Raw genomic sequence first — 56,635 nt, 5'->3', positions numbered from 1 at the left:
TCAGCAATCAAGGCGAGACCATCGCCGCCGAGCATCTGCCGCGGCTGTTCGAACGGTTTTACCGGGTGGATGAGTCACGGGAACGTTCTGCACAGTCCAACGGGTTGGGATTATCGATTGTGGCAACCATCATGCAACTGCATAACGGGCGGTACAGCGTAAGCAGTGAGGCAGGTGTGACGTGTTTTGAGTTGTTCTTTCCTAGACGGGAAGATTGAGCGCAAACGCCCGGTGTTATTTTGCAAAGGTTTGTCTCTTAACACTGGTCGCAAGCCAGACTAGTCTCGCTTCCCAAGGGGCTCAAGGGAGAGCCGGCAGCGGTAAAATTATGGAGATCCTGAAATGGAAATGCGATTAGGTTTACTGGAAAAGGGGCTGGCTGAAATGAATGAGAAGCTGATCACCGTTTCGAGCAAGGCAGATGCCATGGACAAGCACTTCGCTTCCAAGGCAGACCTGGCAACTACTGAACTGAACCTTATCAAATGGTACGTGGCAACCGCATTCGCCATGACAGGCCTGGCTTGCGCTATCACCTTCGGGCTTACCCGACTGTTTGCGATTTGAGGAGCGTCGGGCCGATCAGCTGACCTGCCCGCCCGCTTCCTCTGCATCTACCGGTGTTTGCCACGCCGCCAGCACAGCTGTCTGCAGCCCCGCAACCAACGTATCCAACGCCATTGAGGGCCGCTGTGAATCTGCCACCTGCTCTGGCAGAAAAGGTACGTGGATAAACCCACTGCGTACCCCAGAACCTGCGAGCGCATGCTGCAACAGATAAAACACCTGGTTACACACAAATGTCCCAGCCGTCTGCGATACCGAGGCCGCGACTCCCGCGTCGCGCACAGCCTTGACCATCGCCTTGATCGGCAAGGTCGTGAAGTAGGCCGCCGGGCCGCAGGCTACGACAGCCGTATCGATAGGCTGCTCCCCGAGGTTATCGGGGATGCGTGCATCATTGATATTGATCGCCACCCGTTCGACTGAGATATCGCTGCGCCCAGGCCCCAGGCCAGTCGCAATCACCATCGCAGGGTGCAACTCGTCGATCAGCCCGGTCAGGCACGCGCCCGCCGTGGCAAATGCGCAAGGCAGCAATCGCGCAACAATCTGCACATCGCTTCCCAGTCGCACGCCGTCCAGTTGGCGCACGGCTTCCCAGGAGGGGTTCACCCGGTCTTGATCAAAGGGCTCGAAACCCGTCAGCAGTACAATTTGCATCACGGCCTCACATCAACAGATAAAGCAGCACAATATTGACCACCAGCATCATCAACGCGGTCGGAAGCTGGGCCTTGATTACCGCATTCTTGTCCGGCAGCTCGAGCAACGCCGCCGGAACGATATTGAAGTTGGCTGCCATCGGGGTCATCAGGGTACCGCAGTAGCCGGAGAACATACCGATCGCCGCCATCACCGCGGGGTTACCGCCATAGATACCCACCAACACCGGCACGCCGACACCGCCGGTCATTACAGGAAAAGCTGCAAAGCCATTCCCCATGATCACCGTAAACAACGCCATGCCCAGCACATAGACGATCACCGCCACCAACTTGAAATCAAGGTTGATATAGGTAGTGGTGACGTGCGCGACAGCCGTACCAACCCCGGCTTCGTTGAACAGTAAGCCCAGCATTGCCAGCATCTGCGGCAGCACCATGGCCCAGCCAAGCGCTTCAGTCAGGCGACGGGATTCACGCAAGGCCTGCACCGGCGTATCACGGGTCAACCAGCACGCCAGGCCAAGGGCGATCAGGCAGCCGATACCGAGAGAAACGAAGGTCGTGTTTTTCGGGTCCAGCAATGGCACTCCGCCGATCTCGGTGTGCTTGAGCAACACCGATCCGATCACCGTGGTCAGCGGGATCGCCAACGCCGGGATGAACAGCTTGTGCCCCAGGCGACCAGCGCTGGCACGGGATGCTTTGTCGTGCAGCTCGGCATGCTTGCCTCGGCCGACGCCGCCCATGCCGGCTATCAAGGCCATGACCACTATGCCTACCCCGATAGCCACCGACGGCAGACGCTCACCGATCAGGAATGGAATGGCGAACAACAGCCAGAACAATGCACTGGTCCAGCGTTTGGGATGGGTGCGATCCATCAGGATCATGCCCGCCGTGATCAGCAGCAGAACCCCGGCCAGCCAGTACAGGTATTGAATGGAAATAATCATTGTGCGGCCTCCACGGGTGCAGCGGCCGGCGTCATCTCTCGGGCGAGCCTTCGGTCAAACCGATGCAGGCGGATCGCGTGAATGATGAAGGCGCAGATCGCCGTAGGAATCCCCCATACCGCAATATGCAGCGGCTCCACATCAATCCCCGAGCCCAGCAGGAAGGTGTGCATCAAGGCGATTGCACCGAAGGCGACAAAGATATCCTCACCAAAAAACAGGCCGACATTGTCAGTTGCCGCGCACATCGCCAGCACTTTATGACGCAGTTTTTCGGGAAGTTTGCCGTAGCGTTTTTCCGCTGCACCTTCAGCCATCGGCGCCAGCAGCGGACGCACCATCTGCGGATGCCCGCCCAGGCTGGTCAAGCCCATGGCGGCCGTGGACTCGCGTACAAACAGATAGATGATCAACAAGCGCCCGACCGTGGCGCGCTCGAACCGTGCAATCCAATTCTGCGCATGCAGGCGCAGCCCATGCCGCTCCAGCAGTCCAATGACCGCCAGGGGCAGCAACAGAATCAATTGCAGGGCACGAGTCTGAAGGAAGCCATCGCCCATGGTGGCGAGGATTTTTTCCAGGGGGAAATGGGCGGCAAGCCCGGTGGCGATAGCGGCGGCGGTGACCACCAACAGAGGGTTGATACGCAATACAAAGCCAACCACGATCACCAGTACGCCGATCAACGGCCATAAGTTCACAACAGTTTGCATGGCGGTGAGGTCCTTAAGTGCGCGCTGCGGCGCCATTACAGCAGGATGTGAACAAAGGGTTCACAGCAGGAAGTGGCGTGCAGTCGGCTCGGTTTTTTATTGTTGACCCAGAAGGTCGAGCGTCAGTGGCCGCAACTTTGCTGCCTGGGGGCGGGAGGTGTCCAACAAGAAAAATTGTTGCTGCGAACCAATAAATTTTGTGGGTGGTTGAACATCGTGCATGTAGCGAGAGTGGATAGCCCCGCAGGGACTCACGCATCTCAGCGCCGCTTGTTTCTGAGGCCTGAGCGAGTAAACCGATGACGCCCCCCTCTTACCCGCCGGCCATGACCCGGAAGCATCTGGAGGGTTTTGCAAAAAACCTTGCAAATCGCACCAACAAAAAAGGGCCCACCTTTCGGTGAGCCCTTCTAGACCGCCCAGCAGAGCGGATTTTGTTTGGTAGGCGCGATTGGACTCGAACCAACGACCCCCACCATGTCAAGGTGGTGCTCTAACCAACTGAGCTACGTGCCTGCTGTGAGGCGGCATTCTACGGAATTCCGGAGGGGTGTCAACATCTTTTTTGCAGCTAACCCTATGAATATGCGAATTTTTTATTTGCGTGGGGTACACCTGCGGATTTCGGGTGGCTGGCAGGCAATTTTCAACTCAGGTAGGATCGGCGCACTCGTAAAAAATATAAAACAGAGGTTCCAGGATGGCGAACACCCCCTACCCCCAGTCGTATTACGCCGCTTCCGCGAATGCAGCTCCACCTCGTCCAGTCCTGCAAGGCGACGTCGAAACCGATGTGTGCGTGATCGGCGCCGGCTACACCGGCCTCTCCAGCGCCCTGTTCCTGCTGGAGAGCGGTTTTCGCGTGACGGTGCTGGAAGCCGCCAAGGTGGGGTTTGGCGCCTCGGGCCGCAATGGCGGGCAGATCGTCAACAGCTACAGCCGTGATATTGATGTAATCGAGCGCAGTGTCGGCCCCAGGCAGGCGCAACTGCTGGGGCAGATGGCGTTTGAAGGCGGCAAGATCATTCGCGAGCGGGTGGCCAAGTATCAGATTCAGTGCGACCTGAAGGATGGTGGTGTTTTCGCCGCGCTCAACAGTAAGCACATGGGCCATCTGGAGTCACAGAAGCGTCTATGGGAGCGCTACGGCCACACCCAACTGGAGCTGCTGGACGAACGCCGTATTCGCGAAGTAGTGGCCTGTGACAACTACGTCGGCGGGCTGCTGGACATGAGCGCGGGGCACATCCACCCACTCAACCTGGCACTCGGCGAAGCGGCCGCCGTGGAGTCCCTGGGCGGCACGATCTACGAGCAATCCGCTGCCGTGCGTATCGAACGCGGCGCCAACCCGGTGGTGCATACCGCCGAGGGCAAGGTCAGGGCCAAGTTCATCATCGTCGCGGGGAATGCCTACCTGGGCAACCTGGTGCCGGAGTTGGCCGCCAAGTCCATGCCGTGCGGCACACAAGTGATCACCACCGCCCCCTTGGGCGATGAGCTGGCGAGAACCTTGCTGCCGCAGGATTACTGCGTCGAAGACTGCAACTACCTGCTCGACTACTACCGCCTCACGCGCGACAAGCGTCTGATCTTCGGCGGCGGCGTGGTGTATGGCGCGCGCGACCCGGCGAATATCGAAGCGATCATCCGCCCGAAGATGCTCAAGGCCTTCCCGCAACTCAAGGACGTGAAGATAGACTACGCCTGGACCGGCAATTTCCTGCTGACCCTGTCGCGTTTGCCGCAGGTGGGTCGCCTGGGCGACAACATCTACTACTCACAGGGCTGCAGCGGCCATGGCGTGACGTATACGCACCTGGCGGGCAAGGTACTGGCAGAGGCACTGCGAGGCCAGGCAGAGCGTTTTGACGCGTTTGCCGACCTGCCGCACTACCCGTTCCCGGGTGGGCAACTGTTGCGCACACCATTTGCGGCAATGGGTGCCTGGTACTACGGGCTACGCGACAAATTGGGATTCTGACTCGAACCTGTAGGAGCCCGTTTGCAGGCTCCTACAGGTCGCACTTATCAAATCACAGACACAAAAAACCCCGGTCTTTCGACCAGGGTCTTTGCTATCGGATCAAAGTAGCCAGAGGCTCGCTTTGTGCTTCAAGGCGTTCAGTGGGCCTTGAGACAGATATGGCGCAGCGGACGGGACTCGAACCCGCGACCCCCGGCGTGACAGGCCGGTATTCTAACCGACTGAACTACCGCTGCGTATCGCTTGACCGGCTGAACATAAGGCTTCAACCGTCTTTAAACATCTGATCGATCAGCCTTGGCTGTTCAATCTCAAGTCCGACACATCGAACCTGGAAAATATGGCGCAGCGGACGGGACTCGAACCCGCGACCCCCGGCGTGACAGGCCGGTATTCTAACCGACTGAACTACCGCTGCGCGTCGGTGCAACCTTTAACGTTGCGTCTTGCCCTGAAGCAAAACTCTCAAGAAGTGGTGGGTGATGACGGGATCGAACCGCCGACCCTCTGCTTGTAAGGCAGATGCTCTCCCGGCTGAGCTAATCACCCTTTGCTTCGTTGAGGCCGCGAAATTTACGCAGGTAGCGGACCTAAGTCAATAGCCCGCTTGAAGTTTTTCTGAAAAAGACAAAATTGCTTCAAGACAGCTATCCACCCTACTCGCTGTAAATCATCTTCTTGCTCATGCCGCCATCCACGACAAACTCTTGCCCGGTAACAAACCCCGCCTGGCGCGACAGCAGCCACGCCACCATTGCCGCCACGTCTTCCACCGTACCTACCCTGCCCGCAGGGTGCTGGGCGTGATCGGCGTCACTCAAGGGCTCGGCACGCCGGGCCGCCGGATCCCGCGCATCGATCCAGCCGGGGCTGACCGCGTTGACCCGCACTTCCGGCCCCAGGCTCATCGCCAGGGCGTGTGTCAGGGCCAGCAAGCCGCCCTTGCTCGCGGCATAGGCCTCGGTGTCAGGCTCCGATTGGCGAGCCCGCGTCGACGCCAGGTTGACGATAGCGCCGCCATGGGCACGCAGATACGGCGCACAGTGCTTGGCCAGCAACATCGGCCCACTGAGGTTCACCGACAGCACCCGATTCCAGTACGCCAGGTCCAGGCTTTCCAGCGTGATGTTGCGCGGGTCGGCCACCGCCGCGTTGCAGACCAACGCGTCCAGGCGCCCGAACTGCCCCAACACCTCGGCGACCCCCTGGGCGACTTGCTTCTCGTCGGCCACGTCCATGCTGATAAACCAGGCATTCTCGCCCAACACCTTGGACACCTTGGAACCGCGCTCGCGGTCCAGGTCGGTCAACACCACTTGCCAACCCTCACTGATCAGCCACGCGGCAATCCCGAGGCCAATGCCTCGCGCCGCGCCCGTCACCAGCGCGACACGCCCGTTACTGGCGGCTGCGACTTCCATGGACCACTCGATCACAAGGCCGCCAACCCGCGAGCCAGATCAGCCTGCAAGTCCGTCACGTCTTCCAGGCCTACCGCAATGCGGATCAGACTGTCACGAATACCGGCCGCCTCACGCTCCTGCGGCGCCAGGCGGCCGTGAGACGTGGTGCTCGGGTGGGTAATGGTGGTTTTGCTGTCACCCAGGTTGGCGGTGATGGAGATCAGGCGTGTCGCATCGATAAAGCGCCAGGCGCCCTCTTTGCCGCCCTTCACTTCGAAACTCACCACAGCACCGAAACCGCGCTGCTGACGCTGAGCCAATTCGTGTTGCGGGTGGCTCTTGAGGCCGGCGTAGTGCACCTTCTCGATGCCGTCCTGTTGCTCCAGCCATTCGGCCAGGGCCTGGGCGTTGGCGCAATGGGCCTTCATGCGCAGGCTCAGGGTTTCCAGGCCTTTGAGGAAGATCCAGGCGTTGAACGGGCTCAAGGTCGGGCCAGCGGTGCGCAGGAAGCCGACGACTTCCTTCATCTGTTCGCTGCGACCCGCCACCACACCACCCATGCAACGGCCCTGGCCATCGATGAACTTGGTGGCCGAGTGCACAACGATATCCGCGCCCAGCTTCAACGGCTGTTGCAACGCCGGAGTGCAGAAGCAGTTGTCCACCACCAGCATTGCGCCCTTGGCGTGCGCCACTTCGGACAACGCAGCGATATCCACCAGTTCGGCCAGAGGGTTGGACGGCGACTCGACGAACAGCAGCTTGGTGTTGGCCTTGATCGCCCCATCCCAGCCGGACAGATCCGCCAGGGGCACGTAATCGACTTCGATGCCGAAACGCTTGAAATACTTTTCGAACAGGCTGATGGTCGACCCGAACACGCTGCGCGACACCAGCACATGGTCACCAGCGCTGCACAGGCTCATCACCACCGCCAGGATGGCGGCCATGCCGGTCGCCGTTGCAACCGCCTGCTCAGCGCCTTCCAGCGCCGCGATACGCTCTTCGAACGCACGCACGGTCGGGTTGGTGTAACGCGAATACACGTTGCCCGGCACTTCGCCGGCAAAGCGCGCAGCGGCATCGGCCGCAGTACGGAACACGTAGCTGGAGGTGAAGAACATCGGATCACCGTGCTCACCTTCCGGGGTGCGGTGCTGGCCGGCGCGCACAGCCAGGGTATCGAAAGCTACGCCATCGAGGTCGCTGTCCAACCGACCGGCATCCCATTCCTGACTCATGCTGCCACTCCTTACTCAATTCTTTATTTAAGATACAAAACCGGCCCCTCAGGGCCGGTTGTCACTCAGTTGTTGTAAAGGTCGATGATCGCGCTGACCGCCTGGGTCTTGATCTTCGACGAGTCGTTGCGCGCCTGCTCGATCTTGTTCAGGTAGGCCTCGTCAACGTCGCCTGTCACGTACTTGCCGTCGAACACCGCGCAGTCGAACTGCTCGATCTTGATCTTGCCACCACCGACCGCTTCGATCAGGTCTGGCAGGTCCTGGTAGATCAACCAGTCGGCGCCGATCAGGTCGGCCACGTCCTGTGTCGAACGGTTGTGTGCGATCAGCTCGTGGGCGCTCGGCATGTCGATGCCGTACACGTTCGGGTAACGCACGGCAGGCGCTGCGGAACAGAAGTACACGTTCTTCGCACCGGCTTCGCGGGCCATCTGGATGATCTGCTTGCAGGTGGTGCCGCGCACGATGGAGTCATCCACCAGCATCACGTTCTTGCCGCGGAATTCCAGCTCGATGGCATTGAGCTTCTGGCGTACCGACTTCTTGCGCGCTGCCTGGCCCGGCATGATGAAGGTGCGGCCGATGTAGCGGTTCTTCACGAAGCCTTCGCGAAACTTGACGCCCAGGTGATTGGCCAGTTCCAGCGCGGCGGTGCGGCTGGTGTCCGGGATCGGGATCACTACGTCGATGTCGTGCTCCGGGCGCTCGCGCAGGATCTTCTCGGCCAGCTTCTCGCCCATGCGCAGACGCGCCTTGTAGACCGAAACGCCGTCGATGATCGAATCCGGACGCGCCAGGTAGACGTGTTCGAAGATGCACGGGGTGAGCTTCGGCGCCACGGCGCACTGACGGGTGTGCAGCTTGCCGTCTTCAGTGATGTACACCGCTTCGCCCGGCGCAAGATCGCGAATCAGGGTGAAGCCCAGCACGTCCAGGGACACACTTTCGGAAGCGATCATGTACTCGACGCCTTCGTCGGTGTGACGCTGGCCGAACACGATCGGGCGGATGCCGTGCGGGTCACGGAAACCGACGATGCCATAGCCGGTGACCATGGCCACTACCGCGTAACCACCGACGCAACGGTTATGCACGTCAGTAACGGCGGCGAATACGTCTTCTTCGGTCGGCTGCAGCTTGCCACGCTGGGCCAGCTCGTGGGCGAACACGTTGAGCAGCACTTCCGAGTCGGAACTGGTGTTGACGTGGCGCAGGTCAGATTCGTAGATCTCCTTGGCCAGTTGTTCAACGTTGGTCAGGTTGCCGTTGTGCGCCAGGGTGATGCCGTAAGGCGAGTTGACGTAGAAAGGTTGAGCTTCGGCCGACGTCGAGCTACCGGCAGTCGGATAACGCACATGGCCAATGCCCATATGCCCGACCAGGCGCTGCATGTGACGCTGATGGAACACGTCACGTACCAGACCATTGTCCTTGCGCAGGAATAACCGGCCGTCGTGGCTGGTCACAATACCGGCAGCGTCCTGGCCGCGGTGCTGGAGGACGGTTAGCGCGTCATACAGCGCCTGATTGACGTTCGACTTACCGACGATACCGACGATGCCACACATGCGACGCAACCCCTACTTAATGAATCTTGACTGAACACAACTTACTGAGGCGTTTTGGCCGGCAAGAGGTGTTCCTTGAACGGAAGATCAGCGGGTACGCTGATTCCGCTGGCCAGCCACTGACTGCTCCACCCCAGAATGAGGTTCTTGGACCAGTCTGCAACCAATAGAAATTTTGGCACGAGTACCGACTCCTGCCACCACGAATCCTGCTGTACCGGCCCCAGGCTCAAGAGCCCGACCGCCACGACCACCAGCAACGCGCCACGCGCGGCGCCGAAGGCCATGCCGAGAAATCGATCGGTCCCGGAGAGGCCGGTGACACGTATCAACTCGCCAATAAGATAATTGACCATTGCCCCCACCAGCAGCGTGGCGATGAACATGATGGCGCAGCCCGCGATGACGCGAGCCGAAGGTGTCTCGATGTATCCGGCCAGGTAGACCGACAATGAACCACCGAACATCCAGGCTACGACTCCTGCGATGATCCAGGTCAGCAACGACAGTGCTTCTTTGACGAAGCCGCGGCTTAGACTGATCAAAGCGGAGATGGCGACGATTGCAACAATCGCCCAATCAACCCAGGTAAATGGCACGTTGGAGCCTACGGACAGATGAGGCGGCGCATTTTAGCAGAGCGTCGGGCTATCGGTAAGCTGTGATTGTGGCTGCCTTGCAAATCAGTAGTTTGGGACGAGCAAATCCGCTTTCAACCCCGCTCAGGCTGGAACCGGGTCACGAAACCCTTGAGGTTCTGCTGGCGATCCAGCAAATCCCGCAGGCGGTCTGCCTCGGCACGCTCGATCAGCGGCCCGATAAACACCCGGTTCTTGCCATCGGCACTACGGATATAGGCGTTGTAGCCTTGGCTACGCAGCTTCTTTTGCAACGCGTCGGCGCCCTCGCGGCTGCCCAGGCTGGCCACCTGGATCGACCAACTGATCGGCAAGCCATTCGGATCGATGCGGCTCTGGCCGACATCCGGCTTGCCCGGCGCGGCGGGCTGCGGCGCTACCGGCTTGGGCGCAGGTGCCGGCGCAGCAGGCTTGGCCGCTACGGTCGGCGCGGGCGCCGGCTTGACCACCGGCACGCTCGGCTGCACCGGCATCGACGGCGCTTGCTGTGCGGCTACCTGAGCATCAGTCGGCACCGGTTCCTCCTCCGGCAAGGCCTGAGGCTCTGGAACCACCACTGGCTCAACCTGCACCTGAGGCACCGTGGGCGCCTGGGGCGCGGCCGGTGCCTCGACAACGACCTGACGCTCTTCATCCTGGCGAGAAAACAGCATTGGCAGGAAGATCACCGCCAATGCCACCAGCACCAGGGCACCGACCATTCGCTGCTTGTATGCGCTATCCAGTAATGCCATGTGCAGCTTCCTCCGTGGAGCGCCGGGCTAACCACTCAAGCGCCTCGGCAACACAATAAAATGACCCGAACAACAGAATCTCATCGTCGGGCGTGGCAATGGCGCACTGTGCTTCAAGGGCATCGGTCACGCTTGCATACGACGTCACCGGCGCAGCAAGGTTCTGCAAGGCCGCTTCCAGCTCGGTGGCCGGGCGGCTGCGCGGTGTATCCAGCGGCGCGACGGCCCAGGCCTGGACACTGCCCAGCAAGGGCGCGACCACCCCTTCCAGGTCCTTGTCGGCCAGCAGACCAAACACGGCCAAGCGACGACCGACCGGCGGCGTACGTGACAGACGCTGCGCCAGGTACTCGGCCGCATGGGGGTTATGCCCCACGTCCAGCAGCAGGTTCAGGCGCTTGCCCTGCCATTCGAATTCACGTCGGTCCAGACGCCCTACCACGCGAGTCGCCAGCAAGGTGGCCGCGATCTGTTCGGCATTCCACGGCAGATCCAGCAGCAGATAGGCTTGCAGCGCGAGCGCGGCGTTTTCCATCGGTAGATTCAGCAGCGGCAGGCCGCTCAGCTCGACAACCTGGCCACGGGCATCACGCCCACGCCACTGCCAGTCAAAGGCGCCGATCTCGAGATTGAATTCGCGGCCACGCAGGAAAAATGGGCAATCCAGCTCACGCACCTTGTCCAGCAAGGTGTGCGGAGGGTCGATATCACCACATAACGCCGGCTTGCCCTGGCGGAAGATCCCGGCCTTTTCATAGGCCACGGACTCACGGGTATTGCCAAGATAGTCGGCGTGGTCCACGCCAATACTGGTGATCAACGCCAAATCGGCATCCACCACGTTGACCGTATCCAGGCGCCCACCCAAGCCGACTTCCAGTACGACCACATCCAGTTGCGCACGCTCGAACAGCCAGAACGCCGCCAGGGTGCCCATCTCGAAGTAAGTCAGGGAGATCTCGCCCCGGCCCGCATCGAGTGCGGCGAAGGCTTCGCAGAGTTGCTCATCCGTGGCTTCGACACCATTGAGCTGCACCCGCTCGTTATAACGCAGCAGGTGCGGGGAATTGTAGACGCCGACTTTCAGCCCCTGGGCCTGCAGCAGCGCCGCGACAAAGGCACAGGTAGAGCCTTTGCCGTTGGTGCCGGTCACCGTGATCACTCGCGGCGCCGGGCGGCCCAACCCGAGGCGGGCCGCTACCTGTTGCGAGCGCTCCAGGCCCATGTCGATGGCGGACGGATGCAACTGCTCAAGGTAGGCGAGCCACTCGCCCAGGGTACGTTGGGTCATAGGTTTGCAGGCACCGGCGGCACGACGATCGGCTCGACTTTAGGCGCGACGTACACCGGAGTCGGCAGGCCCATCATTTGCGCCAGCAGGTTGCCCAGGCGTGGACGCAGCTCACCGCGCGGGATGATCAGGTCGATCGCACCGTGCTCCAGCAGAAACTCGCTGCGCTGGAAACCTTCCGGCAGTTTTTCACGCACGGTCTGCTCGATCACGCGCGGGCCGGCAAAGCCGATCAGCGCCTTGGGCTCGCCGACGATCACGTCACCCAGCATCGCCAGGCTGGCGGAAACGCCGCCGTAGACCGGGTCGGTCAGCACGGAGATGAACGGGATGCCTTCTTCACGCAGGCGTGCCAGGACCGCAGAAGTCTTGGCCATTTGCATCAGGGAGATCAGGGCTTCCTGCATGCGCGCACCACCGGAGGCCGCGAAGCAGATCATCGGGCAACGGTTTTCCAGGGCATAGTTGGCGGCGCGGACAAAGCGCTCACCGACGATGGCGCCCATGGAGCCACCCATGAAGGAGAACTCGAATGCCGACACCACGACCGGCATGCCCAGCAGCTTGCCGCTGACGGAAATCAGGGCGTCTTTCTCACCGGTCTGCTTTTGCGCAGCGGTCAGGCGGTCCTTGTACTTCTTGCCATCACGGAACTTCAGACGGTCAACCGGCTCCAGGTCGGCGCCCAACTCGTTACGGCCTTCGGCGTCGAGGAAGATGTCGATGCGGGCGCGGGCGCCGATACGCATGTGGTGGTTGCACTTGGGGCAAACGTCCAGGGTCTTTTCCAGCTCCGGGCGGTACAGCACCGCGTCGCAGGACGGGCACTTGTGCCACAGACCTTCAGGAACCGAGCTTTTCTTCACCTCGGAACGCATGATCGAAGGGATCAGTTTGTCTACTAACCAGTTGCTCATGCTTTCTTTCTCCAGTACCGGTGGCTTGAACACAGCCCCGCGTATGCCCTTGAGCTAAATTCATATATGGCGATGACACAGGCTGGACGGGGTCAGACGTTCGACCGGCCTTTTCCTGCCTGTATCCTCAGCCTTCCAGACAACCTGCCAGCGCAGGGTTGCCACTTCGTTTCCGGGCCACCACAGGCGGCGCCGGGCTGTTTTACACAGTGGTAGTTATGGACGGCGGCAGACTGCCAGCCGTCACATTGCACCCCTGCTGTTGCGCACAGCCTGCATGAATGCGCGAATCTTGCTGTGATCCTTGATGCCCTTGCCCTGCTCCACCCCACCGCTGACATCCACGGCATACGGCCGCACCTGTTCGATTGCCGCCCCGACATTTGCAGGGTTGAGCCCGCCGGCCAGGATGATCGGCTTGCTCAAGCCTGCGGGAATCAGCGACCAGTCGAACGCTTCGCCAGTACCGCCGGGTACGCCTTCGACATAGGTGTCCAGCAAAATCCCGCGGGCACTGCCGTAGGCGGAACACGCCGCCGCCATATCATCCCCGGCCTTGACGCGCAACGCCTTGATATACGGCCGCTGGTAACTTTCACATTCCTCAGGCGTTTCGTCGCCATGGAACTGCAACATGTCCAAGGGTACGGCATCCAGGGTTTCGTTGAGCTCGCAGCGACTGGCATTGACGAACAGACCCACGGTGGTCACGAACGGCGGCAATGCGGCGATGATCGCTCGCGCCTGCAACACGTTCACCGCCCGTGGGCTCTTGGCATAAAACACGAAACCGATGGCATCCGCCCCTGCCTCGACCGCCGCCAGCGCGTCTTCTATGCGGGTAATCCCGCAAATCTTGCTGCGAACGGCTGACATGTCGTGGAAACCTCCAGGGTTGGACCGAGAAAGCCCCGGATGGTAACAAAAGCTTTTCCGGGCGTCAGCCGCCAAGTTCGCTGAAACCTGTGAGGAAGTGTGGTCCGATGAAACGCTCCGGCAACTCGAACTCGTCTCGGTACTCCACATCCACCAGGTACAGGCCGAACGGGTGTGCCGTGACCCCTCCCGTGCGACGAACGCGGCTTTCCAGCACTTCCCTGGCCCACTCTACCGGACGCTCGCCAGTGCCGATGGTCATCAGCACCCCGGCGATGTTGCGCACCATGTGATGCAGGAAGGCCCCGGCACGGATATCCAGCACGATCATCTTGCCGTGACGAGTCACCCGCAGGTGGTGGACCTCCTTGATCGGCGACTTGGCCTGGCACTGGCCGGCACGGAAGGCGCTGAAATCATGCACACCCACCAGGTGCTGCGCGGCCTCGGCCATGCGCTCGGCGTCCAGCGGGCGGTGGTTCCAGGTAATTTCTTCGTTAAGGTGCGCCGGGCGGATCTGGTCGTTGTAGATCACATAGCGATAGCGCCGGGCGATGGCCTTGAAACGCGCATGAAAATGCGCCGGCATGACCTTGGCCCAACTGACGCTGACGTCATGGGGCAAATTGATATTTGCGCCCATCACCCAGGCCTTCATTGACCGCTCGGCCTGAGTGTCAAAGTGCACCACCTGGCCACAAGCATGCACACCGGCGTCGGTACGCCCGGCGCACATCAGCGATACCGGTGAATCGGCGACTTTCGACAGGGCGTTCTCCAGGGTCTCCTGCACCGTCAGCACGCCGGACGCCTGACGCTGCCAGCCGCGATAGCGCGAGCCCTTGTATTCCACGCCCAAGGCGATGCGGTAAAAGCCTGCGGCCGCCATTTCGGCGGTCGGGTTATCTATATTTGCCAAGAACTGAGAGCCTGATGAGTTGCGCGAAGGCGGCCATTATGCCGGTTTGCAGGGGAGCCCACAAAAGCAAAACGGCGACCCGAAGGTCGCCGCTGTTTGAACAATGGGCTGTCAAGCCAACCGACCGAGCATTTCCTTGGCCTCGCCGCGTTGAACCTCATCGCCTTCGGTCAACACTTCGGAAAGGATATCCCGCGCGCCGTCCGCATCGCCCATGTCGATATAGGCCTGGGCCAGGTCGAGCTTGGTAGCCACCTCATCCGTGCCGGAGAGGAAGTCGAATTCCGGCTCATCATCGCCCAACGCCGCGTCTTCTGCGGTAAAGGACGGCTCGATGGACGGATGTTCCAGGCTCTGGGACAGGCGATCCAGCTCGGCGTTGACATCATCCAGTTCCGACGTGAAAGCATCGGGCTTGGCGGCCGCTTCCGGCTCATCGGCCAGGGACAGGTCGAAATCCTCCGGCAAATCGAAGTCATCCAATGCCGCAGGCGTGAGGGTCGGCGGCTCGACGGCCGGCACGTCCTTCATCTGCTCTTCCAGGCCCGAGAGGAAGTCGTCATCGGATTGTGCCGAAGCCGGGGCATCCAGTTGCAGGTCCAGATCGAAGTCCGACAAGTCGTCCGACGCGGCCTTGGCTTCGGTCTGCTGCTGCAACAGCGACTCGAAGGTCTGCTGATCGTCCTTGATCTGAGCCGGGGAAGCTTCTTCAAGATCGTCCAGGCTGAGATCGAAATCAGTGTCAAAGGCCTCCGGCTGCGCAGGCGCCGGTTTGTCTTCGAGCAAATCCTTGACGTATTGAGCATCCAGGGCAGCAGCCGCCACCGCGGCACTGACACCCGCCGCCAACACGGCCATGGCCGGGAAGCGACTCTTGAGCTGCTCGACCTGGGCGTGGTTTTCACCATTGGCCACCAGTTGACGCTCCTGGGTCACGAAACCGTCCTTGTCGTTTTGCAGGCCGTAGACTTCCATCAGTTTCAAGCGCAGGTCGCTGCGCTTGGGCTCATGCTTGATCGCTTGCTCCAGCACGTCGGCGGCCTGGTTCAGGTGACCACGATCGATATGAGACTGGGCCTGGGCCAGCGCATCGTTTGAATTCACCGGAGCCACGGCAACCGCCAGCGGCGCAAGTACGGAAGCAACAGTCGGCACAACAGCCGCCGGTTCAACCACCGGAGCCGGGGCCGGTGCGGCGGCCAGCTTTACGCTGGGCGGCGGCGTCTCCAGGCCTTCGAAGCTGCTCGGCGGCAGGTCGTCATGAAGGTTAGAGGTGAACTCCGGCTCTTCAGCCAGGGCCCGCGCCATGCGCAGGTGTTTTTCCTCTTCGCGGCGCGCATTGCGATGGCGCGCCCATAACAGCAGGAGCAGCAGCACCAGCAAGCCCGCCGCACCACCGATCACACCGAGAACAATCGGGTTGGTCAGCAGTTCATTGAATTTGCCGTCGGCACTGGCCGGTGCCGCGTCCGCCTTGACCGGCTCAGGCGCTGGCGCGACGGGTGCAGGGGTGACAGCCTCGGGCTTGGCAGGCGCGGCGGATGGCTCGCCCGCCAATTGCGCGGGTATCGCGGCAGTCGCCGGAGCACCCGGAACAGCCTTTTCAGCCTGCAAACGCGCCAGTTGATCGTTTTTCAGTTGAATCAGTTTTTGCAGCTTGTCCAACTGGCTTTGCAGGTCTGCCGCGCGGCTTTTCAGCTCTTCGTTGTCGCGACGGGTGGTGTCCAGTTGCTCCTGGGTCATCGCCAGCTTGTCGCTGAGTGCCGCGCTATCGCCCGCCTTGCCCTTGGCGCCCTTCTTGGCGGCCTCGGCAGACACCAGGCTAAGGTTGTCTTTGGTGTTGGTACTTGCGGGCGCGTTACCGGCCTGGGTGCGCTTGGTGGCGTCCAGTTGCTGCTTGCCCGCTGCCGGGTTGGTGGCGGCGCGTCGGCCCTGGCGCCAGGCGGCATTTTGCGCGCTCACCTCAGCAATTGCCTGGGGTTGCGGCAGTGCAGTGCTTTGTACGGCATCCGGCAGACGCAGGACCTGGCCGGTTTTCAGCCGGTTGATATTGCCGTCGATGAACGCATCCGGGTTCAGCGCCTGGATCGCCAGCATGGTCTGCTGCACAGAGCCGCCATTACGGTGCTTCGCGGCGATTTCCCACAGGGTGTCGCGGGAGGTGGTGGTGTGCTGTGCCGGTTTGCTCGAGGCGGGCGCGGCGTTGGTCGGCGCAGCCAGACGCGGCGCAGGCGCGGCAGCGGTGGGTGCCGGCTGCTCGAACTTGGCCGGGTCGAGCAACACGCTGTAGTCACGCATCAAACGGCCATTAGGCCATTGCACCTGCAACAGGAAACGCACGTAGGAATCAGGCAACGGCTTGCTGGAGGTGACGCGCACCACGCTGCGGCCGTTTGGATTGACCACCGGGGTAAACGTCAGGTCATCGAGAAAAGCCTGGCGATCAACGCCCGCGTCCACAAATGCCTGGGACGAAGCCAGGCTTGGCGTGATCTCGGAGGCCGTGAGGCCACCGACATCGAGCAATTCGATTTCCACCGCCAACGGCTGGTTCAACTTCGACTTGAGGGTCATCTCCCCCAGCTGCAGCGCCTGCGCCATACCGGAGGACAGCGCCGAGGCGGCCGCTATTGCTAACACCAGTTTGCGAACTTGAACCATAGCCTCATCCTTTGTTTGAACACTCCCCGGCCTGCGAGAAGGTTGGTAACCGCTGCCATAAGGCATGGCGAGCCGATAGGTCACCGACGCGCAACTTTTCCTGCCTGGGACCAAGCATAGCGCCTGGCTAGAATCAATCTACAAATTGCCGCCAAGTATCTTTTACGCAAGGCCTTTTATCAACAACTGCGCCAGCTGCACGGCATTCAGTGCGGCGCCTTTGCGTACGTTATCTGACGTCAGCCACAGATTTAGTTCCGCCGGGTCATCCACACCTGCCCGGACACGACCGACATAGACCACATCCTGGCCCACTGCATCGCCGACGGCTGTAGGAAAATCCCCTTCATCCACAAGCTCGATGCCCGACGCAGCGTCAAGTGCGCGGCTCACCGCCGCCAGATCAACCGCCGCCCCCAGTTGCAAGGACACTGTCAGGCTATCGCCAAAAAACACCGGGGCTTGAACGCAGGTTGCGGAAATCTTTAGCAAAGGTAATTCCAGCACTGCACGCAATTCGTGGACCAGGCGTTTTTCCAGGACCGTATGCCCCTGGGCGTCTGGCGTGCCAACCTGAGCCAACAGGTTGAAGGCGACCTGTCGATCAAAGAACTTCGGCTCCAGCGGGCGCATATTCAGCAGCTCGGCGGTTTGCCGGGCCAGTTCGCTGACAGCTTCACGCCCCTGGGCCGACATCGCCAGGCTGGCGGTGACGCTCACCCGCTGGATATCCAGCAAGCCCCGCAGAGGCGCCAGCACCACCGCCAGGTTGGTCGCCGACGGGCTGGGGCTGCCGAGCTGGAACGGCTTCTTCAGCCCCTGCAGCACGTGGGCATTGGCCTCCGGCACCACGTGCGGAGCCTGCGTGGCCGGCAAGGCGCCGGACAAGTCGATCACCGAGCACCCAGCCGCCGTGGCACGCGGCGCAAAACTCAGGGTGACCGCCGGCCCCGCCGCAAAGAACGCCAACTGCGCCTTGCTGAAGTCAAATTCGTCGACTTCCTTGACCCGCACATTCTTGCCACGAAAGGGCACGGAGGCGCCGGCCGAGTTGTTGCCCGCCAGCAAATACAGAGTGCCCACCGGAAAATCCAACTCTTCCAGGATCTGCACCAGGGTTTCGCCGACGGTGCCGGTGGCGCCGATCACGGCGATTTCAAAGGTCTGGGTCATGGGGGCTGCCTCGGGCATTGCGGGGGGAGCGGCACTTTACCGGGTGGTGGGGGGTGAGGCAATTAAGCTGGCATTTGTGGTAGGGCTGATGGCCTTATCGGGGGCAAGCCCCCTCCCACACTCGAACGGGTTCGCAGGTCAAAATGTGGGAGGGGGCTTGCCCCCGATGAGGCCCGACCAAACAACAAAAAACCCGCGCCTGTCACCAGAACGCGGGTTTTCATCATTGCCTCACGCGATCAACGCTCCAGCAAGATCCGCAACATGCGGCGCAGCGGCTCGGCCGCGCCCCACAGCAACTGGTCGCCCACGGTGAACGCACCGAGGAACTGGCTGCCCATGTTCAGTTTACGCAGACGACCCACCGGTACATTCAGGGTGCCGGTGACCTTGGTCGGGCTCAGCTCCTGCATGCTGATATCACGGTTGTTCGGCACCAGCTTGACCCACGGGTTGTGCTGGCTGATCAACGCTTCGATATCGGTGATCGGCACGTCTTTGTTCAGCTTGATGGTCAGCGCCTGGCTGTGGCAGCGCATCGCGCCGATGCGCACGCAGATGCCGTCCACCGGGATCGGGCTCTTGAAGCGGCCGAGGATCTTGTTGGTCTCGGCCTGGGCCTTCCACTCTTCGCGGCTCTGGCCGTTCGGCAGTTCCTTGTCGATCCATGGGATCAGGCTACCGGCCAACGGCACGCCGAAGTTTTCGGTCGGGTAGGCATCGCTGCGCATGGCTTCGGCCACGCGGCGGTCGATGTCGAGGATCGCGCTGGCCGGGTCGGCCAGTTGATCGGCGACTGCGGCGTGGGTCGCACCCATCTGCTTGATCAGCTCACGCATGTTCTGCGCGCCGGCCCCAGAGGCCGCCTGATAGGTCATGGCACTCATCCACTCGACCAGGCCAGCTTCGAACAAGCCGCCCAGGCCCATCAGCATCAGGCTGACGGTGCAGTTGCCGCCGACGTAGTTCTTGGTGCCGGCATCCAGCTGCTGGTCAATGACCTTGCGGTTCACCGGGTCGAGGATGATCACCGCGTCGTCCTGCATGCGCAGGCTCGAGGCGGCGTCAATCCAGTAACCCTGCCAGCCGGCTTCGCGCAGCTTGGGGAAGACTTCGCTGGTGTAGTCGCCACCCTGACAGGTCAGAATCACGTCGAGGGTTTTCAGCTCTTCAATGTTGTAGGCGTCCTTGAGCGGAGCAATATCCTTGCCCACGGACGGCCCCTGGCCACCCACATTCGAAGTGGTGAAAAACACCGGCTCGATAAGATCGAAATCCTGCTCTTCCAGCATCCGCTGCATGAGCACGGAACCGACCATACCGCGCCAACCGATCAGACCTACACGTTTCATCGCAACTACACCTTGTTAAAAAGTGGGCCGCCTTGCAGCAACAACTGCAAGCGGGCCCGAGAGATTACAGATTCCGCAGCGCGGCGACTACTGCGTCGCCCATTTCTTGCGTACCGACCTTGGTGCAACCCTGCGACCAGATGTCGCCGGTGCGCAACCCCTGATCCAGCACCAGGCTCACGGCCTTCTCGATGGCATCCGCCGCGTCGCTCAGGTTGAAGCTGTAACGCAGCATCATCGACACCGACAAAATGGTCGCCAGCGGGTTGGCAATGCCCTGGCCCGCGATGTCCGGCGCCGAACCGTGGCAAGGCTCGTACATGCCCTTGTTGTTGGTGTCCAGGGACGCCGACGGCAGCATGCCGATGGAACCGGTGAGCATCGACGCCTGGTCGGACAGGATGTCGCCGAACAGGTTGTCGGTGACGATCACGTCGAACTGCTTCGGCGCACGCACCAGTTGCATGGCGGCGTTGTCGACGTACATGTGGCTCAGTTCGACGTCCGGGTAGTCCTTGGCCACTTCTTCGACGATTTCGCGCCACAGTTGGCTGGAGGCCAGTACGTTGGCCTTGTCCACCGAGCAGACCTTCTTGCCACGCACGCGGGCCATGTCGAAGCCGACACGGGCGATACGGCGGATTTCGCTCTCGCTGTACGGCAGGGTGTCGTAGGCCTGGCGCTCGCCATTTTCCAACTCGCGCACGCCGCGTGGCGAGCCGAAGTAGATACCGCCGGTCAGCTCGCGCACGATCAGGATATCCAGGCCCGCGACCACTTCCGGCTTGAGGCTCGAGGCGTCGGCCAGTTGCGGGTAGAGGATCGCCGGGCGCAGGTTGCCGAACAGGCCCAGTTGGGCACGGATTTTCAGCAGGCCGCGCTCAGGGCGGATGTCACGTTCGATCTTGTCCCATTTCGGGCCGCCCACGGCGCCGAGCAGTACGGCGTCGGCCGCACGCGCACGCTCCAGGGTCTCATCGGCCAGCGGTACACCATGCTTGTCGATGGCCGCGCCGCCGATCACGTCGTGGCTCAGCTCGAAACCCAGGCTGTACTTGCTGTTGGCGAGTTCCAGCACCTTGACCGCTTCGGCCATGATTTCCGGACCAATACCGTCGCCAGGGAGAATCAGAATCTGCTTGCTCATGCGTTCCTCATTTCATCAAGCGACCCGCCCGTGGGCAGGTCGGGAAAAATCAATCAGCGTTCGGCAAAGACCACCAGCACGTCGGTGCTGAAGGTGCCGTCGGCCTGAATTTCGTAATAATCGCGCACTTCCTGACCCATCGACTTTTGCAGCTCGAGGATCGCCGCGCGCAGCACCTGCGGCGTGCGCATGCGCTCGACCCACGAGGTGTATTCCAGGCGCAGGCGCTGGCGACTGCTGGTTCGTACATGCAGACCGGATTCGCTGAGCTGCTGCATCCACTCGGCGGCAGAGTAATCGCGCACGTGGCTGGTGTCGCGCAGCACTTCGACGGTTTGCAGGTAAGTGTCCAACAGCGGGCTGCCCGGTGACAAGACATCGACGAAGGCCGCCACGCCACCCGGCTTGAGCACCCGGCGCACTTCACGCAGGGCCAGGCCGAGGTCGCTCCAGTGGTGGGCCGAATAACGGCTGAACACGAAGTCGAACTCGCCATCGGCGAACGGCAGGCGCTCAGCGGCGCCGTTCACGGTGCGGATATTGTCCAGGCCACGGTCCGTCGCAGCGGCGGCAACCACGTCGAGCATCTGCTGGGACAGGTCGTAGGCGACCACTTCCTTGACCAGCGGCGCGACGTGAAAGCTGACATGACCGGCACCGCAGCCCAGGTCCAGCAGTCGCGCACTGCCCTGCCCGGCCAGTTCGGCCTGGAGCAGCGCGAATTCGGTGCCCTGGGCGTGCACGGCACTGCTCAGGTAGGCGGAGGCTTGCTCGCCGAATTGTTTTTGCACGACTTGGGTGTGGGCGGTGGTGGTCATGATGGTTTCCTTGGGTTTTGGGGTGTTGGTACTGGCGCTATCGCAGGCAAGCCAGCTCCCACAGTTGGAATGCATTCCAATGTAGGAGTCGGGCTTGCCCGCGATGGGGCCCGCACGGTTACCGCCAATCAGGCATCGCGAAACAACCAAGGCTGGCTCGCCCGGTGTTTGGCTTCAAACGCGGCAATCGCATCGCCGTCCTGCAAGGTCAGGCCGATATCGTCCAGGCCGTTGATCAGGCAGTGCTTACGGAACGCATCCACTTCAAAGTGATACACCTTGCCGTCTGGACGGGTCACAGTCTGCGCTGCCAGGTCGACGGTCAGTTGGTAGCCCTCTTCGGCTTCCACCTGCTTGAACAGCTCGTCCACTTCGGCATCGCTCAAGATGATCGGCAGCAGGCCGTTCTTGAAGCTGTTGTTGAAGAAGATGTCGGCATAGCTCGGCGCGATGATGCTGCGAAAGCCATACTCTTCCAGGGCCCATGGCGCGTGTTCACGGCTGGAACCGCAGCCGAAGTTTTCCCGGGCCAGCAAGACGCTGGCGCCCTGGTAACGCTCGGCGTTGAGCACGAAATCCTTGTTCAGCGGGCGCTTGGAGTTGTCCTGGTAGGCGTAGCCCACATCCAGGTAGCGCCACTCGTCGAACAGGTTCGGGCCGAAGCCGGTGCGCTTGATCGACTTCAAGAACTGCTTGGGAATGATCTGGTCGGTGTCGACGTTGGCGCGATCCAAAGGGGCGACAAGGCCGGTGTGTTGGGTAAAAGCACGCATCGGGTATTCCTCAGATCAATTCGCGAACGTCGATGAAACGACCGTTGACGGCAGCGGCGGCGGCCATGGCCGGGCTGACCAGGTGGGTACGCCCACCGGCGCCCTGACGCCCTTCGAAGTTACGGTTGGAGGTGGACGCGCAGTGCTCACCCGACTCCAGGCGGTCCGGGTTCATCGCCAGGCACATGGAGCAGCCCGGCTCACGCCATTCAAAACCGGCTTCGAGGAAAATCTTGTCCAGGCCTTCGGCTTCAGCCTGCGCCTTGACCAGGCCCGAGCCCGGCACCACGATGGCTTGCTTGATAGTCGAAGCCACTTTGCGGCCCTTGGCGATCACCGCCGCGGCACGCAGGTCTTCGATCCGCGAGTTGGTGCAGGAACCGATGAACACGCGATCCAACTGAATGTCGGTAATCGCCTGGTTAGCCTTCAAGCCCATGTACTTCAAGGCGCGCTCAATGGAGCCGCGCTTGACCAGGTCGGTTTCCTGCGCGGGGTCCGGCACGTTCTGGTCGACGGCCAGGACCATCTCCGGCGAGGTACCCCAGCTGACTTGCGGCTTGATCTGGGCAGCGTCCAGCTCGACCACAGTGTCAAACACCGCATCGGCATCGGAGACCAGGTCTTTCCAGGCGTGCACAGCGGCGTCCCAATCTTTGCCTTGTGGGGCAAATGGACGGCCCTTGACGTATTCAACGGTCTTTTCGTCCGCCGCCACCATGCCCACGCGGGCACCGGCTTCGATGGACATGTTGCAGATGGTCATGCGGCCTTCGATGGACAGGTCGCGAATCGCGCTGCCGGCGAACTCGATGGCATGGCCGTTACCGCCGGCGGTGCCGATCTTGCCGATCACGGCGAGCACGATGTCCTTGGCGGTCACGCCGAACGGCAACTGGCCTTCGACTTTAACCAACATGTTCTTCATCTTTTTGGCGACCAGGCACTGGGTGGCGAACACATGTTCCACCTCGGAGGTGCCGATGCCGTGGGCCAAGGCGCCGAACGCACCGTGGGTGGACGTATGGGAGTCGCCGCACACCACGGTCATGCCCGGCAAGGTGGCGCCCTGCTCCGGGCCGATCACGTGCACGATGCCTTGACGCACGTCATTCATCTTGAATTCAGTGATGCCATATTCGTCGCAGTAGTCATCGAGGGTCTGCACCTGCAAACGCGACACCTGGTCGGCAATGGCTTCGATGCCGCCCTTGCGCTCAGGGGTGGTCGGCACGTTGTGGTCCGGGGTGGCGATGATGGAGTCGACGCGCCAAGGCTTGCGCCCGGCCAGCCGCAGGCCTTCGAACGCTTGGGGCGAGGTCACTTCATGGATGATGTGCCGGTCGATATAGATCAGCGACGAACCATCGTCGCGCCGTTTCACTTCATGGGAATCCCAAAGCTTGTCGTAAAGCGTTTTGCCGGCCATCAGTCGGTCCTCATCAGCGGTGTTTCTCTATGCCGGGCTTTTCAATAACCCTTTGGCTTGTGAGGCTGATGGTATGGCGCTACATTAAATAACTCAAATTCATATTTTTTATGCTTTGGATTACCAACTGGAATACACCATGGACTTGGCCAACCTCAATGCCTTTATCGCCATCGCCGAGACCGGCAGCTTCTCCGGTGCCGGTGAGCGCCTGCACCTGACCCAGCCGGCCATCAGCAAGCGCATTGCCGGCCTGGAGCAACAATTGAAGGTGCGCCTGTTCGATCGCCTGGGCCGTGAAGTCGGCCTGACGGAGGCCGGACGGGCCTTGCTGCCACGCGCCTATCAGATCCTCAACGTGCTGGACGACACGCGCCGCGCCCTCACCAACCTCACCGGCGAAGTCAGCGGGCGCCTGACCCTGGCCACCAGCCACCATATCGGCCTGCATCGCCTGCCGCCGGTGCTGCGCGCCTTCACCCGGGCATACCCGAATGTGGCGCTGGATATTCAGTTCCTCGATTCGGAAGTGGCCTACGAAGAAATCCTCCACGGCCGCGCCGAAGTGGCGGTGATCACCCTGGCGCCCGATCCCCACAACCTGGTGCGCGCCACCCCGGTGTGGGACGACCCACTGGATTTCGTGGTGGCGCCAGAGCACAGCCTGATCAGCAACGGCCACGTCAACTTGGCCGATATTGCCGGCCACCCGGCGGTGTTCCCCGGCGGCAACACCTTCACCCACCATATCGTCAGCCGGTTGTTCGAGGCCCAGGGCCTCACGCCGAATATCGCGATGAGCACCAACTACCTGGAAACGATCAAGATGATGGTGTCGATCGGCCTGGCCTGGAGCGTCTTGCCGCGCACCATGCTCGATGATCAGGTGGCAAGTATCGCTTTGCCGGGCATACAGCTCAGTCGCCAGCTAGGCTATATCGTGCACACCGAAAGGACGCTGTCGAATGCTGCGCGGGCCTTCATGAGCCTATTGGATGCACAGGTCGATCTGCCAGGGATACCGGCATGAAACCGTGCGGCCTCAAGGTCTGAACTGTACCGCGCCATACGCCCATCGAGCCAAGGCCCTTTGATAATGCGCAACCCCGTCGACTCCGTGCCACCCCTGCCCCGCATTTACGCCCTGGACCCCCAAGAGGCGGAACAAAGCTGGGACAGTGCCCCGCAACTGCTGGCCGCGCTCAATGCTGCCCGGCTGGGCGCCTGGTGCTGGGAAATCGACACCGGCAGGATAAGCTGGTCGCGGGGCACCCAGGCGCTGTTCGGCTTTGACCCGCGCCAGCCACTGCCCAAGGACCTGGACTATCTGGACCTGCTGGCACCGGCGGATCGCGCCAGGGTGGTACGGGCCTTTCATGCGGTGCTGGCGGGCGAGCCGTTCGAGCAGGCCATGCACCACCGTATCCAATGGCCTGACGGCAGCTTCCACTGGCTGGAAATCAACGGCAGCCTGTTACCGGACAAGTCCGGACGCCGACGCATGATCGGCGTGATCCGCGAAATCACCCACCAACGCGAGCGGGAAAGCGCCCTCAGCCACTCCGAAAAGCGCTTCGCCACGCTGTTTCACCTGTGCCCGAACATGGTTCTGCTGACCCGCCAGTCCGACGGGTTGATCAGCGAGGCCAACCAGTACTTCGAAATGCTTTTCGGCTGGCCGGTCGCCGATGCCATCGGCCGCACCACCCTGGACCTGGGCCTGTGGCGTCATCCCGAACAGCGTGCACAACTGGTCAAGGCCACCCAGCGCAAGGGCCTGACCATCACCATGGAGGTGCAGTTCTGCGCCAGCAACGGCCAGATCCACGACGGCACCCTCAGCGCACAAAGGGTCGAGCTGGAGGGCGAGGCCTATCTGATCAGCACGTTTCTGGACACCACCGAACGCAAATTAGCCGAGCAGGCCCTCAAGGACAGCCAGGAACGCCTCGACCTGGCCCTGGACTCGGCGCAACTGGGCACCTGGGACTGGCACATCCCCACCGGCATGCTCTACGGCTCGGCCCGCGCCGCCCAATTGCACGGCCTGCCGCCGGAGCCGTTCCATGAGTTCTTCGACGCCTTCTTTGACGGAATGCCCAATGACGAGCGCGAGAGCATGCGCAACGCTTATCGCACCCTGCGCGAAGGCCCGGCCGGCAACTATCAGCTGACGTATCGCGTGCCCATGGAAGACGGCAGCTCACGCTACCTCGAAAGCCGCGCCCGCCTGTACCGCGATGAGCACGGCGCGCCCCTGCGTATGGCCGGCACTCTGCTGGATATCACCGACCAGGTGGAACGCGAACAACGCCTGACCGCTTCCGAAGAAAAATTTGCCAGCCTGTTCCAGGCCAGCCCGGACCCGATCTGCGTCACCTGCCTGGAGGGCGGCGCGTTTATCGAGATCAACCCCGCGTTTACCCAGACCTTCGGCTGGACGGCCGCCGAGGTCATCGACAAAAGCGCCGAAGAGATCGGCCTGTGGGACGAGTCGAGCAAGCGCCTGCAGCGTATCGAGCGGGTGATCCGCGAGCAGGCATTGAACAATGTGGCGATCGTGGTGCATCACAAGAGCGGCCAAAGCCTGACCTGCGTGATATCCAGCCGCCTGATCAAGGTGGGCGACCAGTCGTGCATCGTCACCACGCTGCGCGATATCACCCAGCAGCAGCGCTCGGAAGCGGCGCTCAAGGCCAGCGAAGAGAAGTTCGCCAAGGCCTTCCATTCCAGCCCCGACGCCATTTCCATCACTGAGCGCGACACCGGTCGATATGTGGAGGTCAACGACGGCTTCTGCCGCCTGACCGGCTACCGCGCCGAGGAAGCCATTGGCCTGACGCTGTATCAGATCGGCATCTGGGCCGATGAAAACCAGCGCGCCGCGCTGCTGGCCGAGTTGCAGATCAAGGGCCGCATTCATCACCTGGAAATGCTCTGGCACAACAAGCGCGGCGAGTTGCTGGCGGTGGAAGTCTCGGTGGAGCCCATCACCCTGAATGAAACCCCGTGCCTGTTGCTGACCGCCCGCGATGTGAGCCTGCTGAAAAACGCCCAGGCGCAGATCCGCCACCTGGCCTATCACGACCCGCTGACCAACCTGCCCAACCGCGCCCTGTTGATGGACCGCCTGAGCCAGCAGATCGCCTTGCTCAAGCGCCACAATTTGCGCGGCGCACTGCTGTTCCTCGACCTCGACCACTTCAAGCACATCAATGATTCCCTCGGCCACCCGGTGGGCGACACCGTGTTGAAGATTGTCACCGCACGCCTGGAAGCCAGCGTGCGCATGGAAGACACCGTGGCGCGCCTGGGGGGTGATGAGTTCGTGGTGCTGCTCAGCGGCCTGGAAGGGTCACGCATGGAGGTCAGCGGCCAGGTGCAGGAGTTGGCCGACACCCTGCGTGAATTGCTTTCAGAGCCGATGTTCCTGGACGGTCATCGCCTGCAGGTCACGCCAAGCATTGGCGTGGCATTGATTCCCGATCACGGCTCCACGCCAGCGGACTTGCTCAAGCGTGCCGACATCGCCCTGTATCGCGCCAAGGATTCAGGGCGCAACACCACGCAGATGTTCCACAACAGTATGCAAAAAACCGCCAGCGAACGCCTGCGCATGGAGACAGACTTGCGCCTGGCCTTATCACGTGGCGAGTTCAGCGTGCATTACCAACCCCAGGTGGACGCGCGGGGCAACAAGATCGTCGGCGCCGAGGCCCTGGTACGCTGGCAACACCCGCAATTGGGCGCTCAGTCACCTTCCGAATTCATCAAGGTGCTGGAGGACAGCGGCCTGATCCTTGAGGTGGGTACCTGGATCCTGGATGAAGCCTGCGCGGCCTTTCAACAACTGATCCACGAAGGCTTGGTAGACCCACTGAATTTCAGCCTGTGCGTGAACATCAGCCCCCGGCAGTTTCGCCAGAACGACTTCGTGGAGCGGGTGGAGCGCAGCCTCAAGCAACATCAGTTGCCGTTCAGCCTTTTGAAACTGGAGATCACCGAAGGCATCGTGATCCAGAATCTGGACGACACCATCAGCAAAATGCGCCGCCTGAAAAAACTCGGCGTGAGTTTTGCCATGGACGACTTCGGCACCGGCTATTCATCGCTCACTTACCTCAAGCGGCTGCCGGTGGATGCGCTGAAGATCGACCAGTCCTTTGTGCGCGACGCGACCCATGACCCCAACGACGCTGAAATCATCCGTGCGATTGTGGCAATGGCCCGCAGCCTGAACCTGGAAGTGATCGCCGAAGGCGTGGAAACCCCGGAGCAACTGGCATTCCTGCAAAAACTGGGCTGCCATTTGTTCCAGGGTTATTTGCATAGCCGACCCTTGCCGATCGAGGGATTCCGGCAACTGTTGAAGTAGCCCCTCACACCAGCTTCAATGCCCACATTGCTCTATCGGACCACCCCGATGAGGTCAAGCCGAGCTTTTGGCCGTGGTTATCCACCGATCCGCTGACTGCCACCACCGAATGGGTATTGTCAGCGAGCGTGCCAATGGCGCCTTTGGCCAACTCTTGCGCAGTGCTCTGCCGCACGTAGGCAGACAACCCCAACCTGCGCAACGCCTGGCCTGGCGCTTCTCCATCGTTCAACGAGTGCATGGCGTCCTCGAAACTGCGGCCAGCACGCATGTCGTTGTTCTCCATTTGCGCACGCTTGGCGCTGACGGCATACAAGAAATTGGCATCATCCTTGAGCGCCTGGTCAGAACCTTCCAGTTTTGACCCATGCTCGGCCTTGCGCCGCTCTTCATGGCTCAGAAACACCTTGTAGCCATCACGCATGATCACCTCAAAACCACCGGGTACAGCGCTGATACTTTTGTAAATGCCCGCGGGATTCTGACCAAACCTCATCATCGCGACTTTGATCGCCGACACCGTGACACAATTACCTGCGGCACCTTGATAAAAGCCGCTCCATATATTCTTGGGTTTCATGCCCACCGGCATCTGTGAAACAACCGTGTCACTGCCATTCGGCGAAGCCGTATCGGGTTGGGTTTTGTCGTTGAACAAACGGTAGCCGTACCCGCGGTCAACACGGCGTCTATCGTTGTAGTCGTGCCTGACGCCATCGAGAACAAACGCACTGCCTCGGCTATGCGTCTCGAGTACACCCGCCCCCCCATCACCCACCATCTGATGTGCCGGAACATATTGCGACAGCCCGTACACACCCATGCCCTGCAGCCCTCGCAGCGTCGTCTCACCCTGCAGGGTGTCAGCCAGAGCCTCCTCAAAGCGGGGATAGCCGCCCATCACCTGCTTGCGTTTAACATAGGCGGCGAGCGCGACGTTGGCGCTGTCGACTGCGTCGCTGTCTGCGCCGGTGAAACGGGAGGCGCGCCTTGTCTGTTCGAGTTCGTGGTGGGAAATCTTTCCCTTGAACTCATCCTTCATGGTGAAGGTATACCCCCCGGCAGCCGGTGCGAACCGGGCAAACATGTCTTCAGGTCTTGGCCCAAAGGTTGCCATCATCATCTTGATGACCGCCGCAAGGGTGCTGGTATCAAAGTTCTCGCCAAAATGCCGCCGAGAAGCCTCAAAGCCGACGCCCTTTGCGGTCGGTTTGGCAACCGCCTGCTCCGTAGCGTGGGTAACGTGCCTGTAGTCCGGTGAATTTCCCCAGCCGACAGGAGGAGCAAAGACAGCAAAGGTCATAAACCCTCCGAAACCAAATTGAATGAGTGAAAAAACGCTGCCCCCAACCAGCCCTCCCCAATCGCACCTGCGATCGGGGAGGCTGGATCCCTCATCAAGCGTTTAAGACGAGCCGGGGGACATCAAGACTCGTCTGCACCTCAGGCCCTTATCCCTTCCAATCGAGGATTCATGACCCTGCGAGGGGCGGTGGGGTTTTTCACTTCTACAGTTGGCTCTGCATCAACCTTGTCCGAAGTTTGTGGCTCTGGAGTGAGCGGCACCTGAACCTTCGGCTCAGTTTCGACCTTTACCTCGACCTTATGCTCTGGGGCAGGCGGCACCTGTACCTTCGGTTCAGCCTCGACCTTCACCTCGACCTTGTGCTCTGGGGGGGGCGGCGTCTGGACCTTCGGCTCTGCACCGACCGCTACCTCAGCCTTTTGCTCCCCCTTCGACTCGCTATTCACCTTGGGTTCAGTACCCACTCTCGCCTCTGCCGTCGACTGAGAAATGGTCTTTACTTCCGCCTCCGGCTGCGAATCCACCGTCACACGCGTCGACTGCTTCGGGGTGATGTCACGGATTGATACTGGCTGGTTCTCCCCCCACCCCTCCGAACTGATCCGCACGTTGACACCGGCCTCCACACGCACCCTGAACTGTTTGCCGTCCTGAGGTGTAACGCTCACTTGCGTACTGCCATCTGGCATGACCTGCACTTGGGCATCACTACCCGACGTACTCACCTGCGCTTCACTGCCAACTTTGCCCTGAACGCTCTTTCCGACAGTCTCCGCCGACGAACTATTGCTAAAACCAGTGATTTTCATCTGCGCGCCGGCATTAACGTTACCCTTATTGCCGGTAGTCACGCTGGTCGATTTAGTATCGCCTGCCGCGTTGACTTCTGCGCCGGTGTTGCCATCAGGATTTACTTGAGCGTCCTCACCCACAGCGACTGTTACCGTTTTATTACTATTACCCGTAGCCTTTACTTGCGTGGAGGCATCCGCGTAAGCATTTACGTTACGGTCCTTAGCCGCGATGACCGATCTCGATGTATGATCACCAGCAGTCTTCACTTGCGTGGAGGCATCCGCATCAGCATTTACGTTACGGTCCTTAGTCGCGATGACCGTTTTCAATGTATTATCACCAGCAGTCTTCACTTGCACGGAGCCATCAGCACCAACATTGACTTTAGCGCCCTTACCCGCAGTGACTGTCGAGTTATTATTGCCGCCAGCAGTCTTCACATCCGTGGAGCCATCTGCATTGGTACTCACATTCTTAATACCGGCGGAGACACGTTCACTGTTCTTGGCAAAAGGTAACGGCTCCCCTTTGGAATTCACCCCGCCCTCCACAGACACTTCAATACCACTCTCCGCCTTGGCTGCATGCGGTACTACTGTCGCGGCGTGAGAACTGAATCCCCTGCCGGACAACAGGCTGCGCATGGCTTTGAAGACCAGATCAAACATCTCAAATAATTTTTCCAGCGCATCAGAGTTAACGGAAATCTCCTTCGCCCCCGTTGCAGTCTGATTAACGTCTCGTGCAGCCCCTTTAATACCGCTATCCGTAGCAAGCGTGCTAGCGCGTTCAACATCTTTCACAGCACCGGTCGAACTTTGGCTCACCGACTGGAGTTCCGGAACAAAAACCTTAGGAGTGCCAAGCGATACATTGGACATCTTGTAACCTCATGATTAGTTATGTGCTGCCTCGAAGCATTTGAAAATCCGGACAGCAATTAATGTAAAACTGGAAACAATCATCATCTCGCAGTCCCTATTTTCGTGGACCGAAACGCAATCAAGTTCCAACAATCCGACCTCACAAAAGGCAAACAAAATTAAAAATCAGATTTCAGCCTATGGCTATTCAAGAAACCGCTCTAAATCCACTGCGCCAGCGAGTATTTCATGGACAAACAAGGTAACAACCAAGCCCAAATCTAAAATAATGAAACCATTTACTCCAGCAAAATTTCACACGTATGTTAATTGCGCACAAGCGCGTATCAAAAGTTAATAAAACTGTATTTTTCCTGAAAAATTAAGGTATCAATCAAATAACTGCATACATTCAGAACACGCTATCACCCTCGATAAACATTAATGCTGCCCCCCTGAAAATCCGGAACTTTCACTTAAACACCGCCAAAAAAAAGGGCGCCAAGGGCGCCCATTTATCGATGCGTTTGAAAACTTATTAAATATCAACGCTATTTTTCAGCGCCGTCACTCATTGACTGTCTACCGGCACCATACCGAGCAAACGGCTCACTTGGGCCAGCTCGGTTTCCCGACGCATCGCCGTAAACAGCTCCACCGCTTCCGGATAGTTGCGCGTGAGCATCGCCAGCCACTGCTTCAATCGACCTGGCGCCTGTCGCTCGGTCAGTTGCGCCACCGACTGGGTCCAGAAGTCCTGGAGCAGGGGCTGCATCTGCGCCCAGGTCATTTCGACCACCTCCTCACCCGCCCGCGCCGCAGCGATCTGCCGCGCCAGGTCCGGGCGCGCCACCAGGCCCCGACCCAGCATGATGTCTTCGGCACCGGTGATTTCACGGCAACGCTTCCAGTCTTCGACACTCCAGATATCGCCATTGGCGAACACCGGCACCTTGACCACATCCTGCACACGCGGGATCCACTCCCAGTGCGCCGGTGGCTTGTAGCCGTCGGTCTTGGTACGCGCATGCACCACGATATGCGCCGCGCCGCCTTCCGCCAGGGCGGTGGCGCAGACCAGGGCGCCGTCCGGGCTGTCGAAACCCAGGCGCATCTTGGCAGTCACCGGGATGTGCGCCGGCACAGCACGGCGCACGTGCTCGACGATCTGGTTGAGCAACTCCGGCTCCTTGAGCAACACCGCACCGCCACGGGACTTGTTGACGGTCTTGGCCGGGCAGCCGAAGTTGAGGTCGATGACCTGCGAACCGAGCTCACACGCCAGCGCAGCGTTTTCCGCCAGGCACACCGGATCAGAGCCGAGCAATTGCACGCGCAGCGGCACACCGGCAGCGGTGTGGGCACCCTGCAGCAGTTCCGGGGCGAGTTTGTGGAAATACGCCGGGGTGAGCAGGCGGTCGTTGACGCGGATGAACTCGGTCACGCACCAGTCGATACCACCGACACGGGTCAGCACGTCCCGCAGGATGTTGTCGACCAACCCCTCCATGGGCGCCAAAGCAATTTGCATGGAAAACACTCAACAAAAATCGTGGCGCAGTTTACTGGGTTTCCCACAGCAACCGTTAACCCCCTGTCAGGGCGGGGCCATAACCGTCGAGGAATTCGGCCGGCATGCGCTTGGGCTTGCCGGTGGACAGTTCAATGCAGACGAAGGTGGTTTGCGCACGTAGCAGGGTCGCGCCGTCACGGGGGCGGACCAGTTGGAAGCGCCGGGTCATCTTCAGGCGCTGGTCCCAGTCGACGATCCAGGTGGCCAGTTGCAGCTCGTCGCCTTCATAACCGGCGGCCAGGTAGTCGATCTCATGACGCACCACGGCCATCGCGCGGTCCAGGCGACGATATTCGGTCAGGTCCAGGCCCAGGCGCTGGGAGTGGCGCCAGGCGCAGCGCTCCAGCCAGGACACGTACACCGCGTTATTGGCGTGCCCCAGGCCGTCGATGTCTTCAGGCGCGACCTGCAGATCGATGATGAACGGCGTTGCCAAATCCCAGCCCATGCCTTGCTCCCAGTCGATTAATGTCGGCGGGGAGAGTGTATCAGGCGCTTTGCCGCTCCTGTAGACAACGGCCGGCCAGCAACGCCAGTACAGCGTCGATCACACGCGGATCGGCCAGGACTTTCTGATGACCGCCCTGCTCCAGGCGTAGCAAGCGGCTGTCGAACCAGGCTTCGTGGATGGCTTGCGAGGCTTTGACCGGAACGAAGGTGTCGTCTTCGGCGTGCACGATCAGGCCGGGAATATTCATCTGGTAATGCGCCACGTCCAGGTGTTTGAGCGGCATTCCGAAAGTCAACTCGACCTCCTGGATAAACGCCGAACGCGCCCGCGCTGGCAAACCGACCATCCTGGTAAAGCCGCGCAGCACATCCAGAAAACGCGACGGCGCGGCGATACTCACCAATGCCTCGGTGCGCAGCCCCAACTGCACCGCCAGCATCGCACTGGCGCCGCCCATGGAATGGCCGATCACGGCGTGCAGCGGTGGCAACTCGGCGGCAGCTTCAAGCATGGCGCGGGCAAACAGCAGCACATGGGCTTCACGACCCGGCGAACGGCCATGGGCGGGGCCATCAAGGGCAATCACGGAATAACCGTTGTCGACCAATGCGCTGATCAAGCTGGCAAATTGGGTAGGACGCCCTTCCCAACCGTGCATCAGCAACACCGCCGGCCCCTGGCCCCAGCGCAACGCGGACAAGCCGAAACGCAGGGTGATGCGCTCCGATTGCGCCAGCAGCGGCAGTTCCCAGTCACGCGGCGGCAGCTCGCGGGGCGTCATGAAGGCACGACGCATGCGGTTGGCCACCGTTTGCGGCACCAGGTGGCCCAGCGTGCTGTTGAAGCGACGAACCCAGGTAAGCGTGCCCATCATGCAGCCCTCTTCTAGCGCACGGCCGACTTGGCGGCGCGCAGCACACGGTCAGACAACTCACCCGGCCCCAAGGCGCGGGCCAGGGCCAGGCCACCGATCATCAGTGCCATGTCAGCCAGGGCTTTGTCGGTGTCTTCGGGGCTGGCAGCCAACTGCGCAGCCATCAGCTCACAGTGCTCGTTCAACGCCTGGCGGAACTCATCCGGCAGGCGGCTCATCTCGCCGACCGTGGCGGGAATCGGGCAAGCCTGGGCAGTGGAGTCGCGGTGCTTGCGCGACAGGTAAAACGCCGCCACCAGGCTTCTGCGCTCCTCTCCGGTCAGCTGCGAGTCCATGTCATCAATCGACGCTCGACGCTTGGCCAGCAACTGGGTGAAGGCCTCCAGCATCAGCGCGTCCTTGCTTTCGAAGTGCGCGTAGAAACCACCGACGGTCAGCCCCGCCGCGCCCATCACTTCGCCCACACTCGGTTCAGCCGGGCCACGCTGGATCAGCGCGGCGCTGGCGGCCTGCAAAATGCGTTCGCGGGTTTGCGCTTTTTTATCGCTCATCATCGCCTCCGATGTTCATGGGTTGAATATTATTACCATAATAATATTTGGCAAGCGACGGGCATGACCGCTGGTCAGAAGAAAAGTAGGAAAGGAAAAAGAATTGGCCAAACGGCAGACAAACAAAAGGGCCATTCAATAATTGAATGACCCTTAAAAATCCCGCAGAGCGGGTAATCGTGGCGTCCCCTAGGGGACTCGAACCCCTGTTACCGCCGTGAAAGGGCGGTGTCCTAGGCCACTAGACGAAGGGGACACAAACCTTCTGTACACTGATCAGGCTGAGACTGATCGATCCAAGGACGGTGTGGCCGGAACCTTGGAACTGTAAATTGGTGGAGCTAAACGGGATCGAACCGTTGACCTCTTGCATGCCATGCAAGCGCTCTCCCAGCTGAGCTATAGCCCCGGATTTTTCGTCTCGCGACGCAGCAGATCTTTCGAACTGCTTGGTGAAACTGGCGTCCCCTAGGGGACTCGAACCCCTGTTACCGCCGTGAAAGGGCGGTGTCCTAGGCCACTAGACGAAGGGGACAAAACCTTCTGTACATCTGATCAGCGCTGAGAACTGATCGATTCAAGGACGGTGTGGCCAGACCTTGAACCTGTAAATTGGTGGAGCTAAACGGGATCGAACCGTTGACCTCTTGCATGCCATGCAAGCGCTCTCCCAGCTGAGCTATAGCCCCTCATCGGTGAGGACGGGGCGAATCTTAATGGCGGTTTGGAAACGTGTCAAATTTATTTTCAACAATTTCCAAAATTTTTTGCCGGGATAACAATCACTTACCAGCGAAACCCCGGAAAACCGGGGTTTCGCCGTTTCAACCGCGTGCTTAAGCGATAGCGCCCAGCAACTTTTCCCACTCTTTGTTTTCTTTCTTCGATACACCACCAAGCAAATCAAGGGCTTGGCGCAGACGGAAGCGGGTCAGGTCCGGGCCGAGGATTTCCATCGCATCAAGCACCGACACCGAACTGGCCTGCCCGGTGATCGCGGCAAACATCAGCGGCATGGCATCACGCAATTTCAATTCCAGGGATTCCACCACCGCCTGGATCGTCGCGGTGATCGCATCCTTCTCCCACTGGCGCAGGCTTTCGAGCTTCCACAGGATCAACTGCATCAGTTGGCGAACCTGGTCGCCCGAGAGTTTCTTGGATTCAAACAGCTTGGCATCCGGGTTCACGCCCCCGGCAAAGAAGAAGCTGGCCAACGGTGCGACCTGGCTGAACGTCTCCACCCTGCCCTGCACCAGCGGCGCGATCTTCATCATGTACTCGGGGTTCAACGCCCACTGCTGCACACGGCTGGCGAACTCTTCCACCGGCAGATCACGCAGCCACTGGCCGTTGAGCCACGACAGCTTCTCGATGTCGAAGATCGGCCCGCCCAGTGACACGCGGGACAGGTCGAAATTATCGACCATTTCCTGCAGCGAGAACTTCTCGCGCTCGTCCGGCATCGACCAGCCCATGCGGCCCAGGTAGTTGAGCATCGCTTCCGGCATGAAACCCATGCGCTCGTAGAAGGTCACCGAGGTCGGGTTCTTGCGCTTGGACAGCTTGCTCTTGTCCGGATTACGCAACAGCGGCATGTAGCACAGCTGCGGTTGTTCCCACCCGAAGTACTCGTACAGCAGGATCAGCTTCGGCGCCGACGGCAGCCATTCTTCGCCGCGCAATACGTGGGTGATGCCCATCAGGTGGTCATCGACCACGTTGGCCAGGAAGTACGTCGGCAGGCCGTCGGTCTTCATCAGCACCTGCATGTCCATGCGGTCCCACGGGATCTCGACGTCACCGCGCAGCATGTCCGGCACCACGCACACGCCTTCGCTCGGCACCTTCATGCGGATCACGTGAGGCTCGCCAGCGGCCAGGCGACGGGCCACTTCTTCTTTCGACAGCAGCAGCGCGCGGCCATCGTAGCGCGGGGTTTCGCCGCGGGCCTGTTGCTCGGCGCGCATCTGGTCCAGTTCTTCTGCGGTGCAGAAGCACGGGAACGCATGGCCCATGTCGACCAGTTGCTGGGTGTACTGCTTGTAGATATCGCTACGCTCGCTCTGGCGATACGGGCCATGCGGTCCGCCAACGTCCGGACCTTCCGCCCAGGTAATGCCCAGCCAGCGCAAGGCATCGAAAATCTGCTGTTCCGACTCACGGGTGGAGCGCAGTTGGTCGGTGTCTTCGATCCGCAGGATGAATTCACCGCCGTGCTGCTTGGCAAAGCAGTAGTTGAACAAGGCGATGTAAGCAGTGCCGACGTGGGGATCCCCAGTAGGCGATGGCGCGATGCGCGTGCGGACGGTGGTCATGGCAGGTCTCGAATGGGCGATAAAACTGAAAATTGAAACAAGGGGCGAATGGTAACAGCCTGGGGGATTTCTGGAAAACCGAGGCGCGGCTATCGGGGCAAGCCCCCTCCCACAGTCGATATGTGAACACCGTCAAATGTGGGAGGGGGCTTGCCCCCGATGAAACCACCACCAATCAGACGGCCAGCAAGCGCTCGCGCAACTTGCCAATCTCATCCCGCGTCTGCGCCGCCGCCTCGAACTCCAGGTCACGCGCCAGCTGGTACATCTTCTCTTCCAGTTGCCGAATCCGCTTGGTGATCTCACTCGGCGAGCGCAGTTCGTTCTCGTACTTGGCGCTCTCCTCGGCAGCCTTGGCCATGCCCTTGCGCTTCTTGCTGCGCGAGCCTGGCACGGTGGCGCCTTCCATGATGTCGGCGACGTCCTTGAACACGCCCTTGGGCGTGATGCCATTTTCCAGGTTGAACGCGATCTGCTTGTCGCGACGGCGCTGGGTCTCGCCAATCGCCCGCTCCATGGAACCGGTGATGCGGTCCGCGTACAGGATCGCCCGGCCATTGAGGTTACGCGCGGCACGGCCGATGGTCTGGATCAGCGAGCGCTCCGAACGCAGGAAGCCCTCCTTGTCCGCATCGAGGATCGCCACCAGCGACACTTCCGGCATGTCCAGGCCTTCGCGCAGCAGGTTGATCCCCACCAGCACATCGAAGGTGCCCAGGCGCAGGTCGCGGATGATTTCCACGCGTTCCACGGTGTCGATGTCCGAGTGCAGGTAGCGCACGCGCACGCCGTGGTCGGCCAGGTAGTCGGTCAAGTCTTCGGACATGCGCTTGGTCAGCGTGGTGACCAGCACCCGCTCATCCAGGGCCACGCGCTTGGTGATTTCCGACAGCAAGTCGTCGACCTGGGTCAACGCCGGGCGGATTTCGATTTCCGGATCGACCAGGCCGGTCGGCCGCACCAATTGCTCGATCACACGGCCGGCATGCTCGGCCTCATAGTTGCCCGGCGTGGCGGACACAAAAATAGTCTGCGGGCTGATGGCTTCCCACTCATCAAAGCGCATCGGCCGGTTATCCAGCGCCGACGGCAGGCGGAAACCGTATTCCACCAAGGTTTCCTTACGCGACCGGTCGCCCTTATACATCGCGCCGACCTGCGGCACGCTGACGTGGGATTCGTCGATCACCAGCAATGCATCCGGCGGCAGGTAATCGTAGAGCGTCGGCGGCGGCGCCCCGGACTCGCGCCCCGACAGGTAGCGCGAGTAGTTTTCGATGCCGTTGCAGTAGCCCAGCTCCAGGATCATCTCCAGGTCGAAACGGGTGCGCTGTTCCAGGCGCTGGGCTTCCACCAGCTTGTTGTTGGAACGCAGGTACTCCAGGCGCTCGGCCAACTCGGTCTTGATGCCTTCGATAGCGCCCATCAGGGTTTCACGCGGGGTCACGTAGTGGCTTTTCGGATAGAACGTGAAGCGCGGCAGCTTGCGGATCACCTCGCCGGTCAACGGGTCGAAGGCCGACAGGCTCTCGACCTCATCGTCGAACAGCTCGATGCGGATCGCTTCCAGGTCGGATTCGGCCGGGTAGATGTCGATCACATCGCCGCGCACCCGGAAGGTGGCGCGGGCAAAGTCCATGTCGTTGCGCGTGTATTGCAGGCTGGCCAGGCGACGCAACAGTTCGCGCTGGTCGAGTTTGTCGCCGCGGTCGACGTGCAGCACCATCTTCAAATAGGTTTCCGGGCTGCCCAAGCCGTAGATGCACGACACCGTGGTGACGATGATCGCGTCCTTGCGCTCCAGCAGCGCCTTGGTCGCCGACAATCGCATCTGCTCGATGTGGTCGTTGATCGACGCATCCTTCTCGATAAAGGTATCGGAGGACGGCACGTAGGCTTCGGGCTGGTAGTAGTCGTAGTAGGAAACGAAGTACTCCACCGCGTTGTTCGGGAAGAACGCCTTGAACTCACCATAGAGCTGCGCGGCCAGGGTCTTGTTTGGCGCCAGCACCAGGGTAGGACGATTGATCTGCGCGATCACGTTGGCGATGCTGAAGGTCTTGCCCGAACCGGTCACCCCGAGCAGCGTCTGGTGAGCCAGGCCGGCCTCGATGCCTTCGACCATCTGGCGAATGGCTTCCGGCTGATCGCCAGCGGGTTCAAAACGGGTGACGAGTTGGAAATCCGACATAACGTACCTCGTGAAGTCACCCCAGACTCGAAACCGCCAGGGACGAAATAGCTCGGCAACCCGCGAATGATCATCGCAGGTTGCAGGAAAAAACCATGATAGCTGTAGAAGTGGTGCCGAATGCGACGGGTTTCAAGACCATCGTCCTACGTGCCGTGCCGGATCAATGTTGCAATAAGACTAACGGTCAGCAAATAAACCGAAAAACTTGGCCGAAAAGCCATTTCGGCTGTCGCCCTCGACGGTGATGGCCTCTATACTAGCTCCCCGTTTGTGCACCGCTCTAGTGCATTCGGCTGGAGCGCGACACGTCCCTCCTACCCCCCATAGAGCTGCCGCAAAAATGAGCCTGTTCTCCGCTGTCGAAATGGCACCACGCGATCCTATCCTGGGCCTCAACGAAGCATTCAACGCCGACACACGAACCACCAAGGTCAACCTTGGCGTGGGCGTTTACTGCAACGAGGAGGGGAAGATTCCACTCTTGCGTGCCGTTGCCGAAGCGGAAGCCATTCGCGTGGCGCAACACGCCGCCCGTGGCTACCTGCCGATCGATGGCATCGCAGCCTACGATAAGGCTGTGCAAACCCTGCTGTTCGGTGCCGAATCGCCACTGCTCAGCGCTGGCCGCGTCACCACCGTACAAGCGGTCGGCGGCACTGGCGCGCTGAAGCTGGGGGCTGACTTCCTCAAGCAACTGCTGCCCAACGCCGTCGTCGCCATCAGCGACCCGAGCTGGGAAAACCACCGCGCGCTGTTCGAAACCGCCGGCTTCCCGGTGCAGAACTACCGCTACTACGACGCCGCCACCCATGACGTGAACCGCGCCGGCCTGCTCGAAGACCTCAATGCTCTGCCGCCGCAATCCATCGTGGTGCTGCACGCCTGCTGCCACAACCCGACCGGCGTCGACCTGAGCCCGGCCGACTGGCAGAACGTGCTGGACGTGGTCAAGGCCAAGAACCTGGTGCCGTTCCTCGACATGGCCTACCAGGGCTTTGGCGACGGCATCCACGAAGACGCCGCCGCTGTGCGCCTGTTCGCTGAATCGGGCCTGACCTTCTTTGTGTCCAGCTCGTTCTCCAAGTCGTTCTCCCTGTACGGCGAACGTGTGGGCGCACTGTCCATCGTCGGCGAGTCCAAGGAAGAAAGCGCGCGCATCCTGTCCCAGGTCAAGCGTGTGATCCGCACCAACTACTCCAACCCGCCAACCCACGGCGCGGCCATCGTGGCAGCGGTGCTGAACAGCCCTGAGCTGCGCGCCCAGTGGGAAGCCGAACTGGCTGAAATGCGCCTGCGCATCCGTGGCATGCGTGAGCAGATGGTCGCCACCCTGGCCAAGGCTGCTCCGGAGCACGACTTCAGTTTCGTCGGCCGCCAGCGCGGGATGTTCTCCTACTCCGGCCTGACCGTTGAGCAAGTTACCCGCCTGCGCAGCGAATTCGGCATCTACGCACTGGATACCGGGCGTATCTGTGTGGCGGCGTTGAACCAGTCGAACATTGATGCAGTCACAAAGGCAATCGTTCAGGTGCTGTAAACCTGTAGCCGTTGCACCAGAAGGGGAAGCCGATGGCTTCCCCTTTTTCGTCTCCAGCCCCTAGACTGAACCTCGACCGCCCCTTTGCTGTGAGTACCTTATGAGAAACGACGACCTGGACCTGCGTGCCGACCGCGACGAGCTGGACCACTTCCCCCCGCGTGCACCGCAAGCAAAGCGCCAGAAGAGCCTGGTACTGCAAGTGGCGCTCGGTGTATTCCTTGGCGGCCTGGCGCTGTGGCTGGTGCAGTTGGGCGCAACTGCAATCATGGCAAAACTGGCCATGGGCACCCTGCAATTCGGCGGCTGATACCCATCACAATCTAGGAAGCAACCAGATCGCGTTCCTCCAACAGCTTTACAAAGCTGTTGAGGCTCTGCGACACCGTCCCGCGCCGCCAGATCAGCCAGGTATTCAAAATCCGGAAGTTATCCGTCAGCGGCCACACGCTCACCGCCGCCGACCCCGGCATGCTCTCCAGCATGCTACGCGGCATCAGCGCCAGCCCGGCGCCGGCACTGACGCAGGCGAGCATGCCGTGGTACGACTCAATCTCGAAGATCTTGCCCGGCACCGCGCCATCCTGTGAAAACCAGCGCTCAAAGTGGTGCCGATACGAGCAGTTGGAGCGGAAGGTGTAGATGTTCTCGCCATTCACATCCTGCCCCCGGGTGATCGGCGCGTGTTGCAGCGGCGCGATCACTACCATCTCTTCCTCGAATACCGCCACGCCTTCCAAGGTGGCATGCAGCACCGGCCCGTCGACAAACGCCGCCGCCAACCGCCCCGACAACACGCCTTCGATCATCGTGCCCGACGGCCCGGTGCTCAGGTCCAGCTCGACCTTGGTGTGTTTCTGGTTGTACGCCGCGAGCAACGCCGGGATACGCACCGCCGCCGTGCTCTCCAGCGAACCGAGGGCAAACGCACCCTGGGGCTCCTCCCCCGCCACTGTCGCACGGGCCTCCTGCACCAGGTCGAGGATGCGCCGCGCATAACCGAGGAAATTCCAGCCCGCCGGCGATAGACGCAAGCGGCTTTTCTCGCGGATAAACAATTCCACGCCCAGGTCTTGCTCCAGTTGCTTGATGCGCGTGGTCAGGTTCGACGGCACGCGGTGAATCAACTGCGCGGCGGCGCTGATGCTGCCTTGCTCGGCAACGGCCTTGAAGATTTCCAGCTGCACCAGGTCCAAGTCATTCTCCAATCGTGAATATATTGCTTAATATTATTCAGTTTCCAGAAAAGATATAGCCCCGTAGGCTGAACCCAACCTCATCATTCAGCAGGACGGTGCCATGAACGCGACTACCCACGCCCTCTCGATCAACCCGGCCAACGGCGAAACGGTCGGCAGCTACCCGTATGAAACCACGCAGCAACTGGATGCCGCCCTTGAGCGCGCCACCCTCGCCTTCCGCACCTGGCGCCGCCAGCCGGTCAGCCAGCGCGCCGAGTTACTGCTGGGCCTGGCCAGCGCCCTGCGCGAACAAGCCGAAGATATGGCGCAGATGATCACCCTGGAAATGGGCAAACCCATCGCCCAGGCCCGTGCCGAAATCGAAAAATGCGCGCAGCTCAGCGGGTGGTATGCCGCCCACGGCCCGGCCATGCTCGCCCCGGAACCGACGCAGGTGGACAACGGCAGCGCCCAGATCGAATACCGCCCACTGGGTCCGATCTTCGCGGTGATGCCGTGGAACTTCCCGGTGTGGCAAGTGCTGCGCGGCGCCGTGCCGACCATGCTGGCCGGCAACACCTACGTGCTCAAACACGCACCCAACGTGATGGGCAGCGCTTACCTGATCCAGCAGGCGTTCCACACCGCCGGTTTTGCCAAAGGCCTGTTTGAAGTGGTCAACGTGACCAACGACGGCGTCTCCCAAGCCATCGCCGACCCACGCATCGCCGCCGTCACCCTCACCGGCAGCGTGCGCGCCGGTATCGCCATCGGCTCCCAGGCCGGTGCCGCATTGAAAAAATGCGTGCTGGAACTGGGCGGCTCCGACCCGTTCATCGTGCTCAACGACGCCGACCTCGATGCCGCCGTACAAGCCGCGCTGATCGGCCGTTTCCAGAACAGTGGCCAGGTCTGCGCCGCCGCCAAGCGCCTGATCATCGAGGAAGGCGTGGTGCAAGCCTTCACCGCCAAATTCCTCGAAGCCAGCCGCGCCCTGGTGATGGGCGACCCGACTTCAGCCGCCACCTACATCGGCCCGATGGCCCGCTTCGACCTGCGCGACGAGCTGCATGGCCAGGTCCAGGCGACTCTGGAAGAAGGTGCCACCCTGCTGCTGGGCGGCCATAAAATACCCGGCGCCGGCAATTACTATGCGCCGACCGTACTGGCCAACGTCACCGACCAGATGACCTCGTTCAAACAGGAACTGTTCGGCCCCGTGGCCTCGATCATCACCGCCCGCGACGCCGACCACGCCGTGGCCCTGGCGAATGACAGCGAGTTCGGCCTTACCGCGAGCATCTTCACCAGCGACCCGGCGAAGGCGCGGGACATCGCCAATCAGCTGGAAACCGGCGGCATCTTCGTCAATGCCTTCAGCGTCTCCGACCCTCGGGTGGCGTTTGGCGGGATCAAGAAAAGCGGGTTCGGCCGCGAGTTGTCGCACTTCGGTGTCCGCGAGTTCTGCAACGCGCAGACCGTGTGGCTGGATCGCACATAAATCAGAGCAGCGCCTGACCTGTGGCTCACCACAGGCATGCGGTGGCCTGAAATTGTTTATGCACGAATATGCCGCCGCACACACTGCACCAACCCCTCCAGCGCCTGCGACTTCACTGGCGCGAGCACACAGACCGTGTGTTCGCGCTGGTCCTCCTTCACCGTCAGGGTGTAATGCACCTGGCCCGGTTTACCGGGCGCGGGTTCACTGCTTTGCGGCAGTTGAAAGAAGTCGCACGCCTCGACCAACTGCCGCAACTCCTGCTGGTCCTGCTCGGGCAGGCTGTCCAGCTCAACCGTACGCGGCTTGGCCAGGCCCGGAAAAAAAGCAGGCCCGCCGTTTTCCTTCAGCGAAATTTGCATGGTTGCTCCTCACGTCAGACTGAAATACCGACCGCCTTCCAGCCCTCCTTGACCGCCTTCTGCTCATCCTTGTTCGCGCCGTAGAGGCGACCGGCAACATCGTAGGTAATGCGTGCAAAGCGCAAAAACCCTGAGTTCGGCCGCAACCGCGCATCACGCAACGCGTCGTACCAGATGCGCCCGGCACGTTCCCAGGCAAACCCGCCGATTTTCGTCGCCACCTGGTAAAACGCATGGTTGGGAATACCGGAATTGATATGCACCCCGCCATTGTCCTCGTAGGTCTGCACAAAATCATCCATGTGCCCGGGCTGAGGGTCCTTGCCCAGCAGCTTGTCGTCAAACGCGGTGCCGGGGGCTTTCATCGAGCGCAGCGCGGTGCCTTTGATCTTCTTGGTAAACAACCCTTTGCCGATCAGCCAATCGGCGTCCTCGGCCTTTTGTTTCAACGAATATTGCTTGATCAACGAACCGAACACGTCCGACAGCGACTCGTTCAACGCGCCGGACTGATTGAAATACATCAGCTTGGCCTCATCCTCGGTCACACCGTGGGCCAGCTCATGGCCAATCACGTCGAGGGCGACCGTGAAGCGGTTGAACAGCTCGCCGTCCCCATCCCCGAACACCATCTGGGTCGAGTTCCAGAACGCATTGTTGTAGTTCTGGCCAAAGTGCACGGTAGCGTCCAGGGCCATGCCGGCATCGTCGATGGAGTTGCGGTCAAAGACCTGATCGAAAAAGTCGAAGGTGGCACCCAGCCCATCATAGGCCTCGTCCACCGCCGCGTCGCCACTGACGGGCTGGCCTTCGCCACGGATGAGTTTGCCCGGCAGGCTGTCGCTGCCCTCGGCGCTGTAGATCGAGCGTCGTTTGTCGGCGCCCATGGCCAGCGCCAGGTGCGCCGGGCCCTTGGCGGGCACCGCGACCATGCGCAGCGAGCGGAAGGTGCTGTCCTTGGCGCGGGTACGCAGCGCGACATCCCGTTGCGCTTTGTCACCGTTACGCGCGATCTGGTCGAGCATATAGGGCGGGATCAGGCAGAAAATCGGGTTACGGTAATGGCGATCACACATGGGCTGGCTCCTTGTTGGCGTGTGCTGAACGTCCGGATGACCGTTTGAGGATAGCCCCCAGGGGTTAGTGCGTATGATCAATTGTCATTAATCTATGTTGCAGTCGTGTTTATCCAAGGAGGACTGACCGATGCCCGCACGTAAAGCCAAAATCGACCTTGCCTACCGCCCCCGGCTTGCCGACCTGCGCCCATTGATCGCGCCGAGCCCCACGCTGCTGGAGGCACGCGCAGCGACACCCCGCGTCACGCCGGCCAAAGACTTGAAGGACCGGCGTGGCTACGCGGAGGACTTTCTCGGCAGCTTCGGGGTGCCCTGGCCCACGCTGGAAGAAGCGTTGGCGAGCGATGCCCAGAAGCGCCTGGACTACACGCACTTCTCCATAACGATGTCACGCGCCAAGCGCCTCGCGCTGTATGTGGGCGTCAACATCGACGGCGGCCAGCATGTGGACATCATCCGCAGCAACGACACCTGGGCCTACGATGGCCGCCTGCCGGTCGACGCCCAAGTCGGCGAAGCGCTCTACGCCGGCAATGGCCTGGACCGCGGCCACCTGGTGCGCCGCCAGGACCCCAATTGGGGCGACGTGGCGCAAACCGCCAACCTCGACACTTTCCACTTCACCAACTGCTCGCCGCAGATGAGCGGGTTCAACCAGAAGACCTGGCTGGAACTCGAAGACTACATCCTCGACAACACCCAACGCTGGAAAGCCCGGGCCACGGTGTTCAGCGGCCCGGTGTTCGCTGACGACGACCGCATTTACCGGGGCGTGCAGATCCCCAAGGCGTTCTGGAAGGTAGTCGCCTACCTGAGCGATGACGGCAAGCCTTCGGCCAGCGCCTACATGATCGATCAGAGCCGCGAACTGGGCCAATTGGAGCTGGTGTTCGGCCAACTGCGCACCTACCAGCGCAGCGTGATCCAGATCGAGCGCCTGACCGGCATCCGCTTCGGCAACCTGGCCAACTACGACGGCTTCAGCAACGAAGAACGCGCCACCGGCACGCGCATCGAAGCGCTGATCCAGGGGCCCGAGGACATTCGTCTCTGACCGGGCACGCCGTGGGCTATGTCGCCCCGCCTTAATCAACTACCATACCGCGCCGGTTCCCAAACGGGACTAATAGGGAATCCGAGGCGCGGTACACCCGCGCCAACCGGAACTGCCCCCGCAACTGTAGATGCCGAGCCTGCTCCTCGATGCCACTGGACCTCGTCCGGGAAGGCTGGAGCCTGGCGACGACGCATCAGTCAGGAGACCTGCCGGCCCAAGCTCAATCACTAACCGGCGGGGTGTCCGGGAAGGACATTCTTGCCTGTCGCTCCCCCGGAGCCCGAGAGTGAATTTCCGAATGGCACGTACGCTTCACTCGGAGATCGCCCCATGCTGCCACGCGTTACCGCCCTGCTCACAGGCGTTGGCTTCTGTGCCCTGGCCCAAGCCGCGCCCACTCACTACCCGCTGACGGTGGAAAACTGCGGCAGCCAGATCACCTTTGCGCAAGCTCCCGCCCGCAGCGTGACCATCGGCCAGGCCGCCACCGAGATGCTGTATGCCCTGGGCGTGGCCGATAAAGTGGTCGGCACCTCGCTGTGGTTCAACAGTGTGTTGCCGCAGTACAAGGCACAGAACGATAAAATCGAGCGCCTGGCCAACAACGAACCGAGCTTCGAAGCCGTGATCGCCAAGCGCCCGCAACTGGTGGCCGCCGAGCTGGAATGGGTGGTCGGCGCGCAAGGCGTGGTCGGTACCCGCGAGCAGTTCCATGAACTGAAGATCCCCACCTACCTGCTGCCCTCCGACTGCGAAGGCAAGGACAACCTGGTGGGCGCCGACGGCACACGGCTGGAGCCGTTTCGCATCGAGACCATCTATAAAAGCATCCGCCAACTGGCGCAGATCTTCGACGTGCAGGAGCGCGGCCAGCAGCTGAACGACGAGCTCAAGGCGCGCCTGGCCAAATCCGTCGCCACCGTGCAGGGCAAAGGCCTCAAGCAGGCCAGCGCGCTGGTGTGGTTCTCCAGTGCCGAGATGGCCAGCGATCCATACGTGGCCGGCCACAAAGGCATCCCCGAATTCATGCTGCAAACCCTGGGCCTTTCCAACGTGGTGCAGTCCGATGAAGAGTGGCCCGCCGTGGGTTGGGAAACCATCGCCAAGGCCAACCCGACCTTCCTCGTCATCGCGCGCATGGACCGCCGCCGCTACCCGGCCGACGACCATGAAAAGAAACTCGCCTTCCTGCGCAGCGACCCGGTAACGCGCAACATGGACGCGGTGAAAAACAACCGCATCATCATCCTCGACGCCCTGGCGTTGCAGGCCAGCATCCGCATGTTCGACGGCCTTGAACAACTGGCCACGGCCATCGACGGCTACGACCTGCCAAAATGATGCGCACCCTGCTCGCCCTGGCCCTGCTCCTGGTTGCCGTCCTCGCCGGCGTGGCCATTGGTGAAACCGCCATCTCGCCACAGGTGGTGCTCCAGGTACTCGCCAACAAACTGTGGGGCGCCGGCTACGTGCTCGACCCCATCGATGAAGGCGTGGTGTGGAACTACCGCCTCACCCGCGCCCTGGTCGCCGCCGCCTGCGGTGCCGGGCTGGCCACCTGCGGGGTGATTTTGCAATCGCTGTTGCGCAACCCGCTGGCCGATCCCTACTTGCTGGGCATCAGCGCCGGCGCTTCGACCGGTGCGGTGCTGGTGGCGTTGATGGGTGTGGGCGGCGGCTTGGTGTCGTTGTCGGCGGGCGCGTTTATCGGCGCGATGGCGGCGTTTGCCCTGGTGATCCTGTTGGCGCGGGCCAGCGGTTCGGTCAGTGGCACCGGCCAGATCATCCTCGCCGGTATTGCCGGCTCGCAATTGTTCAATGCGCTCACCGCGTTCCTGATCACCAAGTCGGCCAGCTCCGAACAGGCGCGCGGCATCCTGTTCTGGCTGCTCGGCAATCTAAGCGGCGTGCGTTGGCCCTCGGTGTGGCTGGCGGTGCCGGTGGCGGTCGCCGGCCTGGCCGTGTGCCTGTGGCACCGCCGGGCGCTGGATGCGTTTACCTTTGGCAGCGACTCGGCGGCGTCACTCGGTATTCCGGTGCGCCGCGTGCAATTTGTGCTGGTGGGCTGCGCGGCGCTGGTGACGGCAGTGATGGTGTCGATTGTCGGCTCTATCGGCTTTGTCGGGCTGGTGATTCCCCATGCCGTGCGCCTGTTGCTTGGCACCGGGCATTCGCGGCTGTTGCCCGCCAGCGCCTTGGGTGGCGCGTTGTTCCTGATTGCGGCGGATGTGCTGTCGCGCACGCTGATCAAGGGCCAGGTGATTCCGGTCGGCGTGGTCACCGCACTGGTCGGTGCACCGGTGTTTGCGCTGATCCTGATCGGCCGGAGGAATGCGCGATGACCGTCCTCAGTTGCAGCGGGTTGGGCTTCAAGGTGCGCGAGGCCGAGTTGCTGCGTGATATTCATCTGGACGTGCAATTGGGCGAAACCCTCGGCATCGTCGGCCCGAATGGCTCCGGCAAATCCACCTTGCTCAAGCTGTTGGCCGGGCTACGTGCACCAGCGTCCGGCGACGTGCTGCTGGGCGGCCAGCGCCTGGGCACGCTGTCCCGCCGCGCCATCGCGCAGCAACTGGCCGTGGTGGAGCAACAGGCCGACACCGACGACGCCATCCGCGTATTCGACGCCGTGGCGCTGGGCCGTACGCCGTGGCTGTCGGCGCTGAGCCCGTGGTCCTTGGATGACGATGCGATCGTGCGCCAGGCCCTGCGCGACGTCGACGCCACCCACCTGAGCCACCGTGCCTGGCGCAGCCTCTCGGGCGGGGAACGCCAGCGCGTGCACATCGCCCGCGCATTGGCGCAACGGCCGCAGATTCTGTTGCTGGATGAGCCGACCAATCACCTGGATATCCAGCATCAGCTGGCGATCTTGAAGGGTGTGCAGGCGCTGCCCGTGACGACCTTGATTGCGCTGCATGACCTTAACCAGGCACTGACCTGTGACCGCCTGGCAGTGTTGGATCGCGGGCGGTTGGTGGCGCTGGGCAAACCGCTGCAAGTGCTGACGCCGCAGCGGTTGCACGAGACATTCGGAGTGCAGGCGCATTACCTGACGGACCCGTTTGATGGGGCGCAGATCCTGCGGCTGCGTTCCGCTTGATACTGGAATAGCGGTTTATCGTGGCGAGCGGGCTTGCCCCGCGTTGGACTGCGAAGCAGCCCCAATAAGGCCGCTGCATTCCTCCAGGTCGAACTGGGGCGCAGGGTTTCAGGGCCGCTGCGCAGCCCAACGCGGGGCAAGCCCGCTCGCCACAACAGGCCTACAGGGACCGCTGCATATGCGTCGTCCGCCACACCGGGTCTGCTTCCACATCCACCACCTCGAACCCCTGCCGAACCCAGAACTCAATCGCTCCCGGCAAAAATGGGTGGGTATGCAGGTACATCACCTCAACCCCATCCGCCTGCGCCAGCGCTTCCAGTGCACGGTACAACTGCCTCGCCAGGCCAAAACGACGAAAGGCGGGAAGCACAAACAACCGCACCACCTCCACCGTCTTGCGGCCTAGGTAATCCAGCTGAGGGAAACGCCCGTCATAGGGCAGATAGCCGATGGCCGCAACAATTTCGCCACCGTTGCGAGCGATCAAAAAGCGGCCTTCGCCCTGAAGATAAATCGACGCAAAGCACGCGAGGTCAGCCGGCATGCCGGCATCATGAAATTTGGGAAACAGCTCGGCACGCGCCTGCAGCACAAATGCCAGCACCTCAGGCACATCCCCCATTGCAACCGGCCGGATGATCACTGGCGCAACTCACACACCGCATTGCCCTTCATGCCCGACGCATGCACGCTCACATGGCGCACCGTAAAACCGGGCTTCACCACCAGCTTCTTCTCTTCCCAGGTGCCGCCGTTTTCAGCCTGGTAACCGATGGCGCCATCGGCTTGCCAGGTCAGGCGCAGGGTGTACATGCCGTTATGATCGAGTGTTTGATGAATCGGCGTGTCGATGATCGGCTTGGCCTTGTTGAACGTACGCAGGTTGAAAATCCGCTGGTCCGTACCGGCTGGCGAATAGCTGGAGAGAAATAACGTATCGTCTTCGGCAGCATCCTCGGCGGCCGCCAGGATCACCGATGGCACCCACTTCTCGCCACGGTCCTGGGTGTCAGTGACGACCTTGCAGGTCAACTGGCCCTTGCCGGTGACGTTCTGGCGCCAGCCCGTTTCGTAGAAGCCGTAGGGCACGTCGAAGCGCAGGGTCTTCTCGGTGACTTGCTCGCAGCCGGCCAGCAGGTAGAGCGCTGATAAAGCGATGAGTCCTTGAAGAAACTTCACGTGCTGTCCTTGGCTTGAATAGGTGGGGCCGGGAGATTACCTGGGCAGTCAGAAAAAGTGGATAGATTTAGCGGGCTGACGTGTCGTGATATACCTGCGCCCGTCATTGATTTCAAACCCGATGGGTTAAAGGAGATGAGCTGAAAATGACTGAACTACCCATGGCTGACGCGCGCCAGAATGATAAAAACCGCAAGATCATCCAGACCGCTATCAAAGAACGAAACCTGGCAGGCGCGGCAAATAACACCAAGTGGAACGAACTGATTGCACACATGCGCCAGCGCTCGGGGTGGGTACCGTCTTATCGCTCAAAATCCATCACAGGCCATATCTCAGGATGGGATGTGGAATGGTTTTACCACCTACCTTTCCCTTTTGCGTATGTCGAATGGCTCGACATCGGCTTGTGGCAAGAAGCGCCTTCGTTAGGCGTATTACTGCCACGAACGTATATTGACCATACCGAGGAAATCTCTCAGGTTATCTCGCAGATAGGCTTCGAATTTGAAGTGAAGGCCGACGTACTGAGAATTTGGGGATACCTTCCAAAATCTTTCGATGACTTTCCGCCGGCATAACGTACAGCGGCGGATCCTGCGGCCACGCCCGAACTAACGCCTTGCGACTGCTGGCCCTGCTTCAGCCACCATCACTGTAGTGAGCGGGCTTGCCCCGCGCTGGGTGGCGAAGCCGCCCCAAACCCAGGCGACTCGGTGTGTCAGGGGTATCGTTGCGCCCCTGGCGCGGGGCAAGCCCGCTCACTACAAGTTACAGTCGGCATGGCGGTTTGAATGATCAGCTCTCCAGTCGGGCACTGATCCACTGGCGGCTATAAGCAAGCACGCTCCCCCCCATCACCACCGGAAAATGAATAAACCCATGCGCCGCCTCCGGCAACAGATACACCTCAGCCCCCGGCCACCGCTCAGCGATCAACAGCGTGTCATCCTTCAATGGGTCCAACTCCCCCACAAACATCAACGCCGGCGGCAGGCCCTCGAAGTCGCCATACAACGGCGATAACGGCGGCTGCCGACGCTCATCATCGCTCAGGCCCGGTGTCAGCATGCTCAGCGCTTCGACCATGCCAGGACCGTCCAGCAGCAATGTTTGCGGCCCCGCCGCACGTACGCTCGGGGTGCCGGTCAGGTCGTACACGCCGTAATACAACACCGCCCCGCGCACGCGCTGGAGCAGTTGCGGCCATTGCTTCAACGCCAGCAACGTCGCCGCCGCCAAATGCCCGCCGGCCGATTCGCCGACCACGAACACCGGCAGCCCGGCAAACTCATCGGTGGTGAGCAACCAACGCGCCGCCGCCAGGCAGTCGTCCATCAGCCCTTCGACCGGCGTGTCGACCGCCAGCCGATAATCCACCGACACCACCGCCACCTCGCAGGCGTTGACCATGCCCAGGTTGAGGTCGTCATCCATCTGCGCATTGCCGATCACCCAACCGCCACCGTGGATATCCAGCACCACGCCCTTGGGCTTGCCGCTCGGCCGCAGGATGCGCACGGGGACAGAGTCGACCAGTTTGCATTCAGCAGCCGGCGCTTTCTTAAGCATTTGGCTGGTGCGCAACAGCGCCTGGATCAGGCGCGGTGTGACGCGATTACGGATTTTGAAGCGCGGCATCCAGGCAAGCTTCTGGTTGAAGCGGCGCATCTCGGCCAGTTCCGGCTCACTGGCGGGCCAAGGTGTGTAGGCCATCAGCGGTTATTCCGCAGGATCGAAAAGTTCAGCGCCGCTGCCACGCACAGCCACGCCAGGTAGGGGAACAGGATCAAGCCGGTGATCAAATCCAGTTGCACCGCCAGTACCACCATGGTCGCCACGGTCAGCCACAGCACCGCAATAATCACCATCCCGGCCAGGATGCGATGGGCGCCGAAGAACACCGGCGTCCACAAGGTGTTCAACGCAATCTGCGCGGCCCACAAGGCCAGCACCATTTGGCTGCCCGGGATAAGGCTGAGGCGGTAACCCGCCCAGGCCAGCAACAGGTAGATAATCGTCCAGGCCACCGGGAACAACCAGTTGGGTGGGGTGAAGCTGGGTTTGACCAGGGAGTCGTACCAGGCTCCCGGCTTGAAGATAATGCCGGTACTGGCAGCGGCGGCGCAGGCGAGCAGGAAGATGAAGAAGGTCATGGGCGGTCCTTGGCTGGGTATTTCAACTTTGACGCGTAGGACGCGGGTAAAAGTTCACTGCGATTCAGGGCATCACGATGTTCAGCCAAGGCCACCGCGCCTGATAACTGCGGGCCTTCTGCACAAACAACGCCCGCTCAGGATGCAGTGGGTTGATGCGCAACACGCCCTGCTCCACATCTTCCAAGCCATAAGGCGCATACACCTCGCCCGTGGCAATCTCCAGGCCGATGCACGTGCCCGCCACCAGGTAACGGTCAATCCCCTGCCTGGCCGTGTGCAACTGCGGGTAAGGCCGGCCAAAGCGCTCGCCGTACCACAGATGCACCCGCGCCTGGTTCTTCACCTCGACGTTGACGCCCAGGTCCTGGAACAACCGCTCGGCCGCACGGATCACTGCGTCTTCAGCCTCGTAGGACAGGTCGGTATCGAAGTAGAAAACGTCGTAGTCCTTTACGCCATGGGCCGCCGGCAAATTCGACTGATGATTCCACACCGCCTGGAACAGGCAGCCCGCCGTGAGAAAGCACTGGTCCACACCCAGGTCGGGCAGGCGCGCGGTGATTTCGGCGTTGATGGGGTTGGCCATGGCCAGGTTGAGCAAGGTTTCGACAGTCAATGTCATGGGCTCTCCGTTATCCGTGACGCGCTCGAACGGCAGAGGTTACACCACGGTGTGGAGGGTTTCGTGACCCGCGCTTTTCGATCTCACGCGGGATCAGCGTAAACCAGGGCTTGCGGCAGCACCGCCCTTGCCCCCCTTCAATGAGAAGCTTCAGCCTCGGTCAGCGGCTGGCGCTTGGCCCACTCCATCAGCTCCAGATTGGGAATGTGAATACCGCCATCCACACGAATAACGTAATTGGGCCAAGGAATGTCCACCCCCGCCCTCTGCAAATTGGCAATGCGCCCCGCCGCATGGCGATCGACCTTGTAGCAATCGAACGCATACTTTGAAGTCTCGTCCTTGGAATTGTATTGCCGGTACTTCACCACTACGGTGCATTTTTTCTGCGGCAGATCCGTAACCTCGCTGAGTTCAGCAACGCTCGCAGGGATCAGCAGCCCGTTCGTTGCATTCACCAGGACCTGCTCGCTCGCCTTGATCAGCCTCTGCCCTTTCGGGATGTTGAACAGACTCATGTCCGGGCTTTTGTCAGCGGCGGTTTCAAGCACCAGCCCCGTCAGGATGGCCGCACGATTGCCGACATTCGTCACCAACACCTCCATCCGGTCAAAATCGCTGTAAGCCAGCGTGATGTCCAGTTTTGAATAGTCCCCTTTCAACCAACTCCAGGCGGGAGGAACAACCACAGAGGCTATAGATACAAGGGCCACTGGCAGTCCGAAAAGCAGACTCAACCGTTCCAGCTTGCCCTTAGTCAACTTCTTCACTCGATTCCCTCTTACGCATAGGCTGATGTAACGGCCAGATAGTGGCACTTAACCATCATGCCATACCTTGGCTCGACCATCAGCCGCCTGAGAGGGGTGTTTTCACGCCTGCAACTCACCCGCACGATGCGCCGCCGCGTCGTCGTAAACCACATACAACGACTCGGCGACCTGGCTCTTGATGGCCTTGGTGGACTCAAGGCCCAGCACAAAACCCTCGGCCTTGCCGCCGGCGCGATTGAGTTCCTCAGGGGTGGCGGCGCCGGTGATGGCGTCGAACAGCTTGGTGGCGTGGGGGCCGACGCCCTTGGGCAGGCTGATCTGGTCGATGGACATGGGCGATACCTTAAAAGAGAGAATTCGGTAGCGCGTGGAACCACTGCCGGGGTGGCATGGTAGACCGGCTGGCACAGAAAGGCGCGGCTTTTGCGCATATCGCGCTCACCGGGCGGCCTTTTTCATGACACTGCCCCACAACACCGTGATAGCGCTAAGCTGGATCCCCCACCCGCCCCGCAGGCCCAGCACCATGACGCTCTCCCCCGACTTCACCCCCTGGGCCTCCCTGCTCGGCGGCGCACTGATCGGCCTCAGCGCCGGCCTGTTCATCCTGCTCAACGGGCGCATCGCCGGTATCAGCGGCCTGCTCGGCAGCCTGATGGCCAAACACGCTGAAGGCCGCGCCGAAAAAGCCCTGTTCCTGCTAGGCCTGCTCGCCTCGCCCTGGCTGTGGGCACTGTTCGGCACCTTGCCCGGCGCGTCGATCCAGGCCGGTGGTGCCGCGCTGGTGCTGGCGGGGCTGCTGGTGGGCCTCGGCACACGCTACGGCGCCGGCTGCACCAGTGGGCACGGGATCTGCGGGCTGTCACGCCTGTCGCTGCGCTCGCTGGTGGCGGTGGCGTGCTTCATGGGCAGCGGGTTTGCCACTGTCTACCTCATCCGCCATCTGATCGGGGCCTGAGCATGCGCAAACTGACCGCCTTGATCGCCGGCCTGCTCTTCGGCCTGGGGCTGTACCTCAGCGGCATGACCAACCCGGCCAAAGTGCTCGGGTTTCTCGACCTGGCCGGCGAATGGGACCCGTCCCTGGCGCTGGTCATGCTCGGCGCGCTCGCCGTCAGCAGCGTGTTCTTCTTTTTCGCCAGGCAGCGCCGCACCGCGTTGCTGGGCGCGCCGATGCAGATGCCGACCAAGCGCACCCTAGACCGGCGGCTGGTGCTGGGCAGTGTGATATTCGGTGTCGGCTGGGGGATCGCCGGGCTATGCCCCGGCCCGGCGCTGGCGTTGTTGCTGACCGGGCAATGGCAGGTGGGGGTGTTCGTGCTGGCGATGGCGCTGGGGATGTGGCTGTTTGAGCGGATTGAGGCGCGCAGGTTGGCCAAGGCTTGAGGCACGGGCAGGCGTTTGTGCTTTATCTCCACCCGCCTGCGGCCTACATTGAACGCCTTATCGATCAACCCCGAGGTCAGCCCCCATGGCACGCATCGTCCGGATTCACGCCTACGGCGACGCCAGCGTCTTGAAACTCGAAGACGTCGACGTCCCCGCCCCCGCCGCCGATGAAGTCCAAATCGACGTCAAAGCCTTCGGCCTCAATCGTGCCGAAGTGATGTTCCGCAACCACGCCTACCTGCAGGAAGCCGAATTCCCCAGTCGCCTGGGCTACGAAGCGGCTGGCGTGGTGATAGCGGTCGGTGCCGATGTCACCGACCTGCAGGTGGGCGACGCCGTCAGCGTCATCCCACCGCTGGACATCGCCCGCTGGGGCACCTATGGCGAAGTCGCCAACGTGCCCGCCCACCTCGCCGTCAAACACCCGCAAACCATCAGCTTTGTGCAAGCCGCCGCGTGCTGGATGCAATACGTCACCGCCTGGGGCGCCCTGGTGGAACAGGCCAAACTGACCCAGGGCGACACCGTGCTGGTCACCGCCGCCTCCAGCAGCGTCGCCCTCGCCGCCTTCCAGATCGCCCGCAGCGTCGGCGCCACCGCCATCGGCGTGACCCGCACCCGTGCAAAAAAACAGGCGCTGCTGGATGCCGGCGCAGCGCACGTCATCGTCAGCGACGAAGAAAACCTGGTCGAACGCGTGATGCAACTCACCCACGACCAAGGCGCCCGCGTGGTGTTCGACCCCATCGGCGGGCCGGGCTTCGAAGCCCTCACCCAAAGCATGGCCCGAGGCGGCATCTTGCTGGAGTACGGCGCGCTTAGCTCGGAGCCAACGCCGTTTCCGTTGTTTACCGTGTTGGGCAAATGTTTGACGCTCAAAGGGTATCTGTACGCCGAAATCGTCGCCGACCCGGCGGCGTTGGCGCGGGCCAAGGCGTTCATTCTGGACGGGCTGGCGTCGGGCGCGTTGGCGCCGGTGATTGCGAAGACATTTGCATTGGATGAGGTGCAGGAGGCGCATCGGTTTTTGGAGGCGAACCAGCAGGTGGGGAAAATCGTGGTGACGGTGTGAGGGCGGTGTCCTAGGACAATTCCCAAAGCTGGAGAGTGGGTTGCCCGATTGCCTACGCGTGGGTCAGAATCCGCCGGCTTGTGTGCTGGGGTGGTGGAATCTAAGGTGGCGCGGTCGCTGAATTTCTCGGTGATCGGGTTTAGTAGCCCGTAACCGATCCATCACCCACACATTCAAAGCCGCCCATTGAAGCCCGATGCTGCGCTCCCGATCTCTTTCTGGAGCCAGCACCTCATGATGCGTCCCGACGCCAAAGTCGAAAAAGTTTACCTTTACCCCAAGTCCGTGGACTTCCGAAAATCCATCGACGGCCTGGCCGCCCTGGTCGAGCTGGATATCAAGGTGGCCGTCTTCGACCCGGTACTTTTCGTTTTTCTGAATCGCTCCCGCAACCGGGTGAAAATCCTCTATTGGGAGCGCAACGGCTTCTGTCTTTGGCTCAAGCGCCTGGAATCCGAGCGTTTCAAAACCTCGCCCGACGTCACCGACGAAG

Annotated in this window: 54 protein-coding genes, 8 tRNA genes and 1 riboswitch (1 of these 63 cut by a window edge); of the genes, 17 read left to right on the top strand and 45 right to left on the bottom strand. The window is 61.3% G+C overall.

The genetic code is table 11. The features are described from left to right. Together BM017_RS27150 and BM017_RS27145 are read left to right on the top strand one after the other, a co-directional pair. Positions 1-218: the 3' end of a heavy metal sensor histidine kinase gene (locus BM017_RS27150; protein ID WP_092250374.1), read on the top strand. The gene continues 1,183 nt to the left of window position 1, outside the view; 218 of the gene's 1,401 nt are visible here — the last part of the coding sequence; its start codon lies beyond the left edge, outside the window; its stop codon occupies positions 216-218. Between the two features lie 124 nt (positions 219-342). Beyond that, on the top strand, positions 343-567 hold the full coding sequence (locus tag BM017_RS27145; protein ID WP_058426270.1) for a hypothetical protein: 225 nt from the start codon (positions 343-345) through the stop codon (positions 565-567). Positions 568-582: 15 nt separating this feature from the next. On the opposite strand, the gene pcp is transcribed toward BM017_RS27145, so the two are convergent. From pcp to BM017_RS27125, 4 genes are all read right to left on the bottom strand, one after another. Then, entirely contained in the window at positions 583-1,224 is a 642-nt protein-coding gene (gene pcp, locus BM017_RS27140) for a pyroglutamyl-peptidase I (RefSeq protein WP_092250371.1), read from the bottom strand. A gap of 7 nt (positions 1,225-1,231) precedes the next feature. After that, positions 1,232-2,182, bottom strand: a complete 951-nt coding sequence (locus BM017_RS27135; RefSeq protein WP_071492205.1) for a DUF979 domain-containing protein — start codon at positions 2,180-2,182, stop codon at positions 1,232-1,234. Then, the gene (locus tag BM017_RS27130; protein WP_092250368.1) at positions 2,179-2,895 is read right to left on the bottom strand and encodes a DUF969 domain-containing protein; all 717 of its coding nucleotides are present in this window, start codon (positions 2,893-2,895) and stop codon (positions 2,179-2,181) included. The genes BM017_RS27135 and BM017_RS27130 overlap by 4 nt, the downstream gene beginning before the upstream one ends. A gap of 439 nt (positions 2,896-3,334) precedes the next feature. Then, a tRNA-Val gene (locus tag BM017_RS27125) sits at positions 3,335-3,411 on the bottom strand. Positions 3,412-3,595: 184 nt separating this feature from the next. Here BM017_RS27125 and BM017_RS27120 point away from each other — a divergent pair. Further along, on the top strand, positions 3,596-4,879 hold the full coding sequence (locus BM017_RS27120; RefSeq protein WP_092250365.1) for an NAD(P)/FAD-dependent oxidoreductase: 1,284 nt from the start codon (positions 3,596-3,598) through the stop codon (positions 4,877-4,879). A gap of 162 nt (positions 4,880-5,041) precedes the next feature. Here BM017_RS27120 and BM017_RS27115 read toward each other — a convergent pair. The 19 genes from BM017_RS27115 to leuC form a co-directional block, all read right to left on the bottom strand. Continuing rightward, positions 5,042-5,118, bottom strand: a tRNA-Asp gene (locus BM017_RS27115). Positions 5,119-5,223: 105 nt separating this feature from the next. Next, positions 5,224-5,300: transfer RNA gene (locus tag BM017_RS27110), tRNA-Asp, on the bottom strand. Between the two features lie 55 nt (positions 5,301-5,355). Beyond that, positions 5,356-5,431 (bottom strand) — tRNA-Val (locus tag BM017_RS27105). 107 nt (positions 5,432-5,538) lie between these two features. After that, entirely contained in the window at positions 5,539-6,303 is a 765-nt protein-coding gene (locus BM017_RS27100) for an SDR family oxidoreductase (protein WP_092250362.1), read from the bottom strand. Between the two features lie 11 nt (positions 6,304-6,314). Next, on the bottom strand, positions 6,315-7,526 hold the full coding sequence (locus BM017_RS27095; protein WP_071492215.1) for an O-succinylhomoserine sulfhydrylase: 1,212 nt from the start codon (positions 7,524-7,526) through the stop codon (positions 6,315-6,317). Positions 7,527-7,591: 65 nt separating this feature from the next. Continuing rightward, positions 7,592-9,097 (bottom strand): amidophosphoribosyltransferase, encoded by a 1,506-nt coding sequence (gene purF, locus BM017_RS27090; protein ID WP_058426877.1) that lies wholly within the window; start codon positions 9,095-9,097, stop codon positions 7,592-7,594. Positions 9,098-9,138: 41 nt separating this feature from the next. Next, positions 9,139-9,696 carry a CvpA family protein gene (locus BM017_RS27085; RefSeq protein WP_003192538.1) on the bottom strand — a complete coding sequence of 186 codons (558 nt, stop codon included), beginning with the start codon at positions 9,694-9,696 and terminating at the stop codon, positions 9,139-9,141. A 113-nt stretch (positions 9,697-9,809) separates the two neighbouring features. Continuing rightward, positions 9,810-10,469 carry an SPOR domain-containing protein gene (locus BM017_RS27080; RefSeq protein WP_092250359.1) on the bottom strand — a complete coding sequence of 220 codons (660 nt, stop codon included), beginning with the start codon at positions 10,467-10,469 and terminating at the stop codon, positions 9,810-9,812. Then, positions 10,453-11,760: a bifunctional tetrahydrofolate synthase/dihydrofolate synthase gene (gene folC / locus BM017_RS27075; protein WP_092250356.1), complete on the bottom strand. Its 1,308-nt coding sequence runs from the start codon at positions 11,758-11,760 to the stop codon at positions 10,453-10,455. The genes BM017_RS27080 and folC overlap by 17 nt, the downstream gene beginning before the upstream one ends. Then, a complete protein-coding gene (accD, locus tag BM017_RS27070) occupies positions 11,757-12,677 on the bottom strand; it encodes an acetyl-CoA carboxylase, carboxyltransferase subunit beta (RefSeq protein WP_025856447.1) in 921 nt (306 codons plus the stop codon). Before accD ends, folC begins: the two co-directional genes overlap by 4 nt. Positions 12,678-12,920: 243 nt before the next feature. Next, positions 12,921-13,553, bottom strand: a complete 633-nt coding sequence (locus tag BM017_RS27065) for a phosphoribosylanthranilate isomerase (protein WP_092250353.1) — start codon at positions 13,551-13,553, stop codon at positions 12,921-12,923. Positions 13,554-13,617: 64 nt separating this feature from the next. After that, entirely contained in the window at positions 13,618-14,442 is an 825-nt protein-coding gene (truA, locus tag BM017_RS27060; RefSeq protein WP_071492219.1) for a tRNA pseudouridine(38-40) synthase TruA, read from the bottom strand. A 141-nt stretch (positions 14,443-14,583) separates the two neighbouring features. Next, positions 14,584-17,133, bottom strand: a complete 2,550-nt coding sequence (locus tag BM017_RS27055) for a FimV/HubP family polar landmark protein (RefSeq protein ID WP_092250350.1) — start codon at positions 17,131-17,133, stop codon at positions 14,584-14,586. A 162-nt stretch (positions 17,134-17,295) separates the two neighbouring features. Then, on the bottom strand, positions 17,296-18,306 hold the full coding sequence (locus BM017_RS27050; protein ID WP_092250347.1) for an aspartate-semialdehyde dehydrogenase: 1,011 nt from the start codon (positions 18,304-18,306) through the stop codon (positions 17,296-17,298). 239 nt (positions 18,307-18,545) lie between these two features. Then, a complete protein-coding gene (gene asd / locus BM017_RS27045; protein WP_092250344.1) occupies positions 18,546-19,658 on the bottom strand; it encodes an aspartate-semialdehyde dehydrogenase in 1,113 nt (370 codons plus the stop codon). Positions 19,659-19,722: 64 nt separating this feature from the next. After that, positions 19,723-20,805, bottom strand: coding sequence for a 3-isopropylmalate dehydrogenase (leuB, locus tag BM017_RS27040; protein WP_092250341.1), 1,083 nt, complete (start codon positions 20,803-20,805; stop codon positions 19,723-19,725). A 53-nt stretch (positions 20,806-20,858) separates the two neighbouring features. Beyond that, a complete protein-coding gene (locus BM017_RS27035; RefSeq protein ID WP_092250338.1) occupies positions 20,859-21,623 on the bottom strand; it encodes a class I SAM-dependent methyltransferase in 765 nt (254 codons plus the stop codon). Between the two features lie 128 nt (positions 21,624-21,751). Next, positions 21,752-22,396 (bottom strand): 3-isopropylmalate dehydratase small subunit, encoded by a 645-nt coding sequence (gene leuD, locus BM017_RS27030; protein WP_015884976.1) that lies wholly within the window; start codon positions 22,394-22,396, stop codon positions 21,752-21,754. A gap of 10 nt (positions 22,397-22,406) precedes the next feature. Then, positions 22,407-23,825, bottom strand: coding sequence for a 3-isopropylmalate dehydratase large subunit (leuC, locus tag BM017_RS27025; protein WP_092250335.1), 1,419 nt, complete (start codon positions 23,823-23,825; stop codon positions 22,407-22,409). Between the two features lie 139 nt (positions 23,826-23,964). On the opposite strand from leuC, the gene BM017_RS27020 reads away from it, so the two are divergent. Together BM017_RS27020 and BM017_RS27015 are read left to right on the top strand one after the other, a co-directional pair. Next, complete coding sequence (locus BM017_RS27020; RefSeq protein ID WP_071492224.1) at positions 23,965-24,855, top strand: LysR family transcriptional regulator; 891 nt, start codon at positions 23,965-23,967, stop codon at positions 24,853-24,855. Positions 24,856-24,921: 66 nt separating this feature from the next. Continuing rightward, positions 24,922-28,200, top strand: a complete 3,279-nt coding sequence (locus BM017_RS27015; protein ID WP_092250332.1) for an EAL domain-containing protein — start codon at positions 24,922-24,924, stop codon at positions 28,198-28,200. Positions 28,201-28,204: 4 nt separating this feature from the next. On the opposite strand, the gene BM017_RS27010 is transcribed toward BM017_RS27015, so the two are convergent. The 12 genes from BM017_RS27010 to uvrB all read right to left on the bottom strand — a co-directional run bounded on the left by BM017_RS27010 (position 28,205) and on the right by uvrB (position 39,122). Further along, positions 28,205-29,503 (bottom strand): hypothetical protein, encoded by a 1,299-nt coding sequence (locus tag BM017_RS27010; RefSeq protein WP_092250329.1) that lies wholly within the window; start codon positions 29,501-29,503, stop codon positions 28,205-28,207. A gap of 140 nt (positions 29,504-29,643) precedes the next feature. Next, complete coding sequence (locus BM017_RS27005) at positions 29,644-31,182, bottom strand: hypothetical protein (protein ID WP_092250326.1); 1,539 nt, start codon at positions 31,180-31,182, stop codon at positions 29,644-29,646. 553 nt (positions 31,183-31,735) lie between these two features. Beyond that, on the bottom strand, positions 31,736-32,695 hold the full coding sequence (locus tag BM017_RS27000) for a tRNA dihydrouridine synthase (RefSeq protein WP_092250323.1): 960 nt from the start codon (positions 32,693-32,695) through the stop codon (positions 31,736-31,738). A 55-nt stretch (positions 32,696-32,750) separates the two neighbouring features. Further along, entirely contained in the window at positions 32,751-33,185 is a 435-nt protein-coding gene (locus tag BM017_RS26995) for an acyl-CoA thioesterase (protein WP_033901813.1), read from the bottom strand. 40 nt (positions 33,186-33,225) lie between these two features. Next, positions 33,226-34,059, bottom strand: coding sequence for an alpha/beta hydrolase (locus tag BM017_RS26990; protein WP_092250500.1), 834 nt, complete (start codon positions 34,057-34,059; stop codon positions 33,226-33,228). Between the two features lie 14 nt (positions 34,060-34,073). Continuing rightward, entirely contained in the window at positions 34,074-34,613 is a 540-nt protein-coding gene (locus tag BM017_RS26985) for a TetR/AcrR family transcriptional regulator (RefSeq protein ID WP_058426896.1), read from the bottom strand. Positions 34,614-34,793: 180 nt separating this feature from the next. After that, positions 34,794-34,869 (bottom strand) — tRNA-Glu (locus tag BM017_RS26980). A gap of 77 nt (positions 34,870-34,946) precedes the next feature. After that, a tRNA-Ala gene (locus BM017_RS26975) sits at positions 34,947-35,022 on the bottom strand. Between the two features lie 50 nt (positions 35,023-35,072). Beyond that, positions 35,073-35,148, bottom strand: a tRNA-Glu gene (locus tag BM017_RS26970). Between the two features lie 78 nt (positions 35,149-35,226). Then, positions 35,227-35,302, bottom strand: a tRNA-Ala gene (locus BM017_RS26965). A 147-nt stretch (positions 35,303-35,449) separates the two neighbouring features. Further along, positions 35,450-36,931, bottom strand: a complete 1,482-nt coding sequence (gltX, locus tag BM017_RS26960) for a glutamate--tRNA ligase (RefSeq protein WP_058427800.1) — start codon at positions 36,929-36,931, stop codon at positions 35,450-35,452. A gap of 175 nt (positions 36,932-37,106) precedes the next feature. Further along, entirely contained in the window at positions 37,107-39,122 is a 2,016-nt protein-coding gene (gene uvrB, locus BM017_RS26955) for an excinuclease ABC subunit UvrB (RefSeq protein ID WP_071490114.1), read from the bottom strand. A 343-nt stretch (positions 39,123-39,465) separates the two neighbouring features. On the opposite strand from uvrB, the gene BM017_RS26950 reads away from it, so the two are divergent. Beyond that, on the top strand, positions 39,466-40,662 hold the full coding sequence (locus BM017_RS26950) for an amino acid aminotransferase (protein WP_058427801.1): 1,197 nt from the start codon (positions 39,466-39,468) through the stop codon (positions 40,660-40,662). 100 nt (positions 40,663-40,762) lie between these two features. After that, entirely contained in the window at positions 40,763-40,972 is a 210-nt protein-coding gene (locus tag BM017_RS26945) for a hypothetical protein (protein ID WP_092250320.1), read from the top strand. A gap of 13 nt (positions 40,973-40,985) precedes the next feature. On the opposite strand, the gene BM017_RS26940 is transcribed toward BM017_RS26945, so the two are convergent. Further along, entirely contained in the window at positions 40,986-41,858 is an 873-nt protein-coding gene (locus BM017_RS26940; RefSeq protein ID WP_092250317.1) for a putrescine utilization regulator PtrR, read from the bottom strand. Positions 41,859-41,961: 103 nt separating this feature from the next. Here BM017_RS26940 and BM017_RS26935 point away from each other — a divergent pair, with 103 nt between their 5' ends. Further along, on the top strand, positions 41,962-43,344 hold the full coding sequence (locus BM017_RS26935) for an aldehyde dehydrogenase family protein (protein WP_092250315.1): 1,383 nt from the start codon (positions 41,962-41,964) through the stop codon (positions 43,342-43,344). A gap of 56 nt (positions 43,345-43,400) precedes the next feature. On the opposite strand, the gene BM017_RS26930 is transcribed toward BM017_RS26935, so the two are convergent. Then, positions 43,401-43,706: a protealysin inhibitor emfourin gene (locus BM017_RS26930; RefSeq protein WP_092250312.1), complete on the bottom strand. Its 306-nt coding sequence runs from the start codon at positions 43,704-43,706 to the stop codon at positions 43,401-43,403. A 14-nt stretch (positions 43,707-43,720) separates the two neighbouring features. After that, the gene (locus BM017_RS26925) at positions 43,721-44,782 is read right to left on the bottom strand and encodes a M4 family metallopeptidase (RefSeq protein WP_071490120.1); all 1,062 of its coding nucleotides are present in this window, start codon (positions 44,780-44,782) and stop codon (positions 43,721-43,723) included. Between the two features lie 130 nt (positions 44,783-44,912). Here BM017_RS26925 and BM017_RS26920 point away from each other — a divergent pair, with 130 nt between their 5' ends. The 4 genes from BM017_RS26920 (at position 44,913) to BM017_RS26905 (ending at position 48,945) form a co-directional block, all read left to right on the top strand. Further along, complete coding sequence (locus BM017_RS26920; RefSeq protein WP_092250309.1) at positions 44,913-45,839, top strand: DNA/RNA non-specific endonuclease; 927 nt, start codon at positions 44,913-44,915, stop codon at positions 45,837-45,839. A gap of 36 nt (positions 45,840-45,875) precedes the next feature. Then, positions 45,876-46,071, top strand: a riboswitch (cobalamin riboswitch). Positions 46,072-46,172: 101 nt separating this feature from the next. Then, positions 46,173-47,183 carry an ABC transporter substrate-binding protein gene (locus BM017_RS26915; RefSeq protein WP_092250306.1) on the top strand — a complete coding sequence of 337 codons (1,011 nt, stop codon included), beginning with the start codon at positions 46,173-46,175 and terminating at the stop codon, positions 47,181-47,183. Then, a complete protein-coding gene (locus BM017_RS26910) occupies positions 47,180-48,184 on the top strand; it encodes a FecCD family ABC transporter permease (RefSeq protein WP_092250303.1) in 1,005 nt (334 codons plus the stop codon). The genes BM017_RS26915 and BM017_RS26910 overlap by 4 nt, the downstream gene beginning before the upstream one ends. After that, complete coding sequence (locus tag BM017_RS26905) at positions 48,181-48,945, top strand: ABC transporter ATP-binding protein (protein ID WP_092250301.1); 765 nt, start codon at positions 48,181-48,183, stop codon at positions 48,943-48,945. The genes BM017_RS26910 and BM017_RS26905 overlap by 4 nt, the downstream gene beginning before the upstream one ends. Before the next feature lie 160 nt (positions 48,946-49,105). On the opposite strand, the gene BM017_RS26900 is transcribed toward BM017_RS26905, so the two are convergent. Both BM017_RS26900 and BM017_RS26895 read right to left on the bottom strand, forming a co-directional pair. Continuing rightward, complete coding sequence (locus BM017_RS26900) at positions 49,106-49,570, bottom strand: GNAT family N-acetyltransferase (protein ID WP_092250494.1); 465 nt, start codon at positions 49,568-49,570, stop codon at positions 49,106-49,108. A 17-nt stretch (positions 49,571-49,587) separates the two neighbouring features. Beyond that, the gene (locus BM017_RS26895; RefSeq protein WP_256575370.1) at positions 49,588-50,127 is read right to left on the bottom strand and encodes a hypothetical protein; all 540 of its coding nucleotides are present in this window, start codon (positions 50,125-50,127) and stop codon (positions 49,588-49,590) included. Between the two features lie 146 nt (positions 50,128-50,273). Between BM017_RS26895 and BM017_RS26890 the strand changes: the two genes are divergently transcribed. After that, on the top strand, positions 50,274-50,708 hold the full coding sequence (locus BM017_RS26890) for a DUF6678 family protein (protein WP_170856129.1): 435 nt from the start codon (positions 50,274-50,276) through the stop codon (positions 50,706-50,708). Positions 50,709-50,925: 217 nt separating this feature from the next. On the opposite strand, the gene BM017_RS26885 is transcribed toward BM017_RS26890, so the two are convergent. The 5 genes from BM017_RS26885 to BM017_RS26865 form a co-directional block, all read right to left on the bottom strand. Then, entirely contained in the window at positions 50,926-51,843 is a 918-nt protein-coding gene (locus BM017_RS26885) for an alpha/beta hydrolase fold domain-containing protein (protein WP_092250299.1), read from the bottom strand. Further along, positions 51,843-52,283 carry a tryptophan-rich sensory protein TspO gene (locus BM017_RS26880; protein WP_092250297.1) on the bottom strand — a complete coding sequence of 147 codons (441 nt, stop codon included), beginning with the start codon at positions 52,281-52,283 and terminating at the stop codon, positions 51,843-51,845. Before BM017_RS26880 ends, BM017_RS26885 begins: the two co-directional genes overlap by 1 nt. A 64-nt stretch (positions 52,284-52,347) precedes the next feature. Then, positions 52,348-52,908, bottom strand: coding sequence for a nucleotidyltransferase family protein (locus BM017_RS26875; RefSeq protein WP_092250294.1), 561 nt, complete (start codon positions 52,906-52,908; stop codon positions 52,348-52,350). 137 nt (positions 52,909-53,045) lie between these two features. Continuing rightward, on the bottom strand, positions 53,046-53,678 hold the full coding sequence (locus tag BM017_RS26870) for a hypothetical protein (protein WP_092250292.1): 633 nt from the start codon (positions 53,676-53,678) through the stop codon (positions 53,046-53,048). A 102-nt stretch (positions 53,679-53,780) separates the two neighbouring features. Next, positions 53,781-54,014 carry a hypothetical protein gene (locus BM017_RS26865; protein WP_092250290.1) on the bottom strand — a complete coding sequence of 78 codons (234 nt, stop codon included), beginning with the start codon at positions 54,012-54,014 and terminating at the stop codon, positions 53,781-53,783. A 193-nt stretch (positions 54,015-54,207) separates the two neighbouring features. Between BM017_RS26865 and BM017_RS26860 the strand changes: the two genes are divergently transcribed. The 4 genes from BM017_RS26860 to tnpB form a co-directional block, all read left to right on the top strand. Beyond that, positions 54,208-54,639 (top strand): YeeE/YedE family protein, encoded by a 432-nt coding sequence (locus tag BM017_RS26860; protein ID WP_092250288.1) that lies wholly within the window; start codon positions 54,208-54,210, stop codon positions 54,637-54,639. A gap of 2 nt (positions 54,640-54,641) precedes the next feature. After that, positions 54,642-55,067 (top strand): DUF6691 family protein, encoded by a 426-nt coding sequence (locus BM017_RS26855; RefSeq protein WP_092250286.1) that lies wholly within the window; start codon positions 54,642-54,644, stop codon positions 55,065-55,067. A gap of 85 nt (positions 55,068-55,152) precedes the next feature. After that, entirely contained in the window at positions 55,153-56,142 is a 990-nt protein-coding gene (locus tag BM017_RS26850) for a zinc-dependent alcohol dehydrogenase family protein (RefSeq protein ID WP_092250284.1), read from the top strand. A 234-nt stretch (positions 56,143-56,376) separates the two neighbouring features. Beyond that, positions 56,377-56,635: IS66 family insertion sequence element accessory protein TnpB (tnpB, locus tag BM017_RS26845; protein WP_139216882.1), on the top strand; the 259-nt coding region annotated here is incomplete at its 3' end.

It is taken from the genome of Pseudomonas sp. NFPP04 (genome assembly GCF_900113815.1).
In the GTDB taxonomy this organism is placed as follows: domain Bacteria; phylum Pseudomonadota; class Gammaproteobacteria; order Pseudomonadales; family Pseudomonadaceae; genus Aquipseudomonas; species Aquipseudomonas extremorientalis.
This window is presented reverse-complemented; position numbering and strand designations above follow the sequence as displayed.

What these genes read in the sequence shown, in the direction of transcription:
- BM017_RS27145 (WP_058426270.1), top strand. Translation starts at nt 343, where the DNA reads ATGGAAATGCGATTAGGTTTACTGGAAAAGGGGCTGGCTGAAATGAAT.
- pcp (WP_092250371.1), bottom strand. Translation starts at nt 1,224, where the DNA reads ATGCAAATTGTACTGCTGACGGGTTTCGAGCCCTTTGATCAAGACCGG.
- BM017_RS27135 (WP_071492205.1), bottom strand. Translation starts at nt 2,182, where the DNA reads ATGATTATTTCCATTCAATACCTGTACTGGCTGGCCGGGGTTCTGCTG.
- BM017_RS27130 (WP_092250368.1), bottom strand. Translation starts at nt 2,895, where the DNA reads ATGCAAACTGTTGTGAACTTATGGCCGTTGATCGGCGTACTGGTGATC.
- BM017_RS27120 (WP_092250365.1), top strand. Translation starts at nt 3,596, where the DNA reads ATGGCGAACACCCCCTACCCCCAGTCGTATTACGCCGCTTCCGCGAAT.
- BM017_RS27100 (WP_092250362.1), bottom strand. Translation starts at nt 6,303, where the DNA reads ATGGAAGTCGCAGCCGCCAGTAACGGGCGTGTCGCGCTGGTGACGGGC.
- BM017_RS27095 (WP_071492215.1), bottom strand. Translation starts at nt 7,526, where the DNA reads ATGAGTCAGGAATGGGATGCCGGTCGGTTGGACAGCGACCTCGATGGC.
- purF (WP_058426877.1), bottom strand. Translation starts at nt 9,097, where the DNA reads ATGTGTGGCATCGTCGGTATCGTCGGTAAGTCGAACGTCAATCAGGCG.
- BM017_RS27080 (WP_092250359.1), bottom strand. Translation starts at nt 10,469, where the DNA reads ATGGCATTACTGGATAGCGCATACAAGCAGCGAATGGTCGGTGCCCTG.
- folC (WP_092250356.1), bottom strand. Translation starts at nt 11,760, where the DNA reads ATGACCCAACGTACCCTGGGCGAGTGGCTCGCCTACCTTGAGCAGTTG.
- accD (WP_025856447.1), bottom strand. Translation starts at nt 12,677, where the DNA reads ATGAGCAACTGGTTAGTAGACAAACTGATCCCTTCGATCATGCGTTCC.
- BM017_RS27065 (WP_092250353.1), bottom strand. Translation starts at nt 13,553, where the DNA reads ATGTCAGCCGTTCGCAGCAAGATTTGCGGGATTACCCGCATAGAAGAC.
- truA (WP_071492219.1), bottom strand. Translation starts at nt 14,442, where the DNA reads ATGGCGGCCGCAGGCTTTTACCGCATCGCCTTGGGCGTGGAATACAAG.
- BM017_RS27055 (WP_092250350.1), bottom strand. Translation starts at nt 17,133, where the DNA reads ATGGTTCAAGTTCGCAAACTGGTGTTAGCAATAGCGGCCGCCTCGGCG.
- BM017_RS27050 (WP_092250347.1), bottom strand. Translation starts at nt 18,306, where the DNA reads ATGACCCAGACCTTTGAAATCGCCGTGATCGGCGCCACCGGCACCGTC.
- asd (WP_092250344.1), bottom strand. Translation starts at nt 19,658, where the DNA reads ATGAAACGTGTAGGTCTGATCGGTTGGCGCGGTATGGTCGGTTCCGTG.
- leuB (WP_092250341.1), bottom strand. Translation starts at nt 20,805, where the DNA reads ATGAGCAAGCAGATTCTGATTCTCCCTGGCGACGGTATTGGTCCGGAA.
- BM017_RS27035 (WP_092250338.1), bottom strand. Translation starts at nt 21,623, where the DNA reads ATGACCACCACCGCCCACACCCAAGTCGTGCAAAAACAATTCGGCGAG.
- leuD (WP_015884976.1), bottom strand. Translation starts at nt 22,396, where the DNA reads ATGCGTGCTTTTACCCAACACACCGGCCTTGTCGCCCCTTTGGATCGC.
- leuC (WP_092250335.1), bottom strand. Translation starts at nt 23,825, where the DNA reads ATGGCCGGCAAAACGCTTTACGACAAGCTTTGGGATTCCCATGAAGTG.
- BM017_RS27020 (WP_071492224.1), top strand. Translation starts at nt 23,965, where the DNA reads ATGGACTTGGCCAACCTCAATGCCTTTATCGCCATCGCCGAGACCGGC.
- BM017_RS27015 (WP_092250332.1), top strand. Translation starts at nt 24,922, where the DNA reads ATGCGCAACCCCGTCGACTCCGTGCCACCCCTGCCCCGCATTTACGCC.
- BM017_RS27010 (WP_092250329.1), bottom strand. Translation starts at nt 29,503, where the DNA reads ATGACCTTTGCTGTCTTTGCTCCTCCTGTCGGCTGGGGAAATTCACCG.
- BM017_RS27005 (WP_092250326.1), bottom strand. Translation starts at nt 31,182, where the DNA reads ATGTCCAATGTATCGCTTGGCACTCCTAAGGTTTTTGTTCCGGAACTC.
- BM017_RS27000 (WP_092250323.1), bottom strand. Translation starts at nt 32,695, where the DNA reads ATGCAAATTGCTTTGGCGCCCATGGAGGGGTTGGTCGACAACATCCTG.
- BM017_RS26995 (WP_033901813.1), bottom strand. Translation starts at nt 33,185, where the DNA reads ATGGGCTGGGATTTGGCAACGCCGTTCATCATCGATCTGCAGGTCGCG.
- BM017_RS26990 (WP_092250500.1), bottom strand. Translation starts at nt 34,059, where the DNA reads ATGGGCACGCTTACCTGGGTTCGTCGCTTCAACAGCACGCTGGGCCAC.
- BM017_RS26985 (WP_058426896.1), bottom strand. Translation starts at nt 34,613, where the DNA reads ATGAGCGATAAAAAAGCGCAAACCCGCGAACGCATTTTGCAGGCCGCC.
- gltX (WP_058427800.1), bottom strand. Translation starts at nt 36,931, where the DNA reads ATGACCACCGTCCGCACGCGCATCGCGCCATCGCCTACTGGGGATCCC.
- uvrB (WP_071490114.1), bottom strand. Translation starts at nt 39,122, where the DNA reads ATGTCGGATTTCCAACTCGTCACCCGTTTTGAACCCGCTGGCGATCAG.
- BM017_RS26950 (WP_058427801.1), top strand. Translation starts at nt 39,466, where the DNA reads ATGAGCCTGTTCTCCGCTGTCGAAATGGCACCACGCGATCCTATCCTG.
- BM017_RS26945 (WP_092250320.1), top strand. Translation starts at nt 40,763, where the DNA reads ATGAGAAACGACGACCTGGACCTGCGTGCCGACCGCGACGAGCTGGAC.
- BM017_RS26935 (WP_092250315.1), top strand. Translation starts at nt 41,962, where the DNA reads ATGAACGCGACTACCCACGCCCTCTCGATCAACCCGGCCAACGGCGAA.
- BM017_RS26930 (WP_092250312.1), bottom strand. Translation starts at nt 43,706, where the DNA reads ATGCAAATTTCGCTGAAGGAAAACGGCGGGCCTGCTTTTTTTCCGGGC.
- BM017_RS26925 (WP_071490120.1), bottom strand. Translation starts at nt 44,782, where the DNA reads ATGTGTGATCGCCATTACCGTAACCCGATTTTCTGCCTGATCCCGCCC.
- BM017_RS26920 (WP_092250309.1), top strand. Translation starts at nt 44,913, where the DNA reads ATGCCCGCACGTAAAGCCAAAATCGACCTTGCCTACCGCCCCCGGCTT.
- BM017_RS26915 (WP_092250306.1), top strand. Translation starts at nt 46,173, where the DNA reads ATGCTGCCACGCGTTACCGCCCTGCTCACAGGCGTTGGCTTCTGTGCC.
- BM017_RS26910 (WP_092250303.1), top strand. Translation starts at nt 47,180, where the DNA reads ATGATGCGCACCCTGCTCGCCCTGGCCCTGCTCCTGGTTGCCGTCCTC.
- BM017_RS26905 (WP_092250301.1), top strand. Translation starts at nt 48,181, where the DNA reads ATGACCGTCCTCAGTTGCAGCGGGTTGGGCTTCAAGGTGCGCGAGGCC.
- BM017_RS26900 (WP_092250494.1), bottom strand. Translation starts at nt 49,570, where the DNA reads ATGGGGGATGTGCCTGAGGTGCTGGCATTTGTGCTGCAGGCGCGTGCC.
- BM017_RS26890 (WP_170856129.1), top strand. Translation starts at nt 50,274, where the DNA reads ATGACTGAACTACCCATGGCTGACGCGCGCCAGAATGATAAAAACCGC.
- BM017_RS26885 (WP_092250299.1), bottom strand. Translation starts at nt 51,843, where the DNA reads ATGGCCTACACACCTTGGCCCGCCAGTGAGCCGGAACTGGCCGAGATG.
- BM017_RS26880 (WP_092250297.1), bottom strand. Translation starts at nt 52,283, where the DNA reads ATGACCTTCTTCATCTTCCTGCTCGCCTGCGCCGCCGCTGCCAGTACC.
- BM017_RS26875 (WP_092250294.1), bottom strand. Translation starts at nt 52,908, where the DNA reads ATGACATTGACTGTCGAAACCTTGCTCAACCTGGCCATGGCCAACCCC.
- BM017_RS26865 (WP_092250290.1), bottom strand. Translation starts at nt 54,014, where the DNA reads ATGTCCATCGACCAGATCAGCCTGCCCAAGGGCGTCGGCCCCCACGCC.
- BM017_RS26860 (WP_092250288.1), top strand. Translation starts at nt 54,208, where the DNA reads ATGACGCTCTCCCCCGACTTCACCCCCTGGGCCTCCCTGCTCGGCGGC.
- BM017_RS26855 (WP_092250286.1), top strand. Translation starts at nt 54,642, where the DNA reads ATGCGCAAACTGACCGCCTTGATCGCCGGCCTGCTCTTCGGCCTGGGG.
- BM017_RS26850 (WP_092250284.1), top strand. Translation starts at nt 55,153, where the DNA reads ATGGCACGCATCGTCCGGATTCACGCCTACGGCGACGCCAGCGTCTTG.